We start from the raw sequence: 57,671 nt of genomic DNA on the forward strand, positions 1-57,671 counted from the left end.
CGTTCAATCTGAGCCATGATCAAACTCTTCAATTAAAAGTTTTTTGTGGCTCAATGAATACTGAATAAATTGACTGTGCCAAGACCGAAGTCTTGATTGGTCACTCAGTTCATTGAAACCAATTGGAAACCGAAGTTTCTCATTTGATTATCATCAACGAGTGCCCACACAGATTGATAGGTTTAAATTGTTAAAGAGCTTTCTTTCTCAGTAACTTAAGTCACGTTGAAAGAGGCGGCTATTTTAGCGAGATAAAATGTCGTGTCAAACACTTTTTTCATTTTATTTTCAGAAGCTTTTCAGCTTGCTAATCTAACCTTGCTTTCCTCAGCAGTGCTTGTTGAAGCTTTGCCGTGTCAGCGAGGGGGCATTATAGAGATCGAGCTTACATTGGCAAGTGCTTTTTTAAATTTTTTTTGATTTTTTATTTGTTTGAGTACTTTTCGATCACAACGGTCTATTTATCGCCAAAATAACGCTCTAATATGGAGTATTCGTCATTAAGGAGCCCTTATGAATCCAATCAGAAGCTACAAAGGAATAGCCCCTTCTATTCACGACAGCGTGTATATAGATGAAAGCGCCGTTATTGTTGGTGATGTTCGCATCGAAGAAAACGCTAGTATTTGGCCTCTCGTTGCGGCTCGAGGTGATGTTAATCATATCCAGATTGGAGCCAGAACCAACATCCAAGATGGGACGGTTCTACATGTCACTCATAAAAGCAATGAAAATCCGGGGGGCTACCCTCTTCTCATTGGCGACGATGTCACCATCGGTCATAAGGTCATGTTGCATGGGTGCACGATAAAAGACCGAGTACTCGTTGGGATGGGTGCGATTGTATTAGACAACGTAATAATAGAAAGTGATGTTATGGTGGGAGCGGGAAGTTTAATCCCTCCAGGTAAAACTCTTGAGAGTGGTTACCTATATATGGGCAGCCCTGTCAAAAGGGCCCGCCCATTAACAGACAAAGAGAAGCAATTTCTTCTTAAATCTGCCGCTAATTATGTTGCAACAAAAAATGAGTACATTAATGATGTTAAGCCAGTGAAATCTTAACTTCTATTTCACCAGCTTCGTTATAGCGGTCATCTTCAATAAGCTCCTCTGCTAACTCTTCAATATCAAAACGTAATGAAGAGAATACTTGCAGCGCTTGCTGACCGCTAGTGATGACCATACCACTCAGAGCTTCTAAGCCACCTTTATCAATCCAGCACTCTATTAATGCTCCCGATTGCTGAGCTGTAAAACCAACACTTTGACGCGCCTCATCCCAGTGTTGGATATCCGTAAATAAAATGGATTGATTCATTATAAACCTTCTAGGTTTCTTCTTAATTCGAACAAAACTTGCTTTATACCCGGACGTAGCCCACGCCATAGCATAAAACTCTCAGCAGCCTGACCCACCAGCATACCTAAGCCATCGTAAGCATTGGCACACCCTTGTTCAACTGCCCATTGATTAAAAACCGTGAGCCCTTTGCCATACATCATGTCGTACGAAACAGTTGTAGGAGTAAAAATGGCAGTAGAAATAGAAGGTAATTTTCCATCTAAGCTAGCTGACGTTGAGTTGATAACAAGATCATACCCACTATCAATACTTTCCATCGGTACGGCGCTAACTACCCCATATTCTTTAAATTGCTCTGCCAATTGCTCTGCTTTGGTAAAAGTGCGATTGGTAATCGTAATACTCGCTGGTGAATGATCGAGTAATGGTTTAATCACACCGCGGGCAGCACCACCAGCGCCGATAAGCAAAATACGACGCCCCTCTAACGGCACTTGGTGCACTAATAAATCTTGCACAAGCCCTTCACCATCAGTGTTATCACCAATAATGATGCCATCATCCAGTTTCTTTAATGTATTAACCGCTCCCGCAAGTTGTGCTCTTTCGGTTAAACGATCAGCAAATTTATAGGCTTCTTCTTTAAATGGAACAGTGATATTGCACCCCTTTCCACCATGAGAGAAAAAATCTGTCGCAGCTGCAACGAAACCATCAACGGGTGCAAGTTGAGTACTATATTCCATATGCTGATTGGTTTGGCGCGCAAACAGAGAATGAATTAAAGGGGATTTACTATGTCCGATAGGGTTACCAAATACCACATACCGATCGTTACTATTCGCCATATCCTTGCCTATTAAAAAAGGGTCACTCACTTGACCCTATCACTCTGGCTTATCTCTGTCACCACTCTCGGGGCACAAGATATTCCTGTAGTTTGGCTTCTGCACTGTTCGCTTCTGGTTCATAACCATATTCCCAGCGTGCAAGCGGCGGCATAGACATCAATATTGATTCAGTACGACCACCCGTTTGTAGGCCAAATAAGGTCCCTCGGTCGAACACTAAGTTAAACTCCACATAACGACCACGACGGTACAATTGGAACTGGCGCTCTTTTTCAGCAAACGGAGTATCCTTCCGTTTGTTAATGATAGGTACATAAGCCTTGATGTATCCTTCACCTACCGCCTTAATGTAATCAAAGCACGTCGCAAAATCCCATTGGTTTAGATCATCAAAAAATAATCCACCGATACCGCGCGTTTCTTCACGATGTGGTAAATAGAAATAGTCGTCACACCACTTTTTATGTTCGGCATAAACCTGCTCTCCAAATGGAGCACAAAGATCTTTAGCTTGCTGATGCCAAAATTGACAATCTTCCTCGAATGGATAAAAAGGCGTTAAATCAAATCCACCGCCAAACCACCAAATCGGATCTTCCCCTTCTTTTTCAGCAATAAAGAAACGAACATTAGCGTGAGACGTTGGCACATAAGGATTAGTGGGATGAATAACAAGAGACACTCCCATCGCCTCAAAGTGACGGCCCGCTAATTCAGGACGATGAGCGGTCGCAGAGGCGGGCATTTGTTTTCCGGTAACATGGGAAAAATTAACGCCCCCTTGTTCAATAACGCCCCCTTGTTTCATTACTCTAGAGCGGCCACCGCCCCCTAACCGCTCGCCAGGTTCGCGGTTCCAAGCGTCTTCCACAAATACCGCTTTACCATCAGCCATCTCTAATTGCTGACAAATGTGATCTTGTAAAGACAATAAAAACTGTTTTACTGCCTCTTTATTAATGGCTGTCATGCTTTCTCCTTCATCAGGGCTTCGATTTATTATGTGTGTTGAGCACTAGCCCTTTCTTAGAATAGTGAGTGTCTTTGCATCGCGAATTTCACTCGGTTTTAGTTTTCCACCGGTTTCTCCCGCAAGAATAGCAACAAGTTGGTCCCCTAGCTGCTGTTCCACCTCTTCAGTCGTCATACAAGGTGGCTGACCAGACAAATTGGCACTCGTAGAAGTGATGGGTTTACCGTAGGCTAGGCATAACTCCTTCACTAAGGGATGATCAGTCACTCGAACAGCGATGGTATCAAACTGACCACTGACCCAGTGAGAGACACGCTCACTCGCAGGCATAATCCAAGTGACATGTCCGGGCCAGCTTTCCTTTACACGAGCCAATTGCTCAGCTGTCAGTTGTTCTTCTTTTATATAGGGAATAAGCTGCTGGTATGTTGCTGCAATGAGGATCAAGCCTTTTTCAACAGGGCGCTTCTTCAACGCCAGTAACTTTTCTACGGCACTAATATTATCGGGATCACACCCTACGCCAAAGACCCCTTCTGTCGGATAGGCAAGCACTTCGCCAGCAGTTAATGCTTGCACGGCTTGTTCAACGTTTTTCACTCTCATATCCTAAGCTGCTTAGTATTCTTAGACCATAGTGTACAAATTATCCGTTTGATCACCTAAAGCAAATTACGCCGAATCTCAAATGAACGAGGAAGACGATGGCGCAAACGTTTGCTTGAGATAAAAATCCTCGTATAATGCGCGACGTTCGCTCAGTTATTTTACAAGCTTGAAGGAGTTGGAGATGAAAGTTGGAATTATCATGGGTTCTAAGTCAGATTGGCCGACCATGAAACTCGCAGCAGAAATGCTAGACAAATTTGGTGTTGAGTACGAAACCAAAGTGGTTTCAGCGCACCGTACCCCTCAACTTCTGGCTGACTATGCAACCAGTGCCAAAGAGCGTGGTATTAAAGTGATTATTGCTGGTGCTGGCGGTGCTGCTCACTTACCAGGTATGACAGCCGCATTCACTAGTGTTCCAGTTCTTGGTGTTCCAGTACAGTCTCGTGCACTGAAAGGTATGGATTCTCTGCTTTCTATCGTACAAATGCCCAAAGGTATTGCCGTTGGTACACTAGCCATTGGTGAAGCAGGCGCCGCAAACGCAGGTATTCTTGCCGCACAAATTATCGGTACCCATGATGAAACTGTCATGGCCAAAGTTGAAGCGTTCCGTACCGAACAAACTGAAACCGTACTCGCTAACCCAAACCCTGAAGAGGAATAAGTGATGCACGTTTTGGTACTAGGTTCTGGTCAACTTGCACGTATGATGTCTCTTGCAGGCGCACCACTGAATATTACGTTGTCAGCCTATGATGTCACTACCGATAGAGTAGTACATCCTCTCACTCAAACTCCTATTGAGCAAACTCTGGATCAAGCCATTGCAGATGCTGATGTCATCACCGCAGAATTCGAACATATCCCACACGATATCTTAGCTATCTGTGAGAAAAGCGGTAAATTCTTACCAAGTAGTGAAGCGATCAAAGCAGGTGGTGACCGCCGTATCGAAAAAGCACTCCTTGATACCGCGAACGTAAAAAATGCCAAATACTATGTCATTAATACTCGTGATGATTTTGATGCAGCCATAGAGCACGTGGGTATCCCAATGGTGCTCAAAAGTGCATTAGGTGGTTACGATGGTAAAGGCCAATGGCGCTTAAAAGAGCTCAGCCAAATTGATGAAATCTGGACTGAAATGCAAGAATGCATTGCTGCATCCGATAACCAAGCGATTGTTGCTGAACAATTTATACCTTTTGACCGTGAAGTATCTCTTGTTGGTGCTCGTGGTGTAAATGGCGATGTTGTGGTTTATCCATTGGCAGAAAACATCCATGTTAACGGTGTATTGAGCCTATCAACGGCGATTGATGCTCCTGAATTGCAGCAACAAGCAAAATCGATGTTTACTGCTGTCGCTAACCAGCTCAATTATGTGGGTGTACTTGCGATCGAATTCTTTGATGTGGATGGTCAATTGCTGGTGAATGAGATTGCCCCTCGCGTTCATAATTCAGGTCACTGGACTCAACAAGGCGCTGAAGTTTGCCAATTTGAAAATCATCTTCGTGCGGTATGTGGTATGCCGTTAGGTAGCACCAAGTTGGTACGCGAGACATCGATGATTAATATCCTTGGTGAAGATTCCTTGCCGCAAGAGTTGTTAGCGATGGAAGGCTGCCATATTCACTGGTACGGGAAATCAAAACGCCCTGGCCGTAAAATGGGTCACATCAATATCACTGCAGATTACACAGGCGAACTACAACGTAAACTGTGTGAACTTGCGAAGTTACTAGATAAAGAGGCTTTTCCTGCTGTTCACGAAGTCGCCGAGCACATTAAAGCGTAAATTTATCAGTTTTGTATAACAAAAGACGGCGCTCAATTGAGCGCCGTCTTTTTTGTTATTTATCTGTTACTGCTCGTCAGAGCTTGTCTCTTGCGATTGTATATGACCACATTTGCGATCAGCACATTGGTACTTCACACCTTGCGCTGTTTTCTTTTCAACCAACAGCGGAAAACCACACTTTTCACACACACCCGCAACAGGGGGCTGATTAACTGCAAACTTGCATTTAGGATATTGGTCACAGGCATAAAACATTTTCCCGAAGCGATTTTTACGCTCAATGAGATGTCCCTTACCACACTCAGGACACACAATATCACTTGCAACTGGCTCTTCGTCTGGACCATCAATTGATTCAATATGATGGCAGTCAGGGTAATTACTGCAGCCAATAAACATACCATAACGACCTTGGCGTAATACCAACTCATGGCCACATTCAGGGCATGGAACCCCTAACTCTTTTACAATATGCCCATCATTATTATGAGATGTTTTGATGTAATCGCAGGTTGGATAGTCACTACAACCTAAGAATGGACCATGTTTACCATGGCGTATAACAAGTGGCTTACCACATTTAGGGCAAGGCTCCTCAGAAGCCTTGCCTGTGGATGAAAATAATTGCTGATCGATTTTACTGCTCATATACCAACGTTGACCTAGTGAAGAATGCCTTGTTCTTTGCTGTACAAAAGCTCTTCCATCAAGGTGTACGCATTTTCGTTACCGGGAACATTGAATAGAACCATTAAGATAATCCATTTCAGGTCATCGAGTTCAAATTCATTGGTTTCCAGCCCCATGACTCGATCGATCACCATTTCACGAGTTTCAGAGGTCAGCACTTTTATCTGCTCAAGAAACAGCAAGAATCCTCGGGATTCGCGATCTAAACGTTCCATTTCTTTTGCAGAAAAAATACGCATGGACGTTGTCGCGCTGGTTGCGATAGCTGAATGTGCATCGGTTTGTTGCAATCCAGCAAGCTCTTCCAACCAGTGAAGGGCTTTATAGATGTCTTTTTGGTGGAACCCTGCACGAAGAAGTTCATCTTCGAGCTCATCTTGATCTACTTGTAACTCTGCATCACTATGGATATAAGTTTCAAACAGATACATTAGAATATCCATCATCATAGCTAGCCCCTCCCCTTACGAATATAGCCACCAGAAACTGCAACCACATGCCCAGAGAGTTCTAACTCTAAAAGCTGCGTCATGACTTCATGCACAGGTATATTGGTCCTGCTTGCAAGAATATCAACTGGTGTGGCTTCTACTCCTACGTTAGCTAACAGCTCGGGAAATGGCAATTGTTCTTCGCTATTTGGGGGTGAAAAAAGTGTAGATTGCTGCATTGTCTGCTGATTAAGCGACCAATTGAGTAATAAATTGAGCTCTTCCACAATTTGCTGAGAGTTTTGCACTAGGCTTGCACCTTGGCGGATGAGTTCATTACTCCCCTGATAATTGGCTTGATAAATAGTACCTGGCAATACAAACACATCTCGGTCTTGCTCAACAGCATAACGTGCCGTAATCAGCGAACCGCTTTTGACGGCTGCTTCGACCACCAATACACCTAAAGATAAACCACTAACAATTCGATTACGGCGAGGAAAGTGCTCTGCCCTAGGTTTCATGTCTGGTCGAAACTCGGAAACCAACGCCCCTGATTCAACAATTCTTGCGGCTAGTTGACGATGGCGGGCTGGATAAATTTGATTCAAACCTGAGCCCAAAACAGCAATGGTTTCACCTTGTCCACTTAATGCTCCATCATGGGCATAACCATCAATACCTAAAGCAAGACCACTGGTTACGACTATCCCTTGCTCAGCCAACTCTCGTCCAAATTGATGAGCGGCTCGTTGACCTTCTACTGTTGCGCCACGACTGCCAACAATCGCAACCTGGGGCTTGTCTAAACAAGAACTGTCTCCCTCTACAAAAAGTACGGGAGGCGCTGAAGAAATTTGTCGTAATAAGGCAGGGTAATGTTCATCAAGTGATGTAATAATCGAACGGTTATCTTTTTGGTTCATCCAGACAAAACACGCATCGACCTCTTTTTTTGCTGCGGAATTAAGATAGTTTATTTGATCGGGTTTTAACCCCAACGCTTGCCATTGCGGGGCAGAGTAGTTCACTAACTTTTCTGGTGCATCCTTACTTAAAAATTTTGCTAACGATTTTGCACCAATACGAGGAGTAAAACTCAGCATTAACCAAGCCGATAACGCATTATCATTTAACACAGTAATGTCTCTCCCAATCAGCGTAGAATAAACCAACCTTTAAGTTTCGACAGGCCATGAGTATCGCCCGGTATAATCTCTTCGTATAAAAAAGCACAAAACCTTACAAAATATAAGGTAAGATAAGCATTCAAATTACCACAAAGAAACACGTAAAATACGTAGATTTTGCGCTTAGATGCTGTCATTTGGGGCTTAAAATGTCTAGAATTGAGCCAATAAGCTTTTAGCTGTTTCGGCACAGTTCAACATTTTGAGTGTATATGTCTGTATTACAAGTATTAACATTTCCCGACGATCGTCTGCGCACTATTGCCAAGCCGGTTGAGAAAGTGACGCCAGAGATTCAAAAAATTGTCGATGACATGATTGAAACCATGTACGACGAGGAAGGTATTGGTCTTGCGGCAACACAAGTCAACGTTCACCAACGTATTGTGGTAATTGATGTTTCTGAAAATCGCGATGAACCAATGGTTTTGATCAATCCTGAAATTATTGAAAAACGCGGTGAAGATGGAATTGAGGAAGGCTGCTTGTCCGTACCAGGGGCTCGTGCTTTAGTTCCTCGAGCAGCAGAAGTTACGGTAAAAGCATTAAACCGTAATGGTGAAGAATATCAATTTGATGCGGATGATTTGCTCGCGATTTGTGTTCAGCACGAACTCGATCACTTGGAAGGTAAATTGTTTGTCGATTACCTATCGCCTTTGAAACGCAAACGTATCAAAGACAAGTTAGAAAAAATCAAACGCGCCAACGAAAAGAATCAAAATTAAGAGTGAGGTCACCTTGAGCCAATCATTACGCATTGTCTTTGCAGGTACTCCGGATTTCGCCGCCCGTCACTTGGCGGCGTTGTTGTCTTCGGAGCATGAAGTTATTGCTGTTTATACCCAACCAGATCGCCCAGCAGGTCGCGGTAAAAAACTAACAGCAAGCCCAGTTAAAAATATCGCTTTAGAAAATAACATTCCTGTTTATCAACCCGTCAATTTTAAATCTGACGAAGCAAAACAAGAATTGGCCGATTTAAATGCTGATCTTATGATCGTGGTGGCTTACGGTCTGTTATTACCGAAGCAAGTGCTTGAGACTCCCAAGCTAGGTTGTATCAACGTCCATGGTTCAATTCTCCCTCGCTGGCGCGGAGCTGCTCCTATTCAACGTTCGATTTGGGCGGGTGATGCAGAAACAGGCGTCACCATCATGCAAATGGATGAAGGGCTCGATACTGGCGACATGCTCAGCATCGCAACCTTACCGATTGAAGCAACAGACACCAGTGCCTCAATGTACGAAAAGCTGGCTGAGCTAGGTCCACAAGCGCTTCTAGACTGTTTAAATGACATTGCTGCTGGCAATGCCGTTGCTGTTAAGCAAGATGATGAACAGGCTAACTACGCGAAGAAACTCAGCAAAGAAGAAGCTCAAATTGATTGGTCCATGGATGCTGCAGCCATTGAACGTTGTGTCCGTGCTTTTAACCCTTGGCCAATGAGTCATTTTTCTATTGAAGACAATCACATCAAAGTGTGGCAAACACGCGTTGAAAAAATGACGACAGATAAACCAGCAGGCACCATCATCAAAGCGGATAAAACTGGTATTTACGTCGTTACAGGCCAAGACGTTCTGGTATTGGAAACGATACAAATTCCAGGTAAACGGGCTATGGCAGTGCAAGACATACTCAACTCTCGTGCTGCTTGGTTTGAAGTTGGCACACAATTGAATTAATCTCGCGACCCTATTCCATAGGGTCGATGTTTTACCAATAGGTTCACCACCATGAATGTTCGCGCCGCGGCTGCTCAAGTGTTATTCCAAGTTGTTGATCAGGGTTACTCTCTATCAGCGGCACTCCCTGCTGCTCAGCAGAAAATCAAACCTCGTGATCACGCACTACTACAAGAAATCTGTTTCGGTGCTCTACGATTTTTACCTCGCTTAGAATCTATCGCAAATGCATTGATGGATAAGCCCTTAAAAGGTAAACAACGTGTATTTCACCATCTGATTCTCGTTGGCATCTATCAACTGAGTTCAATGCGTATTCCAGCTCACGCCGCCGTAGGGGAAACCGTTGAAGCAACAAAGACGCTACGTGGTCCTCGCTTGCGTGGTCTTATTAATGCTGTTTTACGCAACTATCAACGCCAGCAAGAAGAATTGGATGCTAAAGCCATCAGTCATGATGCAGGTAAATATGGTCACCCAAGCTGGCTATTGAAACTGATTAAAAGTAGCTACCCCGAGCAATGGGAGAGCATCGTCGAAGCGAATAATCTTAAGGCACCAATGTGGCTTCGCGTGAACCATAGCCATCATACAGCTCAAGAATACCAAGCAATTCTGGCTGATGAAGGCATAGCGAGCACTCTACATAGCCTAGCGGAAGATGCATTGAAGCTTGAACATCCTTGCGATGTCACCCAACTTCCAGGTTTTGCACAAGGATGGGTATCGGTACAGGATGCGGCAGCACAACTGTCTTATCACTACCTCACACCGAAAAATGGTGAACGTATTCTAGATTGCTGTGCAGCTCCGGGCGGAAAAACTGCCCATATGCTAGAACATATCAAAGCCAAAGAAGTCGTCGCAATCGACAATGATGCCACTCGTTTGAAACGTGTGTATGAAAACCTTGAACGTTTAAATTTAGAAGCAACAGTTATTTGCGGCGATGCACGAAAACCACAAGAATGGTGGCAAGGAGAGCAATTTGACCGTATTCTGCTGGATGCTCCATGTTCAGCAACAGGCGTCATTCGCCGTCACCCAGATATAAAGTGGCTACGCCGCGCTGAAGATATTGAAGTGTTAGCAACACTGCAAAGTGAAATTTTGGATGCAATGTGGCAGCAATTGAAGCCTGGCGGTACGTTAGTTTATGCCACTTGCTCAATTACCCCACAAGAAAATACCTTGCAGGTAAAAGCATTTCTAGAACGAACATCTGATGCTACATTGATGGGTTCTAATCAGGAACATCCTGGCCGTCAAATTCTTCCTGGTGAAGAGGATATGGACGGTTTTTACTATGCCGTTCTAACCAAGCAAGCATAATTGAAAACGGCAAAGGCAGCATTTCGCTGCCTTTGCCATGAATGAAAGAGAACAAGGTATGAAAATCATCATTCTTGGTGCAGGACAAGTTGGCGGCACATTAGCTGAAAACTTAGTCGGTGAAAACAACGACATTACGATCGTCGATAAAAGTAGCGATCGCCTGCGAGAACTACAAGATAAATATGATTTGCGTGTCGTAACAGGTCACGCTAGCCACCCCGATGTACTTCGTGAAGCAGGGGCACAAGATGCCGATATGCTTGTTGCCGTAACGAATACTGATGAAACGAATATGACGGCGTGTCAGGTCGCCTTTTCTCTTTTCAACACCCCAAACCGCGTCGCTCGTATTCGCTCTCCACAATATCTGGCCGAAAAAGAAGCCTTATTCCAATCGGGGGCAGTTCCCGTTGATCACTTAATCGCTCCTGAAGAACTAGTAACGCGTTACATTCGCCGGTTAGTTCAATATCCAGGTGCGCTGCAAGTTGTCAGTTTTGCAGAGGAAAAGGTCAGCTTAGTGGCTGTAAAAGCCTATTATGGTGGCCCACTCGTGGGTAATGCGTTGTCCGCCTTACGTGAACATATGCCGCACATTGATACTCGTGTTGCAGCCATTTTCCGCCAAGGCCGACCGATTCGACCTCAAGGTTCAACCATCATCGAAGCCGACGATGAAGTATTTTTTATCGCAGCCAGTAATCACATTCGCTCCATCATGAGTGAACTACAACGGTTAGAAAAACCTTACCGTCGTATCATGATCGTAGGTGGTGGTAACATTGGGGCAAGCTTAGCCAGAAAGCTAGAACACAGCTATAGCGTTAAGTTGATTGAACGTAGCTATCAGCGCGCAGAACAGCTATCAGAAGAACTAGAAAACACCATCGTATTCTGTGGTGATGCCGCCGACCAAGAGCTGCTCACTGAAGAAAATATCGATCAAGTGGATGTGTTTATTGCTCTCACTAATGAAGATGAAACCAACATCATGTCAGCCATGTTAGCTAAACGCATGGGGGCCAAGAAAGTGATGGTACTGATTCAGCGCAGCGCTTATGTCGATTTAGTTCAAGGAGGTGTGATTGATGTCGCTATCTCACCACAACAAGCCACAATTTCTGCGCTGTTAACTCACGTACGCCGGGCTGATATTGTTAACGTTTCATCCCTTCGCCGCGGAGCAGCAGAAGCAATCGAAGCCGTTGCCCATGGTGATGAAACAACCTCTAAAGTCGTCGGCAGAGAAATTGGTAAAATTAAATTACCTCCAGGTACAACCATTGGGGCGATTGTTCGTGGCGACGAAGTCCTGATTGCACATGATAATGTTGTGATCCAACAAGACGATCACGTCGTCATGTTCCTCGTGAACAAAAAGTATGTTCCAGATGTGGAAGCACTTTTCCAACCAAGCCCATTCTTCCTATAGGTTATCGGCGTCATGCTAAATTTGCGCCCCATTTTATTTGTACTCGGGTTAGTGTTATCTAAACTAGCCCTTTTTATGTATGTACCGACACTGGTCGCTTTTTTTACTGGGACCGGTGGTTTTATTAGCTTTGCTGAAGCAGTCATTATTACTCATATTGGCTCTTTTATCTTGTTGACACTGGGGAGAACCAAAGACTTTCGCCTCAGTGTGAGAGATATGTTTCTTATTACCAGCTTGGTTTGGACGATAGCCAGTGTCTTCGCAGCACTCCCTTTTATGTTCATCAACCACATTAGCTTTACGGATGCATACTTTGAAACCATGTCAGGTATTACGACTACGGGTTCCACCGTATTAAGTGGCTTAGATAACATGGCACCAAGCATTCTGTTATGGCGTTCTATATTACAGTGGTTAGGTGGCGTTGGATTTATCGTAATGGCGGTGGCAATCTTGCCAATGCTCAACGTAGGTGGGATGAGACTGTTCCAAACGGAATCTTCCGATTGGTCAGATAAAAGTAGCCCGAGAGCAAAAACAGTCGCCAAAAATATCGTTTCTGTTTATTTAATACTCACAGGACTTTGTATTCTCGGTTATGTCGCAACAGGTATGACCGTTTTCGAAGCAATTAATCATGCCTTCACCACACTTTCGACCGGTGGATATTCCACCTCTGATGGTTCAATGAATCATTTTTCTAAAGGCGCTCATTGGGTCGCAATTCTCTTTATGTTCCTCGGCGGTTTACCATTTTTGCTTTTAGTAACATCGGTGAGAAAACGTCGTCCTTTAGAAATTTTTCGTGATGCTCAGGTCCGTGGGTTCTTTTGGCTGTTTATTATTTCCAGTTTAATGGTCGCGTTTTGGCTAAATCTGCACAACAACTACCCATTTATGGATGCTCTGCGGGTTTCGATGTTCAATATCGTCTCTGTTGTGACTACCACTGGTTTTGGTTTGGATGATTTTACCGCATGGGGCGCCCTACCCAGCACCTTGTTCATCTTCTTAATGATGACCGGAGCTTGTTCAGGTTCTACCGCAGGGGGAATTAAAATCTTCCGCTTTCAGATTGCGATGGCACTGCTGAAAAAACAAATGATGAACTTGATTCACCCATCAGGCGTTTTCGTTCAGCGCTATAACCAACGCCCAGTCAATGAAGATATCGTTCGTTCTGTTGTCGCCTTTGGGATCACTTTTGGCCTAACGATCATTGTTATTGCTGCGATTTTATCTGCTATGGGTTTAGATCCTTTAACCAGCATTTCAGGCTCGATTACCGCAGTATCCAACGTGGGTCCAGGTATGGGGACTGTTATTGGGCCAACAGGCAATTTTGCTTCTTTACCTGATGCAGCCAAATGGGTGCTGAGCTTTGGTATGTTGATGGGGCGTTTGGAAATTCTGACTATTCTCGTTTTATTCTTCCCTGCCTTTTGGCGTCGTTAAGGAATACTTATGAAAACCTTACTTTCTATTACCTGTCTGGTCTGGACTTCTTTAGCCAGCGCAAGCCAAATAGCCACTTTATCTGATGGCAGGCAGGTTACCTTAAATGATGACTTTACTTGGCAATATGTCGTATCTAAACAGCCGACAAAGTCAGCGAAAACACAGCAGAAATTAATCTCACCTGTCGCGACAATTGCTGCACCAGTAGCCGCTCCCGTCATACACCACTCAATGCCGACCTCGATCATAAACTTAGGGAGTAATAAACCACTATTACAATTAAGTGACTCGGGTGTTGATGTCGTATTGGGAGCAGCAGATTACGATGATGGTGAATTAACTATCCCAACGGTCATCACTAACCAAACACATCAATCAGCCATCCGAATAGATATCGACTGGCAACTGCAAGATGGTCAAGGACACCCATTACAAAGCGGCACTCATACTGTGTGGCAATCCATTAAACGTATGGGTGATACCTACCTGCGACCACAAACATCAGCCGATGGTAAACCTCTCAATATCGAGGTTACCCAGCTCAAGCAATATCAACTAAAAGCCAAAATCACCCAAGTAGAAATGCGTTAAACAGGCTGAATATAGAGATAAATTGCTAAGAAATGGCAGGCGCATCCAGCTAACACGAATCCATGCCATATGGCATGATTAAACGGAATGCGTTTTGCCACATAAAAAATGACGCCAAGCGAATACACCACACCACCTGCCGCTAACAACGTTAAACCGCCAATATCGATATGGATAGCTAGTTGGTATATCACCACCAGCGATAACCACCCCATCAATAAATAGGTAATAAGAGAGGCGCGCTTGAAGCGATAAACAAACGCCACTTTCATGACTATGCCAATCAGAGCAATGGCCCAAATGACGATCATCAGTCCGATCGCTAAAGGCGTTCTTAAACCAACCAATAGAAATGGGGTATAGCTACCAGCGATCAAAAGGTAAATAGCGCAATGATCAAACGTTTTTAACCAACGTTTCGCTTTTTGGTGCGGAATGGCATGGTAGAGCGTTGACGCTAAAAATAGAGCAATCATGCTGCCACCATAAATACTCATACTCGTAATGGTTAATGCATCGGCACTATGATTAATGGCTTTGAGCAGTAATAACACCAAACCGACAATGCCTAGCACCAAACCTAGACCATGGCTCAGCGCGTTAGCTATTTCTTCTTTAAGGCTATAATTAGAACTCGACATAAGCACCTTTTACTTTCTCTCTTACCATTTTTACTTAAGAGTTATTGGGCGTAATGTGAGTATGACACACTCAGCTTACACATGTAAGCTGAGTGTGTTAACAATCCGTGAACTTTAACCACACTAATCGGCTATTCAACTTCTAGCTCACATTGATCTAATACCGTAAGAATTTGTTGCGCCGCATCTTCAGGCAAAGATGCATTGGAGAAAGTTAGGTGTGTTCGGTAATTTCCCATTTCAACTTCTCGAGCCAGCATCGTCTGCTCTCCTCGTTGTGGGCGATCCACATCTAACCATACTTGTAAGGTATACTGGTCACGATACGTAATTATCTCTAGTTCTCGAACCACACCATGGTATGGACCATCGGTGGGAATAAGCTCAAACTCCTGCACAAATGGGAAAGCGATACCATCCATTGCTTCACATTCTGCTTGGCGTAGACGGAGCCCTTTCGCTTCCAAGCGACCAAAAATACCATCTAACAATGAATCTGGCCTAATCGTCACCGCTTGGTTATCTTGAACATCAGACTGTTCAGAGTCACCCAATGATGTCTCTAACCAGACTTTCGCATCGCCAATAGTAACCGGGGTGTTCCACGGCACGGTGATTTGAGCTTGGATATTTTTTTCTTCACCCGAAGACAACATAAAAGGTTCTTGTAATGACCAATTAGCTAAGGTGTAAGTTTCTGTGGAGCGCTGGACAAGAGGAATAACATCAGCGTCAGTCTCTGATAGGGATTCAGCGATATAACGACAGCGTAATTTTAACTCAATACGCTCGATTTGCTGTTCATGGGCGCCACCATAAACGTGGATATGGATAGCGACAGTTTGCCCCGGATACAACACGTCTTGCTGCAGTATAGGATCTACTTTTGCAGCACCAATTCCAAAGCTTGAGAGGGTCTTTTTCAGTAAGGACATACACACCTCCAATCATTGAGTCAAAATTTATACTATCGATAAAAGTAGGTAAAACTCAATACGAAAGTAACAAACTTGTTATACAAATTATTACCTCGCTTGGTAATCAGCAGCTTGCGTAAAAATAGGCTGAGTTGTGCAAAACATGGGGCTATACATGATTTATGTCTACATCTTTAGTCGAATATATGTCGAAAAAATAATGGTCAAGTATCGACCAATTATGAGCAAGGTGATACTCTCGCGTTGATGTGACTTCACATCAAGTCCTAGGGAACTATTAAGGAACGGCACTTGCCAGTGAGCTACCCTTCACCACTTCGCAGTATGAAGCTCAACTCGTAGTTATCTAGGGATATTTGCGGCAATGGACATGCCTGACAGTTAGGTAAAAGAATGCGACCAGCAACCGTCAGGTTTTCTCAACCCAACCGTGGTGCATCGCGTCGTCGTAACGGCTTCGCATACACAACAGTTGTTAAAAAAACCTCACCTGCAGCTACTCCTGTTGAACACAGCGTCTATCACGCTCCAACAGAAACAAAAGTAGTGAAAGCAGCGTAATTGAAAAGCGCAGTGATCCTGCGCTTTTTTATTTATCCCTCATTGGTATTCCCAACACAATTTGATACCTTTAAACAAAATCATTACAAAAATTGTGGAGAAAGCCATGACTTGCCATCGTGTGGAAGAGTTACTCGAATTACTGCAACCCGAATGGGATAAAGACTCTGAAATGAACTTAGTTCAGTTTCTCATCAAACTTGCTGAAGAAGCGGGATTTGAAAAACCATTGGAAGAGCTCACTGACGATATTCTGATTTACCACTTAAAAATGCGAAACAGCGATAAAACTGCAGCAATTCCTGGTCTTCAAAAAGACTACGAAGAAGATTTCAAAACCGCTATTTTACGTGCTCGCGGTCTCATTGATTAATTTCCAGCATCACTCTAAGCAGCTCGATGAGCTGCTTTTCTTTACTAATATCTCAACCCCAACAGCACTTCTTATTTATCACAACCAAAACTTATTAAGCATTATTCATTCAGCATGGTTAGAATAAGGGCAACACTCATGTTTGAATAAAAGCCTTATGACTCAAGCCACATTCAATTTCGATGCACTCACTCCAGACTTCATGTGGTATGCATTAGAAAGTATCGGCATTCGCGCTGAATCCGGACTTCTCGCTCTAAATAGCTATGAGAACCGGGTTTACCAATTTGTCGATGAAGATCGTCACCGCTACGTAGTGAAATTTTATCGTCCGGATCGTTGGAGTGAGGCACAAATTCTCGAAGAGCATCAGTTTGCTTCTGAACTCGAAGAGCAAGAGATACCTCTTGCAGCGCCACTAGTCTTTCACGGCACAACACTACATGAATATCAAGGCTACCGCTTTGCACTCTTTAATAGCGTCGGCGGACGCCAATTTGAGGTTGATAATGAAGAACAGCTCGAATGGGTTGGTCGCTTTCTTGGGCGAATTCACAAAGTTGGCTCAACAAGACCATTTACTCACCGGCCAACCTTAGGTCTAGATGAATACTTATATCAACCCAAGCAAATTCTGCAAAACGCTGACTTTGTTCCACTACACCTACAAAACTCGTTCTTTAATGATCTCGATATGTTAATAAAAGAGATCGAACAACATTGGAACAATGACTACACGCCTATTCGTTTGCATGGCGATTGTCATCCCGGCAATATTTTATGGCGAGATGGGCCAATGTTTGTCGATTTAGACGACGCTCGTAATGGCCCGGCAATACAAGATCTCTGGATGTTACTTAATGGGGAACGTGCAGATAAGCTGGTACAACTTGATATTTTGCTTGAAGGTTATCAAGAGTTTTGCGATTTTAATGTTAATCAATTGAAACTAATCGAGCCACTGCGTGGTCTACGAATGGTGCACTATATGGCTTGGCTAGCAAAACGCTGGAATGATCCTGCTTTTCCTCTTGCCTTTCCATGGTTTAATGATCCGAAATATTGGGAAAGCCAAGTGTTGGCCTTTAAAGAGCAACTTTTTGCACTTGCAGAAGCACCTCTGTCTTTGATGCCTCAATGGTAGCTGCTAGTTAAGAATTAATGGAGTAAATAATGAAAAAGCTGTTTGCACTTGCTGCAACTCTAATGTTAAGCCTATCGGCTCACGCCGCTCAATTTAAAGCAGGGGTGAATTACACTGAACTTGATCAACCCCATTCTGAACAACCTAGTGTGGTAGAATTTTTCTCATTCTACTGCCCACACTGCCACGCTTTTGAGCCAATCATGTCAAAGATTAACAGTCATCTTGGCAAAGGCATCACACTAGAGAAAAGCCATGTATCATTCATGGGTGGCAACATGGGTTTCAATATGAGTAAAGCCTTTTTCACCATGGTTGCTTTAGATGTACAAGATAAAATGATTCCTGTTATGTTTGCGCAAATCCATGATTTACGTAAGCCACCAAAAAATGTTGAAGAACTACGTCAAATATTCGTTGACCACGGTGTAGACGGTAAAAAGTTCGACGATGCTTTCAATAGCTTTGCCGTTGATTCAATGGCTCGTCGTTCAGATAAAAACTTCCAAGACTTTGGCCTACAAGGCGTGCCTTCTGTTGTCGTTAACAACAAATACCTAGTAAAAATGGGCAGCATCAAGTCTATTGATGAATTTTACGACCTTGTGAATTACCTTACTAAACTGTAATTCAGCTTGAATGTTTAAACAAAAAGGGAGCCATTGGCTCCCTTTTGTTCGATTTATAGTTCAGTCTTTATGAATACGCTTTAACGTTTCATCTTTTCGTTCCCACACTTGGTGTAACCACTGATTAAATTGCCGCTTATAGGGCTTATCATTGAAGTAATCACCAGTTACTTGCTCATCGACTGGCAGCACGTTTACTTTAACCACAATTCTCTTCATTCTTCCCATCAGCATATCGCGAAAAGGTTTATCAAGGTTATCGGGATAGGCAAGAGTGACATCAATAATATTTTCAAACTGATCTCCCATTGCCGCTAATGTATAGGCAATACCACCCGTTTTAGGTTGTAAAAGATGCTGATAAGGAGAACGACTGCTTTTACGTTTCATGGGGGTAAAACGAGTGCCTTCCACGTAGTTCACCACCGTAGTTGGGTTATATTTGAATTTTTCACATGAACGACGTGTTGTTTCTAAATCTTGACCACGTTTTTCAGGGTGACGTAATAAATACTCTCGAGAATAACGGCGCATAAATGGCATATCTAAAGCCCAGCAAGCCATTCCAACAAATGGCACATAAAGCAACTGCTGCTTTAGAAAAAACTTTGGCATTGGGACTCGATCTTTGAATACGCTGCACAACACAACGATATCGGTCCAACTTAAGTGATTACTGATCATTAAGTACCAGCCATCTTTCTTTAACGCGTCTAACCCATCAATATCCCATTCAACTCGATTAGACATTGCCAAAATACCAGTATTCACTGTTGCCCATAACCACATGGACTTATCTGCCATGCGCGTAGCTGCGCGCTTTAACTTTGCGGTAGGGAGAAATAATTTTACGATCGCAACCAAGCAGATAAATATCGAATTTACTGCAGTATTAAGTAAAACCAGTAGCACATTAATAATTAGGAGTGGGTAAGCCAGCATAATACAACTAAAAAAGAGACGAAAAAAACAGCGTGTAATTATACTAGCTTAGTGTGTTTATGAAATATTTCTTTCTATGGTCAGACTACTAGACAGATTGAGCCGTTAACTGTTTTAGCAGCCTATCCATCGCTCGATACCCTAATACCTCTGCGAGATGGGAACGCTGAATATGCTGCTCTCCCTGCAGATCAGCAATAGTACGTGCTACCTTAATAATTCGATGGTAAGCCCGTATAGATAACCCTAACCGGTGCAACGCAGTTTCTAAAAACTCTGCATCTTCCTTATTTAAAGGACAATATTGCTCAATTTCTCGACTTTGCAGCAATGCATTCACTTTACCGCAACGAGATAACATCACTTCGCGTGCTCTTAGTACACGCAAACGAACTTGTTTCGTGGATTCTCCGCGTTCTCCACCATTAGCTAACGTTCCTTTAGGCAAAGCAGGAATCTCTATCGACATATCAAACCTATCCAACAATGGCCCGGATAGGCGGCTTAAATAACGTAAAATAACTTGAGGATTAGCTCGAGCTTGGCTCCCTTCATAATATCCAGTCGGACTAGGGTTCAACGCTCCTACCAGTTGAAAACGCGCGGGAAAACGCGTTTTTCCTTGTGCACGAGAAATAATAATTTCACCCGATTCTAAAGGTTCTCGCAGAGAATCTAGAACCTTACGCTCAAACTCTGGCATTTCATCGAGGAACAGCAGCCCATTATGCGCTAAAGAAATCTCTCCAGGCCGAGGCACGCTGCCTCCTCCGACTAGAGCAGCCATTGAACTGGAGTGATGAGGCGATCGAAACGGTCGAGTCTTCCAGTTGTGTTGATTGATATCTTGCTGAGTCAATGACGCGACCGACGCACTTTCCATCGCTTCATCATCACTCATTTCAGGTAATAAATCACACAAACGCGAAGCTAACATCGTTTTGCCTGTTCCCGGAGGACCAACAAACAACAAATTATGATTCCCCGCAGCGGCAATTTCTAATGCCCGTTTGCCCTGCTGCTGGCCAATAATATCTTGCAAATCTCGCGTAGGTACCAAATCAATCGCTCGAGCTGGCGTTTGGAAGAGAGATAAGGTTTTTTGCCCACAAAGTTGAGCGCACACATCAAGTAACGTCGGGGCGGATTTGTGTAAGTCCTGCCCAACTAAGGCAGCTTGATCACCATTTGCCTCTGGCACCACCAAACATCGCTGTGCTTTTTTCACAGCCAAAGCTGCAGGTAATACTCCCTTCACAGGACGAATATCACCCGACAACGCCAGTTCGCCTAAAAACTCATAATGATCTAACTGAGTCATCGGGATTTGCTCAGATGCGGCCAAAATTCCCAGAGCAATCGGCAAATCAAATCGGCCACCTTCTTTAGGTAAATCAGCAGGCGCTAGATTGACGGTTATTTTCTTTGATGGAAACTCAAAACGAGAATTAACAATGGCACTACGCACGCGATCGCGAGACTCTTTGACCGTCGTTTCAGGCAATCACACCAATGTAAACCCTGGCATACCATTACTGATGTGCACTTCAACTGTAACAGAAGGAGCTTCTACCCCAACACTGGCTCGGCTATGAATAATTGCAAGTCCCATCATTAACTACCTTTTTAGTCAAATATTCCATGTAGGAATATATAGTTATTCACATAATCCAAATGGATATATACACCATGAGTAAAAAGGAAGAATATGAAAAAAGAATGAGTTTTTGCTTGTCAGATAACAGAATAATGTGATAACACTAGGGGTACAGGATATTTCTTAACAACAACACGATTAATTTAAGAAAATACACAATGATTTTTAACGCACACAACCTCTCAATTAGCCTTATTCTCGTGGTCATTATTGGCACCGCGCGGGGGCTTGTGGGCGCTAGGTAAACCACTAAATTTTAAAACCCCCGCACTGAAAAGTCCGGGGGTTTTTTTACAACTAAAGACAGACAAAAATTAGCCAACCTGACTGCAGAGTAGTCAAAAAGAACCGGAAGAATGGGAGTGGCACATGAAGTGCAAACACAACACAACAACAAGCTACGACAGACAGCGTAGCAAAGGGGAGAGACGATGACCGGAGCACAATTAGTCGTAGCTGCCCTTAAACAGCAAGGAATCCAAACCGTATTTGGATATCCTGGCGGCGCAATCATGCCAATCTATGATGCGCTATACGATGGAGGCGTTGAACACGTTTTATGTCGTCACGAACAAGGGGCAGCCATGGCCGCCATCGGTATGGCAAGGTCCACACAAAGCGTCGCCGTTTGTATGGCAACCTCAGGACCAGGAGCCACTAACTTAGTCACTGGCCTTGCTGATGCCTTTTTAGATTCGGTACCTTTGGTGGCTATAACAGGGCAAGTCGCTAGTTCCCATATAGGGACAGACGCCTTCCAAGAAATGGATGTAATCGGTATGTCCCTTTCTTGTACTAAACACAGTTACCTTGTTACCGATATCGAAGAACTTGCTCCAACCCTCGCCGAAGCTTTCGAAGTTGCTCAATCTGGTCGCCCTGGCCCTGTGATTGTCGATATAGCTAAAGACGTACAATTAGCTGCTGCACCAAGCGAAATCCTACCGAACGTCACCCCACCAGCCATTCCTGTTGTTGAACCATTGCAACTCGCACAAGCCCAAGAGCTTATTGCTAATAGCCAGCATCCTGTTCTTTATGTGGGTGGTGGTGTGCAACTTGCCAAAGCAACTGATACCGTTCGTCAGTTCTTGCACATGAACCCAATGCCATCGGTCAGCACATTAAAAGGCTTAGGCACTATCGAGCGTAACGACCCTCATTATCTGGGAATGCTGGGTATGCATGGGACTAAAGCCGCCAACTTTATTGTTCAAGATTGTGACTTGTTGATTGTAGTCGGTGCTCGCTTTGATGACCGCGTGACAGGTAAACTAGACACCTTTGCTCCAAAAGCTAAAGTCATCCATATCGATATTGATGCGGCTGAGTTCAATAAATTACGTAAAGCAAACGCAGCACTTCGTGGGGATATTAATCTTATCCTTCCTCAATTAGAGCTGAACCACGACATCTCATCTTGGTTAACACACAGTGAAAACCTTCGCTCTGAACATAAATGGCGTTACGACCATCCGGGCGAAGCTATCTATGCTCCACTATTGTTAAAACAGCTGTCAGACATGATGCCGGATTCTACCGTTGTTTCGACCGATGTTGGTCAACACCAGATGTGGTCCGCGCAACATATCCAGCCAAGACAACCAGAAAACTTTATCTCATCTGCCGGCCTTGGCACTATGGGCTTTGGTTTACCTGCAGCAATGGGAGCAGCAGTTGCCCGCCCTGACGATCAATCCGTTCTGATCTCTGGTGATGGCTCATTCATGATGAACGTGCAAGAATTAGGCACCTTAAAACGTCGCCAAATTCCGGTAAAAATCGTGCTATTGAATAACCAGCGTTTAGGTATGGTTCGTCAATGGCAATCACTCTTTTTTGATGGTCGCCACAGCGAAACGATTTTAGACGACAACCCAGATTTCGTAATGCTGGCAAAAGCGTTTGATATTCCAGGTAAAACCATCACTAAAAAAGAAGAAGTTGAACCTGCACTGCAAGAAATGTTAGCAAGTAAAACTGCTTACCTATTGCATGTTGAAATCGACGAAGAAGAAAATGTATGGCCGTTGGTACCACCAGGTGCATCCAACAGCGACATGTTAGAGAACACATAGGAGAAGTAGTAATGCAAAGATATCTAATTGACATTAAAGCAGACGACAAACCCGTACTACTTGAACGTGTTCTACGTGTCGTACGCCATCGCGGCTTCATTGTTCGACAAGTAGCTGGTACACAAAATCATGCAAGCAAAATTGCCAGCGTTGAAATCATTGTCGATAGCGACAGACCGATAACCACACTGACAGATCAAATAGAAAAACTTTGGGATGTTCGTACAGTTGAGGTCACTAAAATCAATAATGACGAACTTCCAAATAACAACTTACAGCAAAAAATTTGTGCATAATGGAGTTCCTATTATTCACGCCTGATTTTGGGTAAAGCCCCATCAGGCGTGAACTCATATCGAGGATTGTCGTTCATCCTCAATATCGCAGAAACTCTGTTAACTTGCATTAAGAGCAAGATTTCACAAAGCACAGGCAAACACTAAAGTTCAACCAACGACAAGCCAATGACAATAGAGAACTGCCTTGGTTGAACCACATAAAATTAACAAGGAACAAAGCAATGCCTAAATATCGTTCGGCCACAACAACCCACGGAAGAAACATGGCAGGTGCTCGCGCACTTTGGCGTGCAACGGGCGTAAAAGAAGGTGATTTTGGTAAGCCAATTATCGCTGTTGTGAACTCTTTCACTCAATTCGTACCAGGCCACGTTCATCTTAAAGATCTTGGTCAAATGGTCGCTCGCGAAATCGAAGCCGCTGGTGGTATCGCTAAAGAATTCAACACTATCGCTGTAGATGACGGTATCGCAATGGGTCACGGCGGTATGTTGTATTCCCTACCTTCTCGTGAATTGATTGCCGACTCAGTGGAATACATGGTGAACGCTCACTGTGCTGATGCCATGGTCTGTATTTCTAACTGTGACAAAATTACTCCTGGAATGCTGATGGCTTCAATGCGCCTTAACATTCCAGTTATTTTTGTTTCAGGCGGCCCAATGGAAGCAGGGAAAACTAAGCTTTCTGATCAAATCATCAAACTCGATTTGATCGATGCAATGAAACAAGGTGCTGATCCAACGGTGACCGATGAACAAGTTGAGCAAGTTGAGCGTTCTGCATGTCCTACGTGTGGTTCTTGTTCAGGCATGTTTACTGCAAACTCTATGAACTGTCTAACTGAAGCTCTTGGCCTATCTCAACCAGGCAACGGTTCATTAGTAGCAACACACGCAGATCGTAAAGAACTATTCTTGAGCGCCGGCCGTCGTATCGTTGAATTGACTAAACGTTACTACGAACAAGATGACGAATCAGCCCTACCTCGCAACATTGCAAGTAAAGAAGCGTTTGAAAATGCGATGGCGCTTGATATTGCAATGGGTGGTTCAACTAACACCGTATTGCACTTAATAGCGGCAGCGCAAGAAGGTGACGTTAATTTTGACATGGTTGATATTGACCGCCTATCTCGTCAAGTTCCTCATCTATGTAAAGTGGCACCATCAACTCAAAAATACCATATGGAAGATGTTCACCGTGCTGGTGGCGTAATGGGTATTCTAGGTGAGTTACAACGTGCAGGTCTACTAAACGAAGAAACTCGTACTGTACTTGGCATGTCTATGAAAGAGCAATTAGCTCAATACGATGTGATTCAAACTCAATCTAACGATGTTAAAGACTTTTATCGTGCAGGCCCTGCGGGCATCCGTACCACTGAAGCTTTTTCACAAGATTGCCGTTGGGATACACTAGATGATGACCGTAATGATGGTTGTATTCGTGAAAAAGCGAAAGCGTTTAGCCAAGACGGCGGTCTTGCTGTACTAAAAGGCAACATAGCTCTTGATGGCTGTATTGTGAAAACAGCAGGTGTCGATGAAAGCATCCTTAAGTTTACCGGTCCAGCTATCGTGTTTGAAAGCCAAGAAGATGCAGTTGAAGGCATCTTAGGTGGTAAGGTAAAAGCTGGCCACGTCGTCGTGATTCGTTACGAAGGCCCTAAAGGTGGTCCAGGTATGCAAGAAATGTTGTACCCAACCACTTACCTAAAATCGATGGGGCTTGGTAAAGAGTGTGCTCTATTAACCGACGGTCGTTTCTCTGGTGGTACATCCGGTCTTTCTATTGGTCATGCCTCTCCAGAAGCTGCCAATGGTGGTATTATCGGCCTAGTGAAAACTGGCGATACCATTGCTATCGATATTCCAAATCGCACCATCGAACTCAATGTATCTGAAGATGAATTAGCTCAACGTCGCGCAGAACAAGAAAAACTTGGTTGGAAGCCAATTTCTCGCCAACGTGAAGTATCCTTTGCGCTAAAAGCTTATGCCAGCATGGCAACAAGTGCTGACAAAGGGGCGGTGCGCGATAAATCGAAGTTAGAGGGCTAACCTCATGACCGCAACCAAAACCACTGGCGCAGAATATCTGCGCCAAATAATCAAAGCACCCGTTTACGATGTTGCCCACGTTACTCCATTACAGGAGATGACACGTTTATCTGAACGAATTGGTAACTCTGTACAAATTAAACGAGAAGATCGCCAGCCCGTTCATTCGTTTAAATTGCGTGGCGCTTACAACATGGTTTCAAGCTTAACTGAAGAGCAAAAGGCGGCTGGTGTGATTGCAGCTTCTGCGGGTAACCATGCTCAAGGAATGGCTCTTTCCGGTTCAAAACTTGGTATTCGCACCACGATTGTCATGCCTAAAACTACGCCAGATATTAAAGTCTCTGCCGTGAAAGGGTTTGGCGGTAACGTGGTGTTATTTGGTAACAACTTTGATGAAGCGAAAGGGGAAGCAGAACGGTTAGCCGAAAAACATGGTTACACCTTTGTGCCTCCTTTTGACCACCCTCTAGTGATTGCCGGACAAGGTACAATTGGCCTTGAGATGCTGCAACAAAACAGCGGTCTGGAATATATTTTTGTTCCTGTTGGCGGGGGTGGCTTAGCGGCTGGTATTGCTGTGCTCATTAAGCAGCTTATGCCTGAAGTCAAAGTCATTGCTGTTGAACCTGAAGATTCCTCTTGTTTGAAAGCAGCACTTGATGCCGGAGAACCAGTGGTACTCGATCAAGTCAGCATGTTTGCCGATGGGGTTGCGGTAAAACGCATTGGTGATGAAACATTCCGTTTATGCCAACAGTATCTAGACGGGCATGTGTGCGTGTCTAGCGACGAAATCTGCGCCGCTGTAAAAGATATCTTTGAAGACACTCGCGCGATTGCAGAACCCTCCGGTGCACTTGCACTTGCTGGTTTGAAAAAGTTTGCTGAACACAACAAATTGTCAGGTAAAAAAATGGCAACCGTTCTTTCTGGAGCCAATACTAACTTCCACGGTCTGCGCTATGTATCAGAACGTTGTGAATTAGGTGAAAAACGCGAGGGCTTATTAGCCGTCACAATTCCAGAACGTAAAGGTGCCTTTTTCGAATTCTGCCAAATCATTGGTGGTCGAGCAGTAACTGAATTTAACTATCGTTATGGTGATGATCAACTTGCGAATATCTTTGTTGGTGTTCGTTTAGCTGGTGGCCCTGAAGAGCTAAAAAATATCATCAATGACTTGCGTCAAGGTGGTTACCCTGTTCAGGACTTATCTGACGATGAAATGGCTAAATTGCACATTCGCTATATGATTGGTGGTCGACCATCAAAACCAATCCAAGAAAGGTTGTATAGCTTTGAATTTCCTGAATACCCGGGTGCTCTTTTAAAATTTTTGAGCACATTAGGAACTCACTGGAACATCAGCATGTTCAACTACCGCAATCATGGGGCTGATTATGGTCGAGTGCTGTGTGGCTTTGAACTCAGTCATGATGATTTAGCGCGCTTTTCTGCTCACTTGGTCGAACTTGGCTATCACTACCAAGATGAAACAGATAATCCGTCTTATCGATTCTTTCTTGCTAAGTAGCTACCCGCAATACCAAGATTTCCAATATCAAAACCATCGCTAAAGCGATGGTTTTTTATAACATCAATATTATCAATAGCAAAAAAAGTCCCGCCTTTACGACGGGAAAGCCCAAGAAATTATAGGGATAGTATTTAGGAGTTGTTATGGTGGTAATGGATACTGTGACTATATTTTTCAAATGGTGAAGATTCACAATTTGCTTAGCGTTTTTTAATGGCACAAATCGTTAGCAACAAACAGCTACAAATTGTTACACATTTGTTAATAACACTATAACAAAATATTCACTTTGCCAAGGCATTATTGAATATTTTTTCTGCACTAGTATTATCTACGCCTCAAGCGCTTTCCTAACCTAGGTTTGACCATGAATTTAAATTCTGAAGAAGCTACTGTCACACTCGAAGCTGAAGGACTGCGTTGTCCGGAACCTGTGATGATGGTGAGAAAAACGATCCGTAATATGAAGGATGGAGAAACTCTTCTAATTAAGGCCGATGATCCATCAACAACTAGGGATATACCTAGTTTTTGCCGCTTTATGGATCATCAATTATTAGAAGTTCAAACAGAGACATTGCCTTATCTCTATCTCATTAAGAAAGGCTTAGAATAAATTAAGTTGACCAAACAAAACAGGCTGCCCGAGGGCAGCCTGTTTTATTATTATCAGTCACTAGTCATTATGAGAATGAGAAGTGGTGTACAGATCATTTCTAAGTTGGTGTACTTCGCGATGCAAGCTTCTTAGCTCTTCACGCATTGGAATGATATGCGCGACACGAATCCATGCTTCAACGGTAAGGCCAGTTAAAATAAAGCCACCAACCACCATGGGCAACCACATCTCTGTTAACGCCATTCCCAAAAACGTTAGTAGTAAACCAAAGGTAAATAGATAACTTTGGCTTTTAGCACTCATCTGTGTGTAACGCGCTAGCATACTCAGCCCCCTCACCATTACCACCTTATACTTAAACATTAGCATGAGATAGATGAGATAGTGATATTGACCACTACTTCCCGCGATTTACTTTGACAGAGTGTGACCCTCTTACGCTTTAATAGAAAGCAGCTAAAGCGGCTAGACCGACGAACAGTACCGCGGTTACTTTACGGATCAATCCCAAAGGCAATTTGTCTGCCGACAATTTACCAATTAGAACCACAGGAACATTGGCTAGTAACATACCGATAGTACTCCCAACAACAACCCACTCTAATTGGTGTGAATAATTGGCTCCCAAAATAGACGTAGCAATTTGTGTTTTATCACCCACTTCTGCGATAAAGAACGCAATAAAACTCGCGACAAAAGGACCACGATTGGAAATAGATTCATCATCATCGATTTTATCCGGAACCAAAATCCATGCAGCCATTGCTAGGAAGCTAGCGGCAATCACCCACTTTAAAACCTCTGGGGTAATGTAATCGGCGACAACAACGCCGAGCCATGCAGCAAGTGCATGGTTAACAATAGTTGCAACTAAAATAGCTAGAATAATTGGTACTGGTTTACGGTAACGGCTGACGAGTAACAAAGATAAAAGTTGCGTTCGATCACCGATTTCGGCTAATGCAACCGTTGTAATTGAAATTGCTAATACGCTCACGACATGCTCATGTGTGGGGCAGGGAATTATTATATAAACCATAGACAAACGTCACTCCCCACCCCGGTTCATGAAGTTTGTCTAAGGTCTTGCTAAACTCAGCTAGGTTCTGAGTCTCGAGCGCCACTCTGTTTATTTGGATTTTTATGTAAAAACAGAGACTATGTTGACGAACGAACCGAACAATAAGATTTGATCGATAAGCTACTCCCCAAAGACAGGCGGAATCATAGCCATATATAATGAAAACTACAAGCCTATCTGTCGCTAAATTCTTCTATCTGAGTCCAATTCCTTATAGTTAACAGGTTTTTTAGCATCAATAGATATCATTGCCCAAGAATTAAACAAGATTTCCCCTACTTTGTCGCTCAAGATCTCGGTATACTTGGTTGTTATTTTTTATCAATTCAGACAGAAGAATCGCGCGAACCTGACTATGCAAAAATACGATATCAAAACCTTTCAGGGTATGATCCTCGCGCTGCAGGATTATTGGGCCCAACAAGGCTGCACCATTGTTCAACCATTAGATATGGAAGTAGGTGCGGGTACTTCTCACCCAATGACATGCTTGCGTGCTCTTGGTCCAGAACCAATGGCGACTGCTTACGTTCAACCATCTCGCCGTCCAACAGATGGCCGCTATGGTGAGAACCCAAACCGTCTTCAACATTACTACCAATTCCAAGTGGTGATTAAACCCTCTCCTGATAATATTCAGGAATTGTACTTAGGCTCGCTCAAAGTACTTGGCATTGACCCACAAGTTCACGATATTCGTTTCGTGGAAGACAACTGGGAAAACCCAACATTAGGCGCTTGGGGCCTTGGTTGGGAAGTATGGTTAAACGGTATGGAAGTGACTCAGTTTACTTACTTCCAACAAGTGGGTGGCCTTGAATGTAAACCGGTTACCGGCGAAATCACATACGGTATTGAACGTCTAGCTATGTATATTCAGGGCGTTGATTCTGTTTACGATCTCGTTTGGACTGACGGCCCTCTAGGCAAAGTGACTTACGGTGATATTTTCCATCAAAACGAAGTCGAACAATCTACTTACAACTTTGAACACGCCGATGTGGATTTCCTATTCACATTCTTCGATCAGTGTGAAAAAGAGTGTCAGCAATTGCTTGCACTAGAAAAACCACTTCCTCTTCCTGCTTATGAACGTATTTTGAAAGCGGCACACTCTTTCAACTTATTAGATGCTCGTAAAGCAATCTCAGTGACAGAACGTCAACGCTACATTCTGCGTATCCGCGAATTGACTAAAGCGGTAGCAGAAGCGTACTACGCATCACGTGAAGCCCTTGGTTTCCCTATGTGTAAAAAAGACGACGAACAGGCATAAGGGGAAGAAGTATTATGGCAAAAGAATTTCTAATTGAGCTTGGTACCGAAGAACTACCACCAACTCAGCTTCGTACCCTTGCTGAAGCATTTGCAGCTAACTTTGAAAAAGGGCTAAAAGAAGCAGAACTGTCTCACCAAGGTGTGAAATGGTATGCGACCCCACGTCGCCTCGCGCTTAAAGTCACCGACCTAGCAGAAGCACAGTCTGATAAAGTTGTTGAAAAACGTGGTCCAGCGGTGAGTGTTGCATTCGATGCTGACGGTAACGCAACCAAAGCAGCACAAGGTTGGGCTCGTGGTAACGGCATCACGGTTGAACAAGCTGATCGCCTAAAAACCGACAAAGGTGAATGGCTACTGTTTAAACAAGAAGTGAAAGGTCAACCGACTCAAGACATCATTGTTGAACTTGCAGCCAAAGCACTAGCAAACCTTCCAATCGCAAAACCAATGCGTTGGGGTAACAAAGATACTCAATTTATCCGTCCAGTAAAAACGCTGACGATCCTAATGGATTCTGACCTAATTGAAGGTGAAATCCTAGGCGTGAAATCAGCTCGTATCATCCGTGGCCACCGCTTCATGGGCGAACCTGAGTTCACTATCGATTCAGCGTCTCAATACCCTGCAATTCTTGAAGAACGTGGTAAAGTCATCGCTGACTACGAAACTCGTAAAGCGACCATCATTAAAGATTCTCAAGCTGCTGCGGCAAAAGTTGGCGGTGTAGCTGATCTCGAAGATGACTTAGTAGAAGAAGTCACTGGCCTAGTTGAATGGCCAGTAGTTCTAACTGCAAAATTCGAAGAAAAATTCTTGGCAGTACCTGCTGAAGCTTTGGTTTACACCATGAAAGGTGACCAAAAATACTTCCCAGTTTACGACGAGAATAACAACCTACTACCTAACTTTATTTTCGTATCTAACATCGAATCTAAAGAGCCTCGCCACGTTATCGAAGGTAACGAAAAGGTAGTTCGTCCACGCCTAGCGGACGCTGAGTTCTTCTTTAACACAGACCGAAAACAAAAATTGGTTGACCGTCTACCTCTTCTAGAAAAAGCGATTTTCCAGAAGAAACTGGGCACAATCAAAGACAAAACAGACCGTATCACCGAACTTGCAGGCTACATTGCTGAACAAATCGATGCGGACGTAGCTAAAGCACAACGCGCTGGCCTGCTAGCCAAATGTGACCTAATGACCTCAATGGTATTCGAATTTACCGATACTCAGGGCGTTATGGGTATGCATTATGCTCGCCATGACGGTGAAGATGAGCAAGTAGCAGTGGCACTAAACGAGCAATACATGCCTCGTTATGCTGGCGACCAACTACCAAGCGATGGTGTATCTGCTGCAGTAGCTATGGCAGATAAACTAGATACTATCGTCGGTATTTTTGGTATTGGCCAAGCTCCAAAAGGATCTGACCCTTTTGCACTTCGTCGTGCCTCTCTAGGTGTGCTGCGTATTATCGTTGAATACGGTTACAACTTAGATCTAGTTGACCTGATTGCTAAAGCGAAATCTCTACTTGGCGATAGGCTAACGAATGCTAACGTTGAGAGTGATGTGCTTGATTTCATGCTCGGTCGTTTCCGTGCTTGGTACCAAGACGAAGGCTTCAGCGTGGATATCATTCAAGCGGTTCTTTCTCGTAACCCAACTAAACCAACTGACTTCGACCAACGTGTGAAAGCGGTATCTCACTTCCGTGATTTGGATGCAGCTGAAGCACTAGCCGCTGCAAACAAACGTGTAGGTAATATCCTAGCGAAGTTTGATGGCGAATTAGCGAAAGAGATTGATCTTGCCCTTCTTCAAGAAGATCAAGAGAAAGCCTTAGCTGAATCAGTTACAGTAATGACTGAAGCGTTAGAGCCCGCCTTTGCAACAGGTAACTATCAAGAAGCACTCACCCAGTTAGCGGCTCTTCGCGAACCTGTTGATGCCTTCTTCGATAACGTGATGGTAATGGCTGACGATGAAGCATTGAAGAAAAACCGTCTGACTCTTTTGAACAATTTACGTAACTTGTTCTTAGAAATCGCAGACATTTCATTGCTCCAAAAATAAGCATAAAAATCTGTTTTTAGCTTAGAAAGCCCAGCTCAATCGAGCTGGGCTTTATTTTTACACACAAAACGAAATATTCCTTTGCTCGCTACTGCCAATGCGTTATGTTCAATAAAGACTCAACACGATGTTTTTTACATCATTTATTATTACAAGCAAACACAATTATTAGGTATTCGAGCAATGCAGTTTTCAACATTTGGAGAAAAATTTAATCGTTATTCAGGTATCACCCAATTAATGGATGACCTAAATGATGGCCTACGTACCCCTGGAGCTATCATGTTAGGCGGCGGCAACCCTGCAACCATTCCTAAAATGCTCGATTATTTTCAACAAACCAGTGATGAAATGCTCAAGGACGGATCTCTCATTTCAGCCATGACTAACTACGATGGCCCACAAGGAAAAGATCAATTTATAAAACAACTCGCTAACTTATTAAAAGACACCTACGGATGGGATATTAGTGAAAAGAACATCAGCCTGACGAATGGCAGTCAAAGTGGCTTTTTCTATCTTTTTAATTTATTCGCAGGCCACCAGCCTGATGGTTCCCATAAAAAAATTCTACTACCACTGGCTCCAGAATATATCGGTTACGGTGATGCGGGTATTGATGAGGACATTTTTGTTTCTTACCACCCGGAGATAGAGTTACTCGATAATCGCTTATTTAAATACCATGTTGATTTCGACCAACTAAAGATTGATGATTCTGTCGCCGCTATTTGTGCTTCTCGTCCTACGAACCCTACTGGCAATGTTCTCACCGAAGATGAAGTACAAAAACTGGATCAACTTGCCCGTGACAATGACGTACCGCTTATTATTGATAATGCCTATGGGGTTCCTTTCCCCAACATCATCTTTGAAGATGTCACTCCTTTTTGGAATGACAACACCATTCTGTGCATGAGCTTATCAAAACTCGGCCTACCCGGTGTTCGCTGCGGTATTGTGATTGCGAATGAAAAAATCACAACAGCCCTGGCGAATATGAATGGCATTATCAACCTAGCACCAAGTGGGGTTGGACCAGCCATCGCACAAAGAATGATTGAAAAAGGCGATTTACTCCGACTCAGTGCTGAAGTCATAAAACCCTTCTACCAGCAAAAATCCGAACAAGCTGTCTCCATGCTCCAAACAGCCATTCCCGATCCGCGCTTTAGAATTCATAAACCGGAAGGTGCCATCTTTTTGTGGTTATGGTTTGATGAGTTACCTATTACAACAATGGAGCTATACAAACGCCTAAAAGAGCGAGGGGTGTTAGTTGTGCCAGGGGAATATTTCTTTATTGGTCAAAAAGAAGATTGGAACCATGCCCACCAATGCCTACGCATGAACTACGTACAAGATGATGAAGCAATGCAAAAGGGCATCAATATCATTGCAGAAGAAGTACAAAAAGCTTACTTAGACGCAAAATAACCTTTACGACAATTAAAAAGAGCGCCATCTTGGCGCTCTTCACTTCTTTAATCCACTATAAGTGCTTGGGTATTAATGTTCGCTTTCTAACAAGTTTTTACCATTAATGGCAATTTTACGTGGTTGCTTTGCTTCAGGAACTTCACGTTCAAGATCAACGTGTAGCAAACCATTTTCCATTGAAGCACCAACAACTTTAACGTAATCCGCAAGTTGGAATTTACGTTCAAAATCACGTTCTGCAATGCCTTGGTAAATGTAGTTTTTGCCTTCTTCAGCTTTACGTTCACCACGTACAATTAAGCTGGTTTCTTGCTGAGTGATATCAAGATCATCTTCAGCAAAACCTGCAACTGCCATAGTAATACGATATTTGTTTTCTTCTTTTTGTTCGATATTGTATGGAGGGTATCCACCTTGGGTGTTTTTAGCGGAACCTGATTCCATCATATTCAATAGGCGATCGAAACCAATAGCGTTGCGGTATAAAGGAGTGAAGTCTAAAGTTCTCATAATTACTATCCTCTTATTTAAGCAATAGTCCTAACCGTGTTAGTTAGGGGATGGTTTCTCATTCATTTAATGACATGAGTCCATCGAGAGTTATGTGGTAAGGTTTCTCTTGTCCTCTTTTGAGAGCAACTGAGCTAACCTAGTTTAATCAGAGGTCCTATCGGCATCCTCTTCACAACTAGATATAAGGACTCTAAAATCACTTTCAAGGGAAAAAACTAAAAAAATTTTATTTTTTATTCTAACGCTCTCATTGTCGATTAAGAGCCTCTAAGCACCATATAGCACTATGACAATGATACGAAAATGACCATTGATAATAAAACCAGTAGGATATATGGAATCACAATATCTCGCCGTTAATCTTCGTTTATTATGTAGCTATGTAGGTAGTGTGACTGAGTGCAGTAAAAAAATGGGGATCAACCGCCAACAGTTATCTAAGTACCTGAATGGAAACAGCAAGCCATCAATGCGGAGCTTGCGCAAAATATGCGATTTTTTTGGCGTAGACAGTGATGAAGTTCATCTCGAACCAGAGTTATTTAAAAGTTTAGTCTCCAACCAGCTTCGTCCTTTACTGTCACGTAATATCCTCGATGAATCCCCTTCAGGAGATCGTTACGCTCGCCAATTGGAAAACATGATTTTAGATTCGAGTGATCCTTTAGAACGATATCTAGGCGACTATTACTACTACTATATGACCCCCTCTTATCAAGGCTATATCAGGAAGGGATTTGCCCGCTTGTCGAGCCAAAATGGTATCGGATATTCTCACTTTTACGAGCGAGCAGATCCTGGCCAGGCCATGTTAGAAAGTGCCGAAATTGGTAAGTTTGTTGGGGTGGTATTTCTTTTGGGAGAACGACTACAAATCGTAGATTATAGCGTGCACTGCCAACGAGCTATCTCTCAGACAGTATTGTATGGTGCAACAAAAGGAAATATTCAGCTGCTGTCTGGTTTAACGATGGGAATTCAGGGACGCAATTCACGTATACCTTTCACATCTCGAGTCGTCTTTGAAAAAATCAGTGATCAGATACCATTAAAAGAAAAGCTGAAAGGGGTAAAAATTCTCGACATAGATAGCGAGTCCATCCCCCCCGCTATCTTAACCAGATTAACCACATCAAGTAGCATTGATAATCCGCACATTTTCACTGCAGCGGAAAACTATTGACGGTTTATGGCGCTAATAAATAACCACTACGAATAACATGCTCACCCGCAATATTACCAATAAGCATCCCTGCCGTCGCCATTTTGCGATTAGTGCGAGAATAAACATATCCTGCTTGCGTCACTTTGACCTGTTCAACTAAATCATTAATAGGATCAATTACTTCAGCAAATACCTGACCGGCTTCCACGATATCTCCGGGTTGAACTTTAAGAACAAGTAATCCGCCTTGCTTCGTTTTTAAGGTTTCAACGGCAGCTAAATCACTACTCGGCGCTTTTTCTTTCGGCAAAGATGGTTCGTTATCAACAATACCAAGTACCCCTAGGTACTCAATGATGGCTAATGAATCATGGTCAGCATACTCATCGTTCACATCGCCTTGACCACGTAACTCTACGGTCGCTCCCAAGCAACCTTGTGGAATAACATCACCAAACTCTTGGTTTAATCGCTGCCAAACCATATCAGTACTGCAATCAAAAGGGTTACCGCCTGTTTCATTTGCCAATAAATTCGCCTTTGAGCCCATCAGGCGAGCTAATGGTTCAATCCCCTGCCAAGAGTAATCTGTACTATAAATATGTAATGCTGCTTCAAAATCACAATGTAAGTCGAGCATTAAATCCGCATCACAACTTAACAATTGCAAGTTTTTCTGTAGTGACTGCAATTCTGTTTCTACCTGCCATCCGTTCAACGCATCAATCATTGCTTGGCGTACCAAGGGAATGTTGTCTTCGGATTTATCACTCAACTTGTTATGAATCGATGCTTTTACAGGTTCAAAAGTATCAAAGTAACCACGATTAAAGTTTTGCCCATTTTCTGACTCATAACGACCCAAATGAACATCCATTAAATGTTGATTTTGTCCAATAGGATTAGCCACAGGGACCAAAACCACTTCTCCGTTAAGTCGCCCCAGCTCTTCAAGTGCCTGTAATTGATGTTTAAGTTTCCAAGCCACCAGCATTCCGGGTAATTCATCAGCATGTAAAGACGCTTGAATATAGGCTTTTTTCCCCTGACCTTGAGGGCCAAAATGAAAACTATCCAAGTCACGTTGTGTGCCAGGTACTGGAGAAATGAGAGGAGTCTTTTTATGTTGCATACTTATCTTATTCGTCGTTGAGCATAAAAAAGACAGCCAAGTCACCCCAGCTGTCTTTAACGGTTTTAAAATGAGACTACTGACCTCGGTAAAGGTTCAAATCACCAAAATACTGGCGCTGAATGCGGTTGTAAGTGCCATCTTCGTGAATTTTCTTCAACCCTTTGTTGAATAAGGCCACTAATTTTTCATTGCCTTTCTTAATCGCAATAGCTGAATCTGCTGGCAGTAGCTTATCTTCTACTTTTAAGTTGGTGTAGTTGCTGTGTTTGCCTTGTTTAATAAACTTGGTTTGCGCTTGCAACATATCTTGGAAAGAGACATCAATACGACCATTGAGTAAATCGGCATAAACCTGATCTTGATCTTGGTATGTTTGTACCTGTACGCCATGTTTAGCAAAACGTTCACGCACGTAGTTTTCTTGCATAGTACCTTGCTGCACGCCAATAACTTTGCCCTTCAATGATTCAGGTGTCGCCTTTAAATGCAGGTCAGAACGACTCAGCATAGATGAAAAGCCAGTCCAAACAATATCAGTGAACAATACCTGCTTGCGGCGTTTTTCAGAAACACCTAATGATGACATGATGGCATCAATACGATTAACGTTTAGGCTAGGAATTAGGCCATCAAAGTTTGATGGTACCCATTCACACTTACGATGAATCTCCGCACATACTGCGTTACCTAGGTCAATTTCAAACCCAGCTAATGAACCGTCTGGTTTCTTATATTCAAACGGGGCAAACGTCGCATCAACACCAATACGAATCGTGTTGTTATCTGCTGCATAACTTCCCGCTGAAAAAAGCGAAAATAGAGTTAAAAGAATTGCACTAGCTCTTTTCATGATTGCGTCCATGTTTATAATTTGAATAAATATGCTCTAAGGCGATATTTTTACTCTATAGAGTACTATTAAGAATGTCCATGACCGAGCTGCAGCTTCTTGCAGTATCTTAGCATCAACTAGCATCATACCTATTGTAATTCGACGCATATACAGGCTATCTCCGGATGAACGATTAAGAGTGTGAGCAACTAGGACAGCTCAATCACAGAAGGGATACATTTACTTTCAACGTAGCATGACTCTATATTAAAATCAGTGCCAAACTTAAGAGTAAATACATTCTCTCTAAACCACTATCTTTCAGTTACTTGAGTATGTGTATCGTGAATGAAAGGCATAAAAAAACCACTCCGAAGAGTGGTTTTTTAAACACATCAATCAAGACTAAACATCAAGGTTTGCTACTTTCAACGCGTTGTTTTCAATGAAAGCACGACGAGGTTCAACTTGGTCACCCATTAGTGTAGTAAACAGCTCATCAGCACCTACAGCATCTTCGATCGTCACCTGCATCATGCGGCGAGTTTCTGGATCCATAGTTGTTTCCCAAAGCTGTTCTGGGTTCATTTCACCTAGACCTTTGTAACGCTGTACTGCTAAGCCACGACGAGACTCTTTTACCAACCACTCAATCGCTTGAGAGAAACTGGTCACAGGGTAAGTACGTTCACCACGTTTCACATACGCCCCCTCTTCAATGAAGCTATCTAAAGACTCAGAAAGATCAGCAATTTTTGCATATTCTTTTGAGTTCAATAGATCGACACTGATGAGGTATTCGTGAGTCACACCATTTGTACGAACTTTAATACGAGGCAAGTAAGTATTACGCTCTTCATCATGATGAACTTCGTAACTATATTGGCTAGCACCCGATTCTTTTTCATTTAGCTGATTCACTAATTGGGCAGCCCATGCATCAACACCTGCTTCTGTCTGACGAATTTCTTCAGTCAAACGAGGAACATAGGTAAACTCATAAACCATAGCGTGAGGGTAACGACGGCTCATACGCTGAGTCAGCTTCACAACTTCGTTATACTCTTGGACCATTTTTTCTAATGGTCCACCAGCTAATGCAGGAGCGTCAGCGTTAACGTGTAGAGAAGCGCCATCCAATGCCAAAGAAATTTGGTATTGAGTCATAGCTTCTTCGTCTTTAATGTACTGCTCTTGTTTACCTTTCTTCACTTTGTAAAGTGGTGGCTGAGCGATGTACACATAACCGCGTTCAATCAATTCAGGCATTTGACGATAGAAGAAGGTCAATAGTAACGTACGAATGTGCGCACCATCGACGTCCGCATCGGTCATGATGATGATGTTATGGTAACGAAGTTTATCTGGGTTGTATTCGTCACGCCCGATACCACAGCCAAGAGCAGTGATTAGTGTTGCCACTTCCTGAGAAGATAGCATCTTATCAAAACGTGCTTTTTCAACGTTCAGAATTTTACCTTTAAGAGGCAAAATCGCTTGGTTTTTACGATTTCGGCCCTGTTTGGCAGATCCGCCGGCCGAGTCCCCTTCCACAATATATAGTTCGGATACTGCAGGGTCTTTTTCCTGACAGTCAGCCAACTTACCAGGCAAACCAGCAAGGTCCAATGCACCTTTACGACGGGTCATATCACGAGCTTTACGTGCCGCTTCACGCGCACGAGCTGCGTCGATAATTTTAGTACAGATGGTTTTTGCTTCATTTGGATGTTCAGCTAGGTAATCTCCTAGTTTTTCACCCATTGCAGATTCAACGGCAGATTTCACTTCCGAAGAAACCAACTTATCTTTGGTTTGGCTTGAGAATTTAGGATCAGGCACTTTTACCGAAACAACTGCAGTCAAACCTTCGCGAGCATCATCACCAGACGCAGAAGTTTTCGCTTTTTTGCTATAACCTTCGCGGTCCATGTACGAGTTCAAGGTACGAGTCAATGCAGCACGGAAACCTGCTAAGTGCGTACCACCATCACGCTGTGGGATGTTGTTGGTAAAACAGAAAATGCTTTCTTGGAAACTATCGTTCCATTGCATGGCAACTTCAACAGAAATGCCATCTTCTCGCTCATGAACAAAGTGGAACACTTTGTCGTGAATAGGCGTTTTGTTGCGATTCAAGTGAGTAACAAACGCTTGAATACCACCTTCATACATGTAGTGGTTTTGTTTGTCATCTTCACGTTCATCACGTAAGTGGATTGAAACACCTGAGTTTAGGAATGACAATTCACGTAGGCGTTTTGCCAGAATTTCATACACAAATTCGATATTTGTGAATGTTTCAGCACTTGGCCAAAATCGAACGGTAGTTCCTGATTTTTCAGTATCACCGACCACTTCAAGAGGTGTGTCTGGGATACCGTGATGATACGTTTGAGTATGAATTTTACCATTACGGTGAATGGTCAAAACCACTTTTTCTGATAGAGCGTTAACGACTGAGACACCCACACCGTGCAAACCACCAGATACTTTGTATGAGTTATCATCGAACTTACCACCAGCGTGCAGTACAGTCATGATAACTTCAGCAGCAGAGACATTCTCTTCTGGATGCAGCTCAGTTGGGATACCACGACCATCATCGCTGACAGACACGGAATTATCTTCGTGGATAGTTACTACGATATCTTTACAGTAACCCGCTAACGCTTCATCAATTGAGTTATCCACTACCTCAAAAACCATGTGGTGCAGACCGGTGCCATCATCTGTGTCGCCGATGTACATCCCTGGGCGCTTACGAACCGCGTCCAGACCCTTCAGTACCTTAATACTCGATGAATCGTAATTATTCGACATGAGTTACTCTCTCACTATTTTATCCTTGCCCTATTGTGCCATGTTCCACATGAAACATCTTGCTATTTGACTCGATCATGTCAGCAACTTGGCTTTTAGTAATAGAACTTACAAAAACTTGAGCCCCCGTCGATTTTAAGCAATCAGCAAGACGCTTACGACGCTGGCTATCTAGTTCGGAAGCAAAATCATCTATCAAATAGATACACTGCTTTCCTGTCAGATCTGTTAGGTGTTGGCCTTGCGCTACTCGCAATGCACACACCATCAATTTTAACTGACCTCGTGACAGAACATCTTCCACTGGAGTTCCGTTCACTTTTATCTTTAAATCGGCTTTATTGGGTCCACTAAAGGTGTAACCTAAGTGTTGGTCACGCTCAAAATTATTCGCCAGAATATCTTGATATGGCGTGTCTTTTTCCCAGCCTCGGTAATATTTTAAACCGATCTCAAACTCAGGGAGAAACTCCCCACACAGAGTTTGAGCAACCTCTGATATTTGTTCTACATAAACACGACGCCATCCATCAATCTGTTCCGCGAGCCGGGCTAATTCTTGATCCCAGTAACTTAACTCTCGATAGACGGTTGCGGTTTTTAACAATGCATTTCTTTGTTTGTTAAGGCGCTTAAAACGGCCCCATGCCTCAAAAAAAGCAGGTTCAGAGTGAAACACGCCCCAATCGATAAATGCACGCCGTTGTTTTGGGCCATCAGTAAGTAAATCAAACCCTTCAGGATGAATTAACTGCAAAGGTAGCACTTGTGCCAACTGAGCTAACTTTTGCCCAGATTGACCGCCTATTTTAACCTCTGTTGACCCATCACGCTGCTTATTAATGCCAATTGGTAACTCAAATTGATCCGGGTTCAAAAAACGGCCATGAACAAATAGTTCTTGGCACTCGTTTTTTATCACTCGGCCAGTAATTGAGCTTTTAAATGAACGGCCATGCCCAAGTAAATAAATGGCTTCAAGAACACTGGTTTTGCCACTTCCATTTGGCCCAATAAGAAAGTTAAAGCCTGATGATAAATCGATATCACAGGCTTGAATATTGCGAAATTGTTGAATAACAAGACGAGTAAGCGGCATTGCGCAGTAAGACTCTACAATTACAGGCGGATAGGCATAACAACGTACATTGCGCTGTCATCATCCACATTTTCAACTAGAGCACTGGCATTGGCATCCGACATAGAAAAACGAACATTATCACAACGTAGTGTATTCAATACATCTAGGATATAGCTAACGTTGAAACCAATTTCGATGGCGTCACCTTCAAAGGTCACATCCAACATTTCTTCAGCTTCTTCTTGTTCTGGGTTATTCGCCGTGATTCGCATTTCATTATCCGCTAAATTAACGCGAACACCACGGAATTTTTCATTCGATAAGATCGCTGCACGAGAAAAGGCCTGACGCAATTCATCACAACCTGCCGCCAACGTTTTATTGGTGTTTTGCGGTAATACACGACGATAATCAGGGAAACGACCATCGACTAATTTAGAGGTAAAAATATAATTATTCACCTCTGCACGGATGTTCGAACTACCGATTTGCAATGTGACTGGTTGTTCAGGAGAATCGAGTAGCTTCACCAATTCTAATACCCCCTTACGAGGCACAATAATTTGGTTTTTAGCAAAATCTCCAGCGAGCGCTGTGGTCGATACGGCCATACGGTGGCCATCAGTAGCGACGGAACGCAGCAGATTACCATCTATTTCAAATAACATACCATTGAGATAATAACGAACATCTTGGTTTGCCATTGAAAATTGTGTTTTCTCAATTAAACCTTTCAGTTCAGATTGCGTTAATGTAACTTCAACATCACTTTGCCAATCTTCAATATTCGGAAAATCTTCTGCAGGCAACGTCGTCAATGAAAAACGGCTTCGACCTGAACGTAAATGGACTCGATCACCTTCTAAAGCGACAGTGATCACCGCAGAATCTGGTAAACCACGACAAATATCAAGGAATTTGCGCGCAGGGACTGTGATTGCCCCCGCCTCAAATTCACCTTCAAGCGTAACCCTGCTCACCAACTCAACTTCAAGGTCGGTCGCAGTCATTGATAACTGATTATCTTCTACTTTAAGTAGCAAGTTACCCAAAATGGGTAAAGTTGCTCGGCCACCTAAAGTGCCTGATACCTGCTGTAGAGACTTAATAAAGTGGCTACGTTCAATGGTAAATTTCATAGTTAACTCTATAAACAATTGAATTCATCAGCGCCAAGCATAGCGCGATTTTATGAAGAAAGCGTACGAATCAGGTTAGAGTAGTCTTCTTTAATATCATGACTCTCTTCCCGTAACTGTTCTATTTTACGACATGCATGTAGAACAGTGGTATGGTCTCGCCCACCAAAAGCATCACCAATTTCTGGTAAACTGTGGTTTGTCAGCTCTTTTGCTAGCGCCATCGCTAATTGACGAGGACGAGCAACAGAACGAGAACGACGTTTAGACAGAAGATCTGCCACTTTAATTTTGTAGTATTCAGCAACTGTTTTCTGAATATTATCAATGGTGACTAACTTTTCTTGTAGTGCCAACAAATCACGTAGAGCTTCACGCACAAAATCGATAGTAATAGGTCGACCTGTAAAGTTCGCATTAGCAATAACCCGATTCAAGGCTCCTTCTAATTCACGAACGTTAGAGCGCAGACGTTTCGCAATAAAGAACGCCACTTCATCAGGAAGATGAATTTGGTGATCTTCTGCTTTTTTCATCAAAATCGCGACGCGTGTTTCAAGTTCTGGTGGTTCGATAGCCACGGTTAGGCCCCAACCAAAACGAGATTTAAGACGATCTTCAACACCGTTGATCTCTTTTGGATAACGGTCAGATGTCAAGATGATCTGTTGGTTCCCTTCTAACAAAGCGTTGAAGGTATGAAAAAACTCTTCTTGAGAGCGCTCTTTATTCGCAAAAAACTGGATGTCATCTATTAATAGCGCATCCACACTACGGTAATAACGTTTGAATTCTTCAATCGCATTATTTTGTAGTGCCTTCACCATATCTTGCACAAAACGCTCGGAATGCATGTAAACCACTTTTGCATCTGGCTTGTTATCAACAATGGCATTACCAACAGCATGCAATAAGTGTGTTTTACCTAAACCTGTACCACCATATAGGAATAACGGATTATACGCCCCACCAGGATTATCAGATACCTGACGAGCAGCGGCTAAACCTAACTGGTTCGACTTACCCTCAACGAAATTATTAAATTTATGTTTAGGGTTCACATTGGAACGATGACGAATATCTACCATTGAATCATCATCTTCCCAAGTTTTATGAACAGGCTTACGATGCACCACTTGAGCGGGAGCAGATGACTCTGCTGCAAGATCTGCAGGTGAACGCTTGGGAACAGCAGGTTTTGGGGCCACAACTGGACGACTACCTACTTCAAAACGCAAATTAGGAATATCGTTACCGCAGTATTCTTGCAATAACCGATTGATATTGTGGATATACTTATCACGTACCCAGTCGAGCACAAAGCGATTAGGCGCAAACAAAGTGAGAGTATTGTCATTAAGCTCCGCCTGAAGCGGACGAACCCACATACTGAATTCAGTAGCTGATAGCTCTTCTTGAAGCTGTTGCAAGCATTGCAACCAAAGCGAAGACGACACGTTTCCCTCACTCTTAATCAATGAACGATAAAGACTGCCAATTCTACCTGTTGATAACTCAGATCGCCAGTGATTGATCCAATTACATGTGAATAAGATCTTAGTTATTCACAATCTATACCACTTTAATAGATAGGATCCCCCATTTTTAACCCAATTTACTCACACCTTGATCCACATATCCAAAGATCTTGGAAAGTTATCCCCATATGTTGTGTTTTAACTCTAATCATGAGATTTTTCGGTAATAGATAGGTGATACCTCATCATAATGAGCTATTTTTCTATAAATCAGATAAACATTCCTATTTTTCATAATGGGAAAATTAAAGGTGAGTATTCTTGGATCACTAAACGGCTTTAGTCGCCATTCAAAGACACCATTGAATCAATATATAACGGCCAGTGATATCCATCATTAATCTCTACATTGTTAAAGAAGGTTTCTCCACAGGATATTTTCAATAACCCACAGGATCCTAACTGACGAAATACTTAAATAAGGCCGGGATCGACTAAGGATCCTTGAGATTTTAAAGATTCTCCGTATAATCTGCCGACCGGAATAAGTAAGTACGCTTAAATATTATTTAAATGTCGCTTGCTTTGGGCAACCGAATCATTGACACCTTTGGTGACTGTGATTACAATTCCGCCTCTTTGTTGAGAGGCGTCGGATTGTCTCTTTCTTAATATACAGAGAAGACATTTGCCCGCGCCGGGTTTAATGAACCTAAAAACTACTGATCAGTAAGGTACTAAACAATGAAACGCACTTTTCAACCTTCAGTTCTAAAGCGCAAGCGCACTCACGGTTTCCGTGCACGCATGGCTACTGCGAACGGTCGTAAAGTAATCAACGCTCGTCGTGCAAAAGGCCGTAAGCGCCTTTCAAAATAAGCGCTAGTTTATTTTGAATACGAACGCGTTTAATCGGGAGTTACGTTTGTTAACTCCCGAGCATTATCAAAAAGTCTTCCAGCAAGCTCACCGAGCTGGCTCTCCTCATTTTACCATTATTGCCCGTGCAAATAACCTTTCTCATCCACGTTTAGGTTTGGCAGTTCCTAAAAAGCAAATCAAAACAGCGGTTGGACGTAATCGTTTTAAACGATTAGCGCGAGAAAGCTTTCGCCTGAAACAACATGAACTTCCGAAGAAAGATTTTGTTGTCATAGCGAAAAAGAGCGCGCAAGATTTAACGAATGAGGAAATGTTTAATTTGTTTGATAAATTATGGCAACGCCTGTCTCGCCCTTCACGTGGATAGCCATTGGTCTGGTTAAAGCCTACCAATGGATAATCAGCCCGCTCATCGGTCCTAGATGTCGGTTCACTCCTACTTGCTCTAAATATGCAATAGAAGCGTTGAAAGTTCACGGTTTTGTAAAAGGGTGTTGGTTAACAGGCAAACGTCTATTAAAATGCCATCCTTTGAACGAAGGGGGTTATGACCCCGTTCCACCAGTCCAAAAACAAGACAGAGATAAATAACGATGGATTCTCAACGTAATATTCTGTTAATTGCTTTGGCGTTAGTCTCTTTTTTACTGTTTAACCAATGGAATGCAGATAAAAAAGCAACAGAAACACCAAATAGTGCAGTTGAACAGGTAAATAATAGCAGTGCAGGTGCTGCAACTCCTACAGATAATGACGCAACAGCGCCAGCAAGCATCTCAGCAAATACTAAAGCTACGGAAGAAGCTGCTAAGATTATTACTGTCAAAACAGACGTTCTAACTCTGTCTATTGATACCGCTGGTGGTGATGTGGTTGAAGCTAAACTGAACAAATATTCAGATAAGCTTCACTCAAACAATCCATTTATCTTACTTGATCGCACCAAAACTCATCAGTTTATTGCTCAAAGTGGTCTGATTGGCCCTCAAGGTATCGACCAAACGAACAAACGTGCGGTTTATCACACAAATGCATCTTCTTACACATTAGCAAAAGGTAAAGACGAATTACGCATTCCTCTTACTTACCAAGCAAATGGCATCACTTACACCAAAACGTTCATTCTAAAACGTGGTAGCTACGCACTTGATATGGTTTATGACATCAACAACCAATCAGGTAAAGAAGCTGAAGTGAGCATGTACGCACATCTGCGTCAAAATCTAAAAGATTCTGGTGGCAGTCTAGCTATGCCAACTTACCATGGTGGCGCATACTCTACTGAAGATACTCGTTACAAAAAATACAGCTTTGATGACATGCAAGAGCGTAATCTAAATATTACGCTAAAAGATGACAAAGGTTGGGCAGCGATGATCCAGCACTACTTTGCCACTGCATGGATTCCTCGTGATGAAAAAGATCCAACGCTATATACCCGTGTTATCCAAAACTACGGTGATATCGGTATCCAAACCAAGAATAAGACCATTGAGAATGGTCAGTCTGGCGAATTCAAAGCAACACTTTGGGTCGGACCAAAACTACAGGACCAAATGTCTGCAACAGCCGATAACCTAGATCTAGTTGTTGACTATGGTTGGTTATGGTTTATTGCGAAACCTCTACATATGCTGTTGTCATTCATCCAAAGCTTTGTTGGCAACTGGGGTGTGGCTATCATCTGTTTGACTCTTATTGTTCGTGGTGCAATGTACCCACTAACAAAAGCGCAATATACTTCAATGGCAAAAATGCGCATGCTTCAGCCTAAGATTCAGGCAATGAAAGAGCGTATCGGTGACGATCGTCAACGCATGAGCCAAGAAATGATGGAACTGTACAAAACTGAGAAAGTAAACCCACTCGGTGGTTGTTTACCTATCTTCCTACAGATGCCAATCTTCATTTCTCTATATTGGGCATTAATGGAATCTGTTGAGCTACGTCACTCGCCATTCTTTGGCTGGATTCAAGATTTGTCAGCTCAAGACCCATACTTCATCCTACCAGTATTAATGGGTGTAAGTATGTTTATGATTCAGAAGATGAGTCCGTCTACAGTGACAGATCCAATGCAACAAAAGATTATGACCTTTATGCCGGTTGTATTCTCAGCATTCTTCTTATTCTTCCCATCAGGATTGGTTCTTTACTACTTGATGTCGAATATCGTAACACTTGTTCAGCAAACTATGATTTATAAGGCGCTGGAGAAGAAAGGCTTACACAGTAAAACAAAGTAAGCACATAAACAGATAAGAAAGGCGGCCAAAAGGTCGCCTTTTTGTTATTGGCTGATTACAATTACGCAAATTCAAACCTGCTCAGGTAACGTTATGACTACAGATACCATCGTCGCTCAAGCTACCGCCTCTGGCCGTGGCGGGGTTGGCATTATCCGTGTTTCCGGCCCACTAGCGGAAAAAGTGGCACTGGAAGTCACTGGAAAACAATTACGCCCTCGTTACGCAGAATATCTGCCATTCAAAGATTTAAACGGTACTGAATTAGACCAAGGCATCGCACTTTATTTTCCTAATCCTCATTCATTTACAGGTGAGGATGTACTAGAACTTCAAGGTCACGGTGGTCCCGTGGTCATTGATATGTTAATCAAACGCATCTTGACCATTCCCGGAGTACGAACTGCACGTCCAGGCGAATTTTCTGAACGAGCATTCCTAAACGACAAGATGGATTTAACACAGGCTGAAGCCATTGCTGACTTGATTGATGCAAGCTCTGAAGAGGCAGCTAAATCTGCTCTGCAATCTCTACAAGGGCAGTTTTCTAAACGCATCAATACGCTAGTAGAGTCACTGATTCATTTACGTATATATGTGGAAGCTGCGATTGATTTCCCCGAAGAAGAAATCGACTTTCTCGCCGATGGAAAAGTCGCAAGTGATTTAAATACAATCATTGATAATCTTAATACTGTGCGTAAAGAAGCTAACCAAGGTGCGATAATGCGTGAAGGCATGAAAGTTGTGATCGCAGGTCGACCTAACGCCGGTAAATCGAGTTTGTTGAATTCCTTGTCTGGTAAAGAGTCAGCCATCGTTACAGACATCGCAGGAACAACGAGAGACGTTTTAAGAGAGCATATCCATATCGATGGTATGCCGTTGCACATTATCGATACAGCAGGCCTACGTGAAGCCTCTGATGAAGTTGAAAAAATTGGTATTGAACGAGCTTGGGACGAAATCAATCAAGCAGACCGAGTTCTTTTCATGGTCGATGGTACGACAACCGATGCTACTGACCCAAAAGAGATCTGGCCAGACTTTGTCGATCGTTTACCTGACCATATTGGGATCACCATTATTCGTAATAAAGTCGATCAAACCAATGAAACATTGGGGCTTGATGACAAGAACGATCCAACTCTTATTCGTCTGTCAGCTAAAACCGGAGATGGAGTAGAAGCTTTAAGAACCCATCTAAAAGAATGTATGGGATTTGCTGGAAATCAAGAAGGTGGCTTTATGGCGCGCCGTCGTCATTTAGATGCATTAGAACGCGCATCTCAACACCTTGATATTGGTAAGGAGCAACTTGAAGGTTACATGGCCGGAGAGATACTTGCCGAAGAACTGCGTATTGCTCAGCAACATCTTAATGAAATTACAGGGGAATTTAGTTCAGATGACCTCTTAGGTCGCATCTTTTCTTCGTTCTGTATCGGTAAATAGAGTTATAGTGACAGATACCTGTATCACTCATTGGTAAAAGGCTTCCTCATATGAGGAAGCCTTTTTTGTTTGATACGTAAAAATGAGTAATCTAGCAAACAATACTGGAAATATTTCTTATTCGTAAATAGGATACATTTAAGTCGTTTAAGAAGCACAAACCCAACAGGATAAGAGAATGATCCATATAATTACTGGCAGCACGCTAGGAAGTGCTGAATACGTTGGCGATCATCTAAATGATCTGCTGCAAGAGAAAGGCTTGGATACTGTGATCCACAATCAACCAGATCTAGATGAAATTCCTGTGGAAGGAACTTGGTTAATTATCACTTCAACTCATGGAGCTGGCGAATATCCTGATAATATCCAGCCCTTTATAAACGCTTTACAAGAGACACCGCCTAAGACTGCGGGGCTCAAATACGCTGTAATTGCAATTGGTGATTCTAGCTATGATACGTTTTGTGCTGCTGGCAAACATGCATATTCATTGTTAGAGGATATTGGGGCTGAACCTATTACTGATTGTTTAACTATTGATGTTCAAGAACACCCAGTTCCAGAAGATGCAGCAGAAGAATGGTTTAATAGCATCGCGGATAAATTTGAATAATCACTATGATCAAGATAGAAGCGGCTAATTTTTAGTCGCTTTTTTTCGATCTTACGAATGCAAAACCAAAACATTAGTCGACTTCCAGATTTAACCGGTCATATAATAACCACTTAAGCTGTGGATAAGTTCAATGTTATCCGGTGATCAACCGGTAGTTATCCAAATAACAACTTTGATCGTTTTTTACCCCTGTGTATAAGTACCTATTTTGATCCCAGCTAATCCTCGATCAGATCAGTTGATGATCACATGTTATGATCGTCTAAAGATCCATGATCCATATGATCATTTTTTAGTTATCCACAGAGATCGACGATCCTAATAGTAGATCTAATAAGAGATCTATATAAAGATCTTTATATATAATTACTTAAAACTCGATCTATAAAAAATTAGAAAAGCGATTTAATAGCCAGCAGAAAGAAGGTAGAATACGCCTCCTTTAATTTTCCTTAGTTCTAACGAAACACCTGAGGTCGTTCATGCTCTATCACGAAACATTTGACGTCATTGTGGTCGGTGGCGGTCATGCAGGAACGGAAGCCGCTCTAGCCGCCGCTCGCACTGGCCAAAAAACGCTACTTTTAACACATAATATTGATACTCTGGGACAAATGTCTTGTAACCCAGCTATTGGTGGCATTGGTAAAGGACATCTTGTAAAAGAAGTCGATGCTATGGGCGGTTTAATGGCTGAAGCTATTGACCATGCAGGTATTCAATTCAGAACGCTCAACGCATCAAAAGGTCCTGCTGTTCGTGCTACTCGAGCACAAGCTGACCGAGCGTTGTACAAAGCGTATGTGCGCCATACTCTGGAAAATACTCCAAATTTAACGTTATTCCAGCAAGCTGCTGATGATCTTATCGTTGAAAACGATCAAGTGAAGGGGGTGGTGACCCAAATGGGGCTCAAATTCCACGCCAAAGCGGTTGTATTGACCGTTGGTACCTTCCTTGGTGGAAAGATCCATATTGGTCTGGAAAACTTCTCAGGGGGCCGTGCAGGCGATCCTCCATCGATCGCATTAGCAAATCGACTTAGAGAATTGCCATTCCGTGTAGAACGTTTAAAAACGGGTACACCTCCGCGTATTGACGCAAACAGTGTTGATTTTTCTCAACTAGCTCAACAGCATGGTGATAACCCAACACCTGTGTTTTCTTTCATGGGCAATCGAACTCAGCACCCACATCAAATTCCGTGTTATATCACCTATACGAACGAAAAGACTCACGATGTTATTCGTACGAATTTAGATCGTAGCCCAATGTATTCAGGTGTTATTGAAGGTGTAGGACCACGCTATTGCCCATCTATTGAAGATAAGGTAATGCGTTTTGCAGACAAAAACAGCCACCAAATTTTTATTGAGCCTGAAGGTCTGAATACCACAGAGCTTTATCCAAATGGTATTTCAACAAGTTTGCCGTTTGATGTTCAAGTCCAAATCGTTCGTTCAATGAAAGGATTTGAAAATGCTCATATTGTTCGTCCAGGTTATGCGATTGAATATGATTTCTTTGATCCTCGTGATTTGAAACATACCTTTGAAACGAAATTCATTAGCGGTCTGTTCTTTGCTGGGCAGATCAATGGCACAACTGGCTACGAAGAAGCGGCTGCTCAAGGTTTAATGGCTGGACTGAATGCGAGTTTATTTAGTCAAGACAAAGAAGGGTGGAGTCCACGTCGTGACCAAGCTTATGTTGGCGTGTTGATTGACGATCTTTCTACCATGGGCACGAAAGAACCTTACCGCATGTTTACTTCCCGCGCTGAATACCGCTTGATGCTGCGTGAAGATAATGCGGATCTTCGCTTAACTGAACAAGCGCGAGAGTTTGGCTTAATCAGTGATGAGCGTTGGGCTCGCTTCAATCAAAAAATTGAAAATATTGAATTAGAACGTCAACGCCTGAAATCGATTTGGATGAATCCAAAATCTGAGTCTGTTGATGAACTTAATAAATTATTAAAAACACCGATGGCTCGTGAAGCAAGTGGTGAAGATTTGCTTCGTCGTCCTGAAATGACTTATGAAAGTTTAACTTCGCTGGCGTCATACGCGCCTGGCATCGAAGATAGCCAAGCTGCTGAGCAGGTAGAAATTCAAGTGAAATATGAAGGATATATTCAACGTCAACAAGACGAAATTGAAAAATCACTTCGCCATGAAAATACTAAACTGCCATTTGATTTGGACTACAAAGACGTCAAAGGTCTATCAAATGAAGTCGTGCTAAAACTAAACGAAGCTAAACCGGAAAGTATTGGTGTTGCATCACGTATTTCAGGAATTACACCAGCTGCGATCTCTATCCTACTGGTACACCTGAAAAAGCACGGTATGCTTAAGAAAGGGGAAGCCGCGTAATGAGTTCTCCATTGCGAGCGAAGTTGGATGATTTGATCGCTCAGACTGATTTGGACGTGTCTGAGCGTCAACGCGAACAATTGGTAGGTTACGTTGAGCTCCTCAATAAATGGAATAAAGCGTACAATTTGACCTCTGTACGAGATCCAATAGATATGTTAGTTAAACATATCTTGGATAGTATCGTCGTGAGTTCTTCCCTTGAGGGAAAACGGTTTATTGATGTAGGTACAGGACCTGGGTTGCCAGGTATTCCTCTATCAATCATGAACCCTGACAAAGAATTTGTCCTTTTGGATAGCTTGGGAAAACGAATTCGTTTTATCAAACAGGTTATTCATGAGTTGAAGATTGGCAATGTGACGCCAATTCAAAGTCGGGTAGAAGACTATGATGCGGGTGAAGGTTTTGATGGTGTTTTAAGTCGAGCTTTTGCCTCAATGCTTGATATGGTGGATTGGTGTCATCATCTACCCAAGCAACAATCGGGTGTCTTTTTGGCTTTGAAAGGTCATGTGCCACAAGACGAAATAGATCAGCTACCTGAATGGTGTTCTGTGATATCGGTCAAATCTTTGAAAGTTCCTGAGTTGGAAGGTGAGCGTCATCTTGTAATCTTATCGCGCAAGGGATAATAGCGAGGCACACCGTGGGTAAAATCGTAGCAATTGCCAACCAGAAAGGTGGTGTTGGTAAAACAACAACTTGTATCAATTTAGCCGCATCTATGGCTGCGACTAAACGTAAGGTTTTGGTCGTTGACCTAGACCCGCAGGGTAACGCCACAATGGCGAGTGGTGTCGATAAATATCAAGTCGATGCGACTGCTTATGAGTTATTGGTTGAAGATGCGCCGTTCTCAGAAGTGGTGTGCCATAAAACATCAGGAAATTATGACTTAATCGCAGCGAATGGTGATGTGACCGCCGCTGAGATTAAATTAATGGAAGTGTTTGCACGTGAAGTACGTTTGAAAAACGCACTGACACCGGTTCGAGATGAGTACGACTACATTTTTATTGATTGTCCACCAGCTCTAAACTTACTCACCATTAATGCTATGGCGGCAGCTGACTCCGTACTCGTTCCAATGCAATGTGAATATTTTGCTTTAGAAGGGTTAACGGCATTAATGGATACCATTAGTAAGTTAGCTGCAGTAGTGAATGAAAATTTAAAAATCGAGGGTTTACTGCGTACTATGTATGATCCTCGTAACCGCCTCTCTAACGAAGTGTCCGATCAATTGAAAAAACACTTTGGTGATAAAGTGTATCGTACCGTCATTCCTCGTAATGTTCGTTTGGCTGAGGCCCCAAGTCATGGTAAACCTGCCATGTACTATGACAAGTATTCTGCTGGTGCTAAAGCCTATTTAGCTTTAGCGGGTGAGATGCTTCGTCGTGAAGAAGTTCCCGCATAATGATTTAACTTAAGGAATTCGTTTACATGTCTAAACGCGGTTTAGGAAAAGGGCTGGATGCATTACTAGCAACTAGCTCAATGGCTCGTGAAAAACAGCAAGTTGCTTCAAATAGCCAAACGCTATCTTCAGAAGCAGATCTAACGGATCTCGCTATTACGAGCTTGAAACCTGGTATTTACCAGCCCCGTAAAGACATGTCTCCAGAAGCGTTGGAAGAGCTATCTGCTTCTATCCAGTCTCAAGGTATTATCCAACCGATAGTTGTTCGACCACTAGAAACTGGTGGGTATGAGATTATAGCCGGAGAGCGTCGCTGGAGAGCAGCACGTCAGGCTGGGCTAAAACAAGTTCCTTGTCTTATTAAACGTGTTGAAGACCGTGCTGCAGTGGCCATGGCTTTGATCGAAAACATTCAACGTGAAGACTTGAATGCGATCGAAGAAGCGCAAGCTCTCGAACGTTTGCAAGACGAATTCAAGTTAACCCACCAACAAGTCGCCGATGTGATTGGTAAATCGCGCACGACTGTCAGCAATTTATTACGTCTAAACCAATTAGATGAAAAAGTTAAAAAGTTTGTTGAAACTAAGCAGCTAGAAATGGGCCATGCTCGTGCTTTGTTGATGCTCGAAGGTGAGCTTCAAGCTGATGTTGCTGAAAAAGTAGCCAAAAAGCAGCTTACGGTTCGTCAAACCGAACAACTCGTCAAAAAATGTCTTTCTGGACCATCTGACGATAAAAACGTGGTAGAAGACGTAGAAATTCAACAAATATCACAGAACCTTAGCGATAAATTGCATGCAAAAGTTTCAATCGTGCGATCTAAGAACGGAAAGTCAAAACTAACAATAAGTCTTGATGAACCTCACAAATTAGAACAAGTGATTGCCAAGCTAGAACGCTAAATGAGATAATTGATTTAAATCAATTGTAAAAAACAACTTTTCATTCGAAAAGTTGTCGAGTTGTAAGCAAAACTGTAACTTTTTGTGGTAATTACATTGCCAAAGATTATGGTATGTATATAAAATTTTTAGCATAGCATCTGGCTTTAGTTGTTAGGTCAGGTGCATTTTATGTGAGGTAAGAATACATGGTAGCTGCGTTAGCTAGACCGGGACGAGAGCTTGCTAAGCAATTGTTATTGATCCAGTTGGGCGCGGTTATGGTTGTGGCAACAGGAATGGCTGTTGTGGTTAATGCTGAATGGGGATTTTCTGCGCTAATAGGTGGTGGCATTTTTGTCATTGCTAATGCTGTATTCGCGCTGTTCGCTTTCATGTTTAGTGGGGCTCGTGCTGCAAAACGTATCACGGCGTCTTTCTACACAGGTGAAGCTCTTAAAATCCTCATTACCATTGCACTATTTTCTGCTGCTTACATGTATGTCCAGGTGGAACTTGTTCCCCTGAAACTAACCTATTTGCTGGTACTAGGTATTAATATCTTTGCACCAGTACTATTCATTAACAACAAAAAATAGGATGAGTTATGGCTGCGCCAGGTGAAGCGCTAACACCGTCCGGTTACATTGAGCACCATTTGTCTAACTTATCATTGGCTCGTATTTCTGAGCACTATGATTTGGGGTGGCAAATAAGTGAGACAAGTTTCTGGAACGTTCATATCGATAGCCTGTTTTTTTCTGTGTTTACTGGATTGATCTTCCTTTGGATGTTCCGTTCAGTTTCTAAGAAAGCAACAGTGGGTGTACCAGGCAAGCTGCAGTGTTTTGTTGAGATGGTAGTTGAATTTGTCGACCAAAACGTCAAAGAGACTTTCCATGGACGCAATGCGCTAATTGCTCCGCTGGCACTAACTATCTTTTGTTGGGTATTGCTAATGAACATCATGGACCTTGTGCCCATCGATTTCTTGCCTTACTCAGCACAGCATCTGTTAGGGGTTCCTTATTTAAAAGTGGTTCCTTCTGCTGATGTGAATATCACCATGGCTATGGCTCTAGGTGTTTTTGCTTTGATGATTTTTTACAGCATCAAAGTGAAAGGCTTAGGTGGGTTCGTGAAAGAATTGGCTCTACATCCATTCAATCACCCTGTCATGATTCCGTTTAACCTACTTATTGAAGTGGTGTCGTTGCTGGCGAAACCGTTATCACTGGGTATGCGTCTATTCGGTAACATGTTTGCGGGTGAGGTTGTATTCATTCTTTGTGCGGCGATGTTGCCTTGGTGGTTACAATGGATCGGTTCACTTCCGTGGGCTATTTTCCATATTCTGGTAATTTTGATTCAAGCATTTGTGTTCATGATGTTGACTATCGTTTATCTGTCAATGGCACACGAAGACTCGGATCATTAATTTTTTATATTTTGTTTTTTTAAAGCTTTTATTGGGCACTTTAGCCAACAATTATAATTGGAGATAGTAATGGAAACTTTACTGAGCTTTTCTGCAATCGCCGTAGGTATTATCGTCGGTCTTGCTTCTCTAGGTACAGCGATTGGTTTCGCTCTTCTAGGCGGTAAATTCCTTGAAGGCGCAGCTCGCCAACCTGAAATGGCTCCTATGCTGCAAGTTAAGATGTTCATCATCGCAGGTCTGCTCGATGCGGTTCCAATGATCGGTATCGTTATCGCACTTCTATTCACTTTCGCTAACCCGTTTGTTGGTCAACTAGGTTAATCACGTATTTCCAGTGGCAAAACACATCTACGTTTTGCCTTTGATTAACATAAGTCTGTCCATATAGGGGGTAGCTGTTGTGAATATGAACGCAACTCTGCTAGGTCAAGCAGTCGCCTTTATCCTGTTTGTTTGGTTCTGCATGAAATATGTATGGCCACCAATCATTAAAGCGATTGAAGAACGTCAGCAAAAAATTGCTGATGGTTTGCAAGCCGCTGAGCGTGCAAAGAAAGATTTAGATCTAGCACAAGCCAACGCTTCTGAACAAATGAAGGAAGCGAAGCGCACAGCAACAGAGGTCATTGAGCAAGCGAATAAACGTAAAGCTCAGATTTTGGATGAAGCTCGTGAACAGGCTCTGGAAGAACGCCAGAAGCTCCTGACTCAAGCAGAAGCTGAAATCGAAGCTGAACGTAATCGTGCACGCGATGAGCTGCGCAAACAAGTTGCTACTCTGGCTATCGCTGGTGCCGAGAAAATCTTAGAGCGTTCAATCGATAAAGATGCGCACAAAGATATTCTTGACAACGTAGCTGCAAAACTTTAACTCAGGGGGCGCTTATGTCTGAACTGACTACTATTGCACGCCCCTATGCTAAAGCAGCATTTGATTTTGCGGTGGAGAAACAACAGTTAGATCAATGGTCTGAAATGTTGGTATTCGCTGCTGAAGTCGCAAACAACGCGCAAATTCATGAACTGATTACCAGTTCTCTCTCTGCCAATAAATTAGCAGAGGTTTTTATCGCAGTTTGTGGCGAACAGTTTGATGAATCTGGCCAGAACCTTATTAAGGTGATGGCAGAGAATGGCCGCTTAGCGGCTGTTCCTGAAGTCTGCGCTCAATATCATGTTCTGAAAAAAGAACATGAATCGAAAATCGATGTGGAAGTTATTTCTGCAAGCGAGCTTTCAGAGCAACAAAAAGCAGATATCAGCAGCAAACTAGAGCAGCGCCTCGAGCGTAAAGTTCTGCTGAATTGCAGTATAGATGAGACCCTACTAGCTGGGGTTGTAATTCGAGCCGGAGACTTAGTCATCGATAACTCAGCGCGTGGACGTTTACACCGTCTGAGCGATGCATTGCAGTCTTGATGGGGATTGGAGCATGCAACTTAATTCCACGGAAATAAGTGATCTTATTAAACAGCGTATCGAATCTTTCGACGTTGTTAGTGAAGGTCGCAATGAAGGTACTATCGTTTCGGTAAGCGATGGTATTATCCGCATTCACGGTCTTAAAGACGTGATGCAGGGTGAAATGATTGAATTACCGGGTGGCCGTTATGCACTAGCACTTAACCTTGAGCGTGACTCGGTAGGTGCGGTTGTAATGGGCCCATATGCTGACCTTAAGGAAGGCACAAAAGTAACTGGTACTGGTCGTATTCTTGAAGTACCAGTTGGTCCTGAACTGCTTGGTCGTGTGGTTAACACTCTGGGTGAACCTATCGATGGCAAAGGACCTCTTGAAGCAAAAATTACTTCTCCAGTTGAAGTGATTGCACCTGGCGTTATCGATCGTCAATCGGTAGATCAACCAGTTCAAACAGGTTACAAATCTGTTGACTCGATGATCCCAATTGGTCGTGGCCAGCGTGAATTGATCATCGGTGACCGTCAAACAGGTAAAACTGCGATGGCTATCGATGCGATCATCAACCAGAAAGATTCTGGCATTTACTCTATCTACGTAGCTATCGGCCAAAAAGCGTCGACAATTGCTAACGTAGTACGTAAGTTAGAAGAGCACGACGCACTTAAAAACACTATCATTGTGGTTGCGTCAGCATCTGAATCTGCTGCATTGCAATACCTTGCTCCTTACGCAGGTTGTGCAATGGGTGAATACTTCCGTGATCGCGGAGAAGATGCACTGATTGTTTATGATGATCTATCTAAACAAGCTGTGGCTTATCGTCAGATTTCTCTATTGCTACGTCGTCCACCAGGTCGTGAAGCATTCCCTGGTGACGTATTCTACTTACACTCTCGTCTACTAGAGCGTGCTGCTCGTGTAAGCGCAGAGTATGTAGAACGTTTCACTAACGGTGAAGTGAAAGGTAAGACTGGTTCATTGACAGCTCTACCTATCATCGAAACCCAAGCGGGTGACGTATCTG

The 57,671-nt window shown here is 43.0% G+C and carries 57 protein-coding genes and 1 pseudogene (1 of these 58 running past the window's edge); 38 read left to right on the forward strand and 20 right to left on the reverse strand.

All coding sequences use genetic code 11. The features are described 5' to 3' along the window. The first annotated feature begins 513 nt into the window (after positions 1-513). Positions 514-1,065 (forward strand): gamma carbonic anhydrase family protein, encoded by a 552-nt coding sequence (locus F9817_RS11385; protein WP_161155600.1) that lies wholly within the window; start codon positions 514-516, stop codon positions 1,063-1,065. Here F9817_RS11385 and F9817_RS11390 read toward each other — a convergent pair. The 4 genes from F9817_RS11390 to tsaC are packed head-to-tail and all read right to left on the reverse strand — an operon-like array spanning position 1,046 to position 3,730. Next, positions 1,046-1,321: a DUF1488 family protein gene (locus F9817_RS11390; protein ID WP_161155602.1), complete on the reverse strand. Its 276-nt coding sequence runs from the start codon at positions 1,319-1,321 to the stop codon at positions 1,046-1,048. The genes F9817_RS11385 and F9817_RS11390 overlap by 20 nt on opposite strands. After that, entirely contained in the window at positions 1,321-2,154 is an 834-nt protein-coding gene (gene aroE / locus F9817_RS11395; protein ID WP_161155604.1) for a shikimate dehydrogenase, read from the reverse strand. Before aroE ends, F9817_RS11390 begins: the two co-directional genes overlap by 1 nt. Before the next feature lie 58 nt (positions 2,155-2,212). After that, positions 2,213-3,127: an oxygen-dependent coproporphyrinogen oxidase gene (gene hemF, locus F9817_RS11400; protein WP_161155606.1), complete on the reverse strand. Its 915-nt coding sequence runs from the start codon at positions 3,125-3,127 to the stop codon at positions 2,213-2,215. A gap of 45 nt (positions 3,128-3,172) precedes the next feature. Then, the gene (gene tsaC, locus F9817_RS11405) at positions 3,173-3,730 is read right to left on the reverse strand and encodes an L-threonylcarbamoyladenylate synthase type 1 TsaC (RefSeq protein ID WP_345789728.1); all 558 of its coding nucleotides are present in this window, start codon (positions 3,728-3,730) and stop codon (positions 3,173-3,175) included. Between the two features lie 190 nt (positions 3,731-3,920). Here tsaC and purE point away from each other — a divergent pair, with 190 nt between their 5' ends. Together purE and F9817_RS11415 are read left to right on the forward strand one after the other, a co-directional pair. Beyond that, positions 3,921-4,406: a 5-(carboxyamino)imidazole ribonucleotide mutase gene (gene purE, locus F9817_RS11410; RefSeq protein ID WP_161155610.1), complete on the forward strand. Its 486-nt coding sequence runs from the start codon at positions 3,921-3,923 to the stop codon at positions 4,404-4,406. A gap of 3 nt (positions 4,407-4,409) precedes the next feature. Beyond that, positions 4,410-5,543: a 5-(carboxyamino)imidazole ribonucleotide synthase gene (locus tag F9817_RS11415; RefSeq protein WP_161155612.1), complete on the forward strand. Its 1,134-nt coding sequence runs from the start codon at positions 4,410-4,412 to the stop codon at positions 5,541-5,543. A gap of 66 nt (positions 5,544-5,609) precedes the next feature. Here F9817_RS11415 and F9817_RS11420 read toward each other — a convergent pair whose 3' ends face one another. Genes F9817_RS11420 through dprA form a run of 3 tightly spaced genes read right to left on the reverse strand, consistent with a single transcriptional unit; the run spans position 5,610 to position 7,773 of the window. Next, positions 5,610-6,194, reverse strand: coding sequence for a DNA topoisomerase family protein (locus tag F9817_RS11420; RefSeq protein ID WP_161155614.1), 585 nt, complete (start codon positions 6,192-6,194; stop codon positions 5,610-5,612). Positions 6,195-6,208: 14 nt separating this feature from the next. After that, positions 6,209-6,685: a DUF494 family protein gene (locus F9817_RS11425; protein WP_161155616.1), complete on the reverse strand. Its 477-nt coding sequence runs from the start codon at positions 6,683-6,685 to the stop codon at positions 6,209-6,211. Between the two features lie 2 nt (positions 6,686-6,687). Next, positions 6,688-7,773, reverse strand: coding sequence for a DNA-processing protein DprA (gene dprA, locus F9817_RS11430; RefSeq protein ID WP_161155718.1), 1,086 nt, complete (start codon positions 7,771-7,773; stop codon positions 6,688-6,690). A 296-nt stretch (positions 7,774-8,069) separates the two neighbouring features. Between dprA and def the strand changes: the two genes are divergently transcribed. From def to F9817_RS11460, 6 genes are read left to right on the forward strand one after another with little or no spacing between them, the layout of a single operon-like run. Next, a complete protein-coding gene (gene def, locus F9817_RS11435) occupies positions 8,070-8,585 on the forward strand; it encodes a peptide deformylase (RefSeq protein WP_161155618.1) in 516 nt (171 codons plus the stop codon). 13 nt (positions 8,586-8,598) lie between these two features. After that, positions 8,599-9,546: a methionyl-tRNA formyltransferase gene (gene fmt / locus F9817_RS11440; protein WP_161155620.1), complete on the forward strand. Its 948-nt coding sequence runs from the start codon at positions 8,599-8,601 to the stop codon at positions 9,544-9,546. A gap of 51 nt (positions 9,547-9,597) precedes the next feature. Beyond that, entirely contained in the window at positions 9,598-10,878 is a 1,281-nt protein-coding gene (gene rsmB, locus F9817_RS11445) for a 16S rRNA (cytosine(967)-C(5))-methyltransferase RsmB (RefSeq protein ID WP_161155622.1), read from the forward strand. A gap of 58 nt (positions 10,879-10,936) precedes the next feature. Next, the gene (gene trkA, locus F9817_RS11450; RefSeq protein ID WP_161155624.1) at positions 10,937-12,313 is read left to right on the forward strand and encodes a Trk system potassium transporter TrkA; all 1,377 of its coding nucleotides are present in this window, start codon (positions 10,937-10,939) and stop codon (positions 12,311-12,313) included. A 12-nt stretch (positions 12,314-12,325) separates the two neighbouring features. After that, a complete protein-coding gene (locus tag F9817_RS11455; protein ID WP_161155626.1) occupies positions 12,326-13,771 on the forward strand; it encodes a TrkH family potassium uptake protein in 1,446 nt (481 codons plus the stop codon). 9 nt (positions 13,772-13,780) lie between these two features. Then, positions 13,781-14,365, forward strand: a complete 585-nt coding sequence (locus F9817_RS11460) for a DUF3157 family protein (RefSeq protein ID WP_161155628.1) — start codon at positions 13,781-13,783, stop codon at positions 14,363-14,365. Here the strand turns inward: F9817_RS11460 and trhA are convergent. Beyond that, on the reverse strand, positions 14,362-15,006 hold the full coding sequence (trhA, locus tag F9817_RS11465) for a PAQR family membrane homeostasis protein TrhA (protein WP_161155630.1): 645 nt from the start codon (positions 15,004-15,006) through the stop codon (positions 14,362-14,364). The genes F9817_RS11460 and trhA overlap by 4 nt on opposite strands. Before the next feature lie 131 nt (positions 15,007-15,137). Continuing rightward, positions 15,138-15,941, reverse strand: coding sequence for a sporulation protein (locus F9817_RS11470; protein ID WP_161155632.1), 804 nt, complete (start codon positions 15,939-15,941; stop codon positions 15,138-15,140). A gap of 396 nt (positions 15,942-16,337) precedes the next feature. Between F9817_RS11470 and F9817_RS23845 the strand changes: the two genes are divergently transcribed. The 4 genes from F9817_RS23845 (at position 16,338) to F9817_RS11485 (ending at position 18,651) form a co-directional block, all read left to right on the forward strand. Beyond that, positions 16,338-16,505: a hypothetical protein gene (locus F9817_RS23845; protein ID WP_196123489.1), complete on the forward strand. Its 168-nt coding sequence runs from the start codon at positions 16,338-16,340 to the stop codon at positions 16,503-16,505. A gap of 106 nt (positions 16,506-16,611) precedes the next feature. Then, positions 16,612-16,878: a YihD family protein gene (locus tag F9817_RS11475; RefSeq protein WP_161155634.1), complete on the forward strand. Its 267-nt coding sequence runs from the start codon at positions 16,612-16,614 to the stop codon at positions 16,876-16,878. Positions 16,879-17,035: 157 nt separating this feature from the next. After that, positions 17,036-18,022 carry a serine/threonine protein kinase gene (locus tag F9817_RS11480; protein WP_161155720.1) on the forward strand — a complete coding sequence of 329 codons (987 nt, stop codon included), beginning with the start codon at positions 17,036-17,038 and terminating at the stop codon, positions 18,020-18,022. 29 nt (positions 18,023-18,051) lie between these two features. Beyond that, entirely contained in the window at positions 18,052-18,651 is a 600-nt protein-coding gene (locus F9817_RS11485) for a thiol:disulfide interchange protein DsbA/DsbL (protein ID WP_161155635.1), read from the forward strand. Positions 18,652-18,711: 60 nt separating this feature from the next. On the opposite strand, the gene F9817_RS11490 is transcribed toward F9817_RS11485, so the two are convergent. Continuing rightward, positions 18,712-19,593 carry a 1-acylglycerol-3-phosphate O-acyltransferase, YihG family gene (locus F9817_RS11490; RefSeq protein ID WP_161155637.1) on the reverse strand — a complete coding sequence of 294 codons (882 nt, stop codon included), beginning with the start codon at positions 19,591-19,593 and terminating at the stop codon, positions 18,712-18,714. Between the two features lie 88 nt (positions 19,594-19,681). Further along, positions 19,682-21,205, reverse strand: a pseudogene (locus F9817_RS11495) (YifB family Mg chelatase-like AAA ATPase). Between the two features lie 476 nt (positions 21,206-21,681). On the opposite strand from F9817_RS11495, the gene ilvG reads away from it, so the two are divergent. The 5 genes from ilvG to tusA all read left to right on the forward strand — a co-directional run bounded on the left by ilvG (position 21,682) and on the right by tusA (position 27,846). Then, positions 21,682-23,328: an acetolactate synthase 2 catalytic subunit gene (ilvG, locus tag F9817_RS11500; RefSeq protein WP_161155639.1), complete on the forward strand. Its 1,647-nt coding sequence runs from the start codon at positions 21,682-21,684 to the stop codon at positions 23,326-23,328. An 11-nt stretch (positions 23,329-23,339) separates the two neighbouring features. Next, entirely contained in the window at positions 23,340-23,624 is a 285-nt protein-coding gene (gene ilvM / locus F9817_RS11505) for an acetolactate synthase 2 small subunit (RefSeq protein WP_161155641.1), read from the forward strand. Positions 23,625-23,848: 224 nt separating this feature from the next. Continuing rightward, complete coding sequence (gene ilvD, locus F9817_RS11510) at positions 23,849-25,690, forward strand: dihydroxy-acid dehydratase (protein ID WP_161155643.1); 1,842 nt, start codon at positions 23,849-23,851, stop codon at positions 25,688-25,690. Between the two features lie 4 nt (positions 25,691-25,694). Next, complete coding sequence (gene ilvA / locus F9817_RS11515) at positions 25,695-27,227, forward strand: threonine ammonia-lyase, biosynthetic (RefSeq protein ID WP_161155645.1); 1,533 nt, start codon at positions 25,695-25,697, stop codon at positions 27,225-27,227. A 370-nt stretch (positions 27,228-27,597) separates the two neighbouring features. After that, positions 27,598-27,846, forward strand: coding sequence for a sulfurtransferase TusA (gene tusA, locus F9817_RS11520; RefSeq protein WP_161155647.1), 249 nt, complete (start codon positions 27,598-27,600; stop codon positions 27,844-27,846). Positions 27,847-27,906: 60 nt separating this feature from the next. Here the strand turns inward: tusA and F9817_RS11525 are convergent, their stop codons facing one another. Both F9817_RS11525 and F9817_RS11530 read right to left on the reverse strand, forming a co-directional pair. Further along, complete coding sequence (locus F9817_RS11525) at positions 27,907-28,173, reverse strand: hypothetical protein (protein ID WP_161155649.1); 267 nt, start codon at positions 28,171-28,173, stop codon at positions 27,907-27,909. Positions 28,174-28,291: 118 nt separating this feature from the next. Beyond that, positions 28,292-28,846: a TMEM165/GDT1 family protein gene (locus tag F9817_RS11530; RefSeq protein ID WP_161155651.1), complete on the reverse strand. Its 555-nt coding sequence runs from the start codon at positions 28,844-28,846 to the stop codon at positions 28,292-28,294. 439 nt (positions 28,847-29,285) lie between these two features. On the opposite strand from F9817_RS11530, the gene glyQ reads away from it, so the two are divergent. The 3 genes from glyQ to F9817_RS11545 all read left to right on the forward strand — a co-directional run bounded on the left by glyQ (position 29,286) and on the right by F9817_RS11545 (position 33,724). Beyond that, the gene (gene glyQ, locus F9817_RS11535) at positions 29,286-30,206 is read left to right on the forward strand and encodes a glycine--tRNA ligase subunit alpha (protein WP_161155653.1); all 921 of its coding nucleotides are present in this window, start codon (positions 29,286-29,288) and stop codon (positions 30,204-30,206) included. A gap of 14 nt (positions 30,207-30,220) precedes the next feature. After that, positions 30,221-32,287 (forward strand): glycine--tRNA ligase subunit beta, encoded by a 2,067-nt coding sequence (glyS, locus tag F9817_RS11540; protein WP_161155655.1) that lies wholly within the window; start codon positions 30,221-30,223, stop codon positions 32,285-32,287. Positions 32,288-32,470: 183 nt separating this feature from the next. After that, complete coding sequence (locus F9817_RS11545) at positions 32,471-33,724, forward strand: valine--pyruvate transaminase (protein WP_161155657.1); 1,254 nt, start codon at positions 32,471-32,473, stop codon at positions 33,722-33,724. A 72-nt stretch (positions 33,725-33,796) separates the two neighbouring features. Here F9817_RS11545 and F9817_RS11550 read toward each other — a convergent pair whose 3' ends face one another. Beyond that, on the reverse strand, positions 33,797-34,237 hold the full coding sequence (locus F9817_RS11550) for an Hsp20 family protein (protein WP_161155659.1): 441 nt from the start codon (positions 34,235-34,237) through the stop codon (positions 33,797-33,799). Positions 34,238-34,574: 337 nt separating this feature from the next. Between F9817_RS11550 and F9817_RS11555 the strand changes: the two genes are divergently transcribed. Beyond that, a complete protein-coding gene (locus tag F9817_RS11555; RefSeq protein WP_161155661.1) occupies positions 34,575-35,423 on the forward strand; it encodes a helix-turn-helix domain-containing protein in 849 nt (282 codons plus the stop codon). 4 nt (positions 35,424-35,427) lie between these two features. On the opposite strand, the gene F9817_RS11560 is transcribed toward F9817_RS11555, so the two are convergent. The 6 genes from F9817_RS11560 to dnaA form a co-directional block, all read right to left on the reverse strand. Further along, the gene (locus F9817_RS11560) at positions 35,428-36,537 is read right to left on the reverse strand and encodes a succinylglutamate desuccinylase/aspartoacylase family protein (RefSeq protein WP_161155663.1); all 1,110 of its coding nucleotides are present in this window, start codon (positions 36,535-36,537) and stop codon (positions 35,428-35,430) included. A 76-nt stretch (positions 36,538-36,613) separates the two neighbouring features. Continuing rightward, positions 36,614-37,390: a transporter substrate-binding domain-containing protein gene (locus F9817_RS11565; RefSeq protein WP_161155665.1), complete on the reverse strand. Its 777-nt coding sequence runs from the start codon at positions 37,388-37,390 to the stop codon at positions 36,614-36,616. A 387-nt stretch (positions 37,391-37,777) separates the two neighbouring features. Beyond that, positions 37,778-40,195 (reverse strand): DNA topoisomerase (ATP-hydrolyzing) subunit B, encoded by a 2,418-nt coding sequence (gyrB, locus tag F9817_RS11570; RefSeq protein ID WP_161155667.1) that lies wholly within the window; start codon positions 40,193-40,195, stop codon positions 37,778-37,780. Positions 40,196-40,214: 19 nt separating this feature from the next. Continuing rightward, positions 40,215-41,294: a DNA replication/repair protein RecF gene (recF, locus tag F9817_RS11575; RefSeq protein WP_161155669.1), complete on the reverse strand. Its 1,080-nt coding sequence runs from the start codon at positions 41,292-41,294 to the stop codon at positions 40,215-40,217. A gap of 20 nt (positions 41,295-41,314) precedes the next feature. Next, entirely contained in the window at positions 41,315-42,415 is a 1,101-nt protein-coding gene (gene dnaN / locus F9817_RS11580; protein ID WP_161155671.1) for a DNA polymerase III subunit beta, read from the reverse strand. A gap of 50 nt (positions 42,416-42,465) precedes the next feature. Continuing rightward, positions 42,466-43,872, reverse strand: coding sequence for a chromosomal replication initiator protein DnaA (dnaA, locus tag F9817_RS11585; protein ID WP_161155673.1), 1,407 nt, complete (start codon positions 43,870-43,872; stop codon positions 42,466-42,468). A 765-nt stretch (positions 43,873-44,637) separates the two neighbouring features. On the opposite strand from dnaA, the gene rpmH reads away from it, so the two are divergent. The 16 genes from rpmH to atpA all read left to right on the forward strand — a co-directional run. Further along, entirely contained in the window at positions 44,638-44,772 is a 135-nt protein-coding gene (gene rpmH, locus F9817_RS11590) for a 50S ribosomal protein L34 (protein ID WP_068711266.1), read from the forward strand. Between the two features lie 46 nt (positions 44,773-44,818). Further along, on the forward strand, positions 44,819-45,142 hold the full coding sequence (gene rnpA, locus F9817_RS11595) for a ribonuclease P protein component (RefSeq protein WP_230389377.1): 324 nt from the start codon (positions 44,819-44,821) through the stop codon (positions 45,140-45,142). Continuing rightward, positions 45,109-45,366, forward strand: coding sequence for a membrane protein insertion efficiency factor YidD (yidD, locus tag F9817_RS11600; protein ID WP_161155678.1), 258 nt, complete (start codon positions 45,109-45,111; stop codon positions 45,364-45,366). Before rnpA ends, yidD begins: the two co-directional genes overlap by 34 nt. 2 nt (positions 45,367-45,368) lie before the next feature. After that, positions 45,369-47,021 carry a membrane protein insertase YidC gene (yidC, locus tag F9817_RS11605; RefSeq protein ID WP_161155680.1) on the forward strand — a complete coding sequence of 551 codons (1,653 nt, stop codon included), beginning with the start codon at positions 45,369-45,371 and terminating at the stop codon, positions 47,019-47,021. Between the two features lie 93 nt (positions 47,022-47,114). Continuing rightward, positions 47,115-48,476, forward strand: coding sequence for a tRNA uridine-5-carboxymethylaminomethyl(34) synthesis GTPase MnmE (gene mnmE / locus F9817_RS11610; RefSeq protein ID WP_161155682.1), 1,362 nt, complete (start codon positions 47,115-47,117; stop codon positions 48,474-48,476). 178 nt (positions 48,477-48,654) lie between these two features. After that, positions 48,655-49,092: an FMN-binding protein MioC gene (mioC, locus tag F9817_RS11615; protein ID WP_161155684.1), complete on the forward strand. Its 438-nt coding sequence runs from the start codon at positions 48,655-48,657 to the stop codon at positions 49,090-49,092. A gap of 485 nt (positions 49,093-49,577) precedes the next feature. After that, positions 49,578-51,473 carry a tRNA uridine-5-carboxymethylaminomethyl(34) synthesis enzyme MnmG gene (gene mnmG / locus F9817_RS11620; RefSeq protein ID WP_161155686.1) on the forward strand — a complete coding sequence of 632 codons (1,896 nt, stop codon included), beginning with the start codon at positions 49,578-49,580 and terminating at the stop codon, positions 51,471-51,473. Continuing rightward, positions 51,473-52,108, forward strand: coding sequence for a 16S rRNA (guanine(527)-N(7))-methyltransferase RsmG (gene rsmG / locus F9817_RS11625; RefSeq protein ID WP_161155688.1), 636 nt, complete (start codon positions 51,473-51,475; stop codon positions 52,106-52,108). Before mnmG ends, rsmG begins: the two co-directional genes overlap by 1 nt. A gap of 14 nt (positions 52,109-52,122) precedes the next feature. Next, positions 52,123-52,896: an AAA family ATPase gene (locus F9817_RS11630; protein WP_161155690.1), complete on the forward strand. Its 774-nt coding sequence runs from the start codon at positions 52,123-52,125 to the stop codon at positions 52,894-52,896. Between the two features lie 26 nt (positions 52,897-52,922). Next, positions 52,923-53,804, forward strand: coding sequence for a ParB/RepB/Spo0J family partition protein (locus F9817_RS11635; protein WP_161155692.1), 882 nt, complete (start codon positions 52,923-52,925; stop codon positions 53,802-53,804). Between the two features lie 188 nt (positions 53,805-53,992). After that, positions 53,993-54,382, forward strand: coding sequence for a F0F1 ATP synthase subunit I (locus tag F9817_RS11640; protein ID WP_161155694.1), 390 nt, complete (start codon positions 53,993-53,995; stop codon positions 54,380-54,382). Positions 54,383-54,390: 8 nt separating this feature from the next. Beyond that, positions 54,391-55,221, forward strand: a complete 831-nt coding sequence (gene atpB, locus F9817_RS11645) for a F0F1 ATP synthase subunit A (RefSeq protein ID WP_161155696.1) — start codon at positions 54,391-54,393, stop codon at positions 55,219-55,221. A gap of 69 nt (positions 55,222-55,290) precedes the next feature. Beyond that, entirely contained in the window at positions 55,291-55,545 is a 255-nt protein-coding gene (atpE, locus tag F9817_RS11650; protein WP_002540812.1) for a F0F1 ATP synthase subunit C, read from the forward strand. 79 nt (positions 55,546-55,624) lie between these two features. After that, a complete protein-coding gene (atpF, locus tag F9817_RS11655; RefSeq protein ID WP_161155698.1) occupies positions 55,625-56,095 on the forward strand; it encodes a F0F1 ATP synthase subunit B in 471 nt (156 codons plus the stop codon). Positions 56,096-56,109: 14 nt separating this feature from the next. Beyond that, positions 56,110-56,643, forward strand: a complete 534-nt coding sequence (gene atpH / locus F9817_RS11660) for a F0F1 ATP synthase subunit delta (RefSeq protein ID WP_161155700.1) — start codon at positions 56,110-56,112, stop codon at positions 56,641-56,643. A 13-nt stretch (positions 56,644-56,656) separates the two neighbouring features. Further along, on the forward strand, positions 56,657-57,671 hold the 5' portion of the coding sequence (gene atpA, locus F9817_RS11665) for a F0F1 ATP synthase subunit alpha (RefSeq protein WP_161155702.1). The gene runs 527 nt beyond the window's last position; 1,015 of the gene's 1,542 nt are visible here — the first part of the coding sequence; its start codon is at positions 56,657-56,659; the stop codon falls past the right edge of the window.

Source organism: Vibrio eleionomae, assembly GCF_009874545.1.
Taxonomy (GTDB): domain Bacteria; phylum Pseudomonadota; class Gammaproteobacteria; order Enterobacterales; family Vibrionaceae; genus Vibrio; species Vibrio nitrifigilis.

Excerpts from the sequence above, each read along its gene's own strand:
- trhA (WP_161155630.1), bottom strand. The coding sequence starts at position 15,006 with ATGTCGAGTTCTAATTATAGCCTTAAAGAAGAAATAGCTAACGCGCTG.
- F9817_RS11560 (WP_161155663.1), bottom strand. The coding sequence starts at position 36,537 with ATGCAACATAAAAAGACTCCTCTCATTTCTCCAGTACCTGGCACACAA.
- F9817_RS11545 (WP_161155657.1), top strand. The coding sequence starts at position 32,471 with ATGCAGTTTTCAACATTTGGAGAAAAATTTAATCGTTATTCAGGTATC.
- purE (WP_161155610.1), top strand. The coding sequence starts at position 3,921 with ATGAAAGTTGGAATTATCATGGGTTCTAAGTCAGATTGGCCGACCATG.
- yidD (WP_161155678.1), top strand. The coding sequence starts at position 45,109 with ATGGCAACGCCTGTCTCGCCCTTCACGTGGATAGCCATTGGTCTGGTT.
- glyQ (WP_161155653.1), top strand. The coding sequence starts at position 29,286 with ATGCAAAAATACGATATCAAAACCTTTCAGGGTATGATCCTCGCGCTG.
- F9817_RS11480 (WP_161155720.1), top strand. The coding sequence starts at position 17,036 with ATGACTCAAGCCACATTCAATTTCGATGCACTCACTCCAGACTTCATG.
- F9817_RS11525 (WP_161155649.1), bottom strand. The coding sequence starts at position 28,173 with ATGCTAGCGCGTTACACACAGATGAGTGCTAAAAGCCAAAGTTATCTA.
- atpE (WP_002540812.1), top strand. The coding sequence starts at position 55,291 with ATGGAAACTTTACTGAGCTTTTCTGCAATCGCCGTAGGTATTATCGTC.
- dnaN (WP_161155671.1), bottom strand. The coding sequence starts at position 42,415 with ATGAAATTTACCATTGAACGTAGCCACTTTATTAAGTCTCTACAGCAG.
- glyS (WP_161155655.1), top strand. The coding sequence starts at position 30,221 with ATGGCAAAAGAATTTCTAATTGAGCTTGGTACCGAAGAACTACCACCA.
- hemF (WP_161155606.1), bottom strand. The coding sequence starts at position 3,127 with ATGACAGCCATTAATAAAGAGGCAGTAAAACAGTTTTTATTGTCTTTA.
- gyrB (WP_161155667.1), bottom strand. The coding sequence starts at position 40,195 with ATGTCGAATAATTACGATTCATCGAGTATTAAGGTACTGAAGGGTCTG.
- trkA (WP_161155624.1), top strand. The coding sequence starts at position 10,937 with ATGAAAATCATCATTCTTGGTGCAGGACAAGTTGGCGGCACATTAGCT.
- F9817_RS11460 (WP_161155628.1), top strand. The coding sequence starts at position 13,781 with ATGAAAACCTTACTTTCTATTACCTGTCTGGTCTGGACTTCTTTAGCC.
- F9817_RS11425 (WP_161155616.1), bottom strand. The coding sequence starts at position 6,685 with ATGATGATGGATATTCTAATGTATCTGTTTGAAACTTATATCCATAGT.
- F9817_RS11550 (WP_161155659.1), bottom strand. The coding sequence starts at position 34,237 with ATGAGAACTTTAGACTTCACTCCTTTATACCGCAACGCTATTGGTTTC.
- F9817_RS11415 (WP_161155612.1), top strand. The coding sequence starts at position 4,410 with ATGCACGTTTTGGTACTAGGTTCTGGTCAACTTGCACGTATGATGTCT.
- aroE (WP_161155604.1), bottom strand. The coding sequence starts at position 2,154 with ATGGCGAATAGTAACGATCGGTATGTGGTATTTGGTAACCCTATCGGA.
- rsmG (WP_161155688.1), top strand. The coding sequence starts at position 51,473 with ATGAGTTCTCCATTGCGAGCGAAGTTGGATGATTTGATCGCTCAGACT.
- atpB (WP_161155696.1), top strand. The coding sequence starts at position 54,391 with ATGGCTGCGCCAGGTGAAGCGCTAACACCGTCCGGTTACATTGAGCAC.
- ilvD (WP_161155643.1), top strand. The coding sequence starts at position 23,849 with ATGCCTAAATATCGTTCGGCCACAACAACCCACGGAAGAAACATGGCA.
- yidC (WP_161155680.1), top strand. The coding sequence starts at position 45,369 with ATGGATTCTCAACGTAATATTCTGTTAATTGCTTTGGCGTTAGTCTCT.
- rsmB (WP_161155622.1), top strand. The coding sequence starts at position 9,598 with ATGAATGTTCGCGCCGCGGCTGCTCAAGTGTTATTCCAAGTTGTTGAT.
- F9817_RS11390 (WP_161155602.1), bottom strand. The coding sequence starts at position 1,321 with ATGAATCAATCCATTTTATTTACGGATATCCAACACTGGGATGAGGCG.
- F9817_RS11555 (WP_161155661.1), top strand. The coding sequence starts at position 34,575 with ATGGAATCACAATATCTCGCCGTTAATCTTCGTTTATTATGTAGCTAT.
- mioC (WP_161155684.1), top strand. The coding sequence starts at position 48,655 with ATGATCCATATAATTACTGGCAGCACGCTAGGAAGTGCTGAATACGTT.
- dprA (WP_161155718.1), bottom strand. The coding sequence starts at position 7,773 with ATGCTGAGTTTTACTCCTCGTATTGGTGCAAAATCGTTAGCAAAATTT.
- F9817_RS11490 (WP_161155637.1), bottom strand. The coding sequence starts at position 19,593 with ATGCTGGCTTACCCACTCCTAATTATTAATGTGCTACTGGTTTTACTT.
- atpH (WP_161155700.1), top strand. The coding sequence starts at position 56,110 with ATGTCTGAACTGACTACTATTGCACGCCCCTATGCTAAAGCAGCATTT.
- F9817_RS11385 (WP_161155600.1), top strand. The coding sequence starts at position 514 with ATGAATCCAATCAGAAGCTACAAAGGAATAGCCCCTTCTATTCACGAC.
- mnmG (WP_161155686.1), top strand. The coding sequence starts at position 49,578 with ATGCTCTATCACGAAACATTTGACGTCATTGTGGTCGGTGGCGGTCAT.
- F9817_RS11485 (WP_161155635.1), top strand. The coding sequence starts at position 18,052 with ATGAAAAAGCTGTTTGCACTTGCTGCAACTCTAATGTTAAGCCTATCG.
- mnmE (WP_161155682.1), top strand. The coding sequence starts at position 47,115 with ATGACTACAGATACCATCGTCGCTCAAGCTACCGCCTCTGGCCGTGGC.
- F9817_RS11635 (WP_161155692.1), top strand. The coding sequence starts at position 52,923 with ATGTCTAAACGCGGTTTAGGAAAAGGGCTGGATGCATTACTAGCAACT.
- F9817_RS11475 (WP_161155634.1), top strand. The coding sequence starts at position 16,612 with ATGACTTGCCATCGTGTGGAAGAGTTACTCGAATTACTGCAACCCGAA.
- def (WP_161155618.1), top strand. The coding sequence starts at position 8,070 with ATGTCTGTATTACAAGTATTAACATTTCCCGACGATCGTCTGCGCACT.
- F9817_RS11470 (WP_161155632.1), bottom strand. The coding sequence starts at position 15,941 with ATGTCCTTACTGAAAAAGACCCTCTCAAGCTTTGGAATTGGTGCTGCA.
- ilvM (WP_161155641.1), top strand. The coding sequence starts at position 23,340 with ATGCAAAGATATCTAATTGACATTAAAGCAGACGACAAACCCGTACTA.
- F9817_RS11455 (WP_161155626.1), top strand. The coding sequence starts at position 12,326 with ATGCTAAATTTGCGCCCCATTTTATTTGTACTCGGGTTAGTGTTATCT.
- recF (WP_161155669.1), bottom strand. The coding sequence starts at position 41,294 with ATGCCGCTTACTCGTCTTGTTATTCAACAATTTCGCAATATTCAAGCC.
- F9817_RS11565 (WP_161155665.1), bottom strand. The coding sequence starts at position 37,390 with ATGAAAAGAGCTAGTGCAATTCTTTTAACTCTATTTTCGCTTTTTTCA.
- F9817_RS11640 (WP_161155694.1), top strand. The coding sequence starts at position 53,993 with ATGGTAGCTGCGTTAGCTAGACCGGGACGAGAGCTTGCTAAGCAATTG.
- F9817_RS23845 (WP_196123489.1), top strand. The coding sequence starts at position 16,338 with ATGCGACCAGCAACCGTCAGGTTTTCTCAACCCAACCGTGGTGCATCG.
- tusA (WP_161155647.1), top strand. The coding sequence starts at position 27,598 with ATGAATTTAAATTCTGAAGAAGCTACTGTCACACTCGAAGCTGAAGGA.
- ilvA (WP_161155645.1), top strand. The coding sequence starts at position 25,695 with ATGACCGCAACCAAAACCACTGGCGCAGAATATCTGCGCCAAATAATC.
- rpmH (WP_068711266.1), top strand. The coding sequence starts at position 44,638 with ATGAAACGCACTTTTCAACCTTCAGTTCTAAAGCGCAAGCGCACTCAC.
- ilvG (WP_161155639.1), top strand. The coding sequence starts at position 21,682 with ATGACCGGAGCACAATTAGTCGTAGCTGCCCTTAAACAGCAAGGAATC.
- F9817_RS11420 (WP_161155614.1), bottom strand. The coding sequence starts at position 6,194 with ATGAGCAGTAAAATCGATCAGCAATTATTTTCATCCACAGGCAAGGCT.